General features: G+C 69.0%; 57 protein-coding genes (2 of these 57 only partly in view). 31 read left to right on the forward strand and 26 right to left on the reverse strand.

Annotation, left to right across the window (positions count from 1 at the left end; genetic code table 11):
• Positions 1-1,381: the 5' portion of a FadD3 family acyl-CoA ligase gene (locus ACLJRM_RS00265; protein ID WP_410661869.1), read on the reverse strand. The gene continues 110 nt to the left of window position 1, outside the view; the window shows 1,381 of its 1,491 coding nt (coding positions 1-1,381); the start codon lies at positions 1,379-1,381; its stop codon lies off the left edge, out of view.
• Between the two features lie 71 nt (positions 1,382-1,452).
• On the opposite strand from ACLJRM_RS00265, the gene ACLJRM_RS00270 reads away from it, so the two are divergent.
• From ACLJRM_RS00270 to ACLJRM_RS00285, 4 genes are read left to right on the forward strand one after another with little or no spacing between them, the layout of a single operon-like run.
• Positions 1,453-2,571: an acyl-CoA dehydrogenase family protein gene (locus tag ACLJRM_RS00270; RefSeq protein WP_101606531.1), complete on the forward strand. Its 1,119-nt coding sequence runs from the start codon at positions 1,453-1,455 to the stop codon at positions 2,569-2,571.
• On the forward strand, positions 2,568-3,335 hold the full coding sequence (locus ACLJRM_RS00275) for an SDR family oxidoreductase (RefSeq protein WP_410661870.1): 768 nt from the start codon (positions 2,568-2,570) through the stop codon (positions 3,333-3,335). Before ACLJRM_RS00270 ends, ACLJRM_RS00275 begins: the two co-directional genes overlap by 4 nt.
• Entirely contained in the window at positions 3,328-3,948 is a 621-nt protein-coding gene (locus ACLJRM_RS00280) for a TetR/AcrR family transcriptional regulator (protein ID WP_168214270.1), read from the forward strand. The genes ACLJRM_RS00275 and ACLJRM_RS00280 overlap by 8 nt, the downstream gene beginning before the upstream one ends.
• A 4-nt stretch (positions 3,949-3,952) precedes the next feature.
• The gene (locus ACLJRM_RS00285) at positions 3,953-5,131 is read left to right on the forward strand and encodes an acetyl-CoA C-acetyltransferase (protein ID WP_101613054.1); all 1,179 of its coding nucleotides are present in this window, start codon (positions 3,953-3,955) and stop codon (positions 5,129-5,131) included.
• Here ACLJRM_RS00285 and ACLJRM_RS00290 read toward each other — a convergent pair.
• Entirely contained in the window at positions 5,115-6,260 is a 1,146-nt protein-coding gene (locus ACLJRM_RS00290) for an MFS transporter (RefSeq protein WP_410661871.1), read from the reverse strand. The genes ACLJRM_RS00285 and ACLJRM_RS00290 overlap by 17 nt on opposite strands.
• 67 nt (positions 6,261-6,327) lie before the next feature.
• On the opposite strand from ACLJRM_RS00290, the gene ACLJRM_RS00295 reads away from it, so the two are divergent.
• Positions 6,328-6,777, forward strand: coding sequence for a winged helix-turn-helix transcriptional regulator (locus ACLJRM_RS00295; RefSeq protein WP_410661872.1), 450 nt, complete (start codon positions 6,328-6,330; stop codon positions 6,775-6,777).
• Between the two features lie 214 nt (positions 6,778-6,991).
• On the opposite strand, the gene ACLJRM_RS00300 is transcribed toward ACLJRM_RS00295, so the two are convergent.
• The 5 genes from ACLJRM_RS00300 to ACLJRM_RS00320 are packed head-to-tail and all read right to left on the reverse strand — an operon-like array spanning position 6,992 to position 10,523.
• Positions 6,992-8,350: an NAD(P)/FAD-dependent oxidoreductase gene (locus ACLJRM_RS00300; RefSeq protein WP_410602119.1), complete on the reverse strand. Its 1,359-nt coding sequence runs from the start codon at positions 8,348-8,350 to the stop codon at positions 6,992-6,994.
• Positions 8,343-8,579: a ferredoxin gene (locus ACLJRM_RS00305; protein WP_005164337.1), complete on the reverse strand. Its 237-nt coding sequence runs from the start codon at positions 8,577-8,579 to the stop codon at positions 8,343-8,345. Before ACLJRM_RS00305 ends, ACLJRM_RS00300 begins: the two co-directional genes overlap by 8 nt.
• Positions 8,580-8,610: 31 nt before the next feature.
• Positions 8,611-9,216, reverse strand: a complete 606-nt coding sequence (locus ACLJRM_RS00310; protein WP_101606537.1) for a ferric reductase-like transmembrane domain-containing protein — start codon at positions 9,214-9,216, stop codon at positions 8,611-8,613.
• A complete protein-coding gene (locus tag ACLJRM_RS00315; RefSeq protein WP_236781096.1) occupies positions 9,209-9,919 on the reverse strand; it encodes a DUF4142 domain-containing protein in 711 nt (236 codons plus the stop codon). The genes ACLJRM_RS00310 and ACLJRM_RS00315 overlap by 8 nt, the downstream gene beginning before the upstream one ends.
• 43 nt (positions 9,920-9,962) lie before the next feature.
• Positions 9,963-10,523, reverse strand: a complete 561-nt coding sequence (locus ACLJRM_RS00320) for a hypothetical protein (protein WP_101606539.1) — start codon at positions 10,521-10,523, stop codon at positions 9,963-9,965.
• A gap of 289 nt (positions 10,524-10,812) precedes the next feature.
• On the opposite strand from ACLJRM_RS00320, the gene ACLJRM_RS00325 reads away from it, so the two are divergent.
• From ACLJRM_RS00325 to ACLJRM_RS00340, 4 genes are all read left to right on the forward strand, one after another.
• Entirely contained in the window at positions 10,813-11,334 is a 522-nt protein-coding gene (locus ACLJRM_RS00325) for a sigma-70 family RNA polymerase sigma factor (RefSeq protein WP_233224236.1), read from the forward strand.
• The gene (locus tag ACLJRM_RS00330) at positions 11,331-12,077 is read left to right on the forward strand and encodes an anti-sigma factor family protein (RefSeq protein WP_101606541.1); all 747 of its coding nucleotides are present in this window, start codon (positions 11,331-11,333) and stop codon (positions 12,075-12,077) included. The genes ACLJRM_RS00325 and ACLJRM_RS00330 overlap by 4 nt, the downstream gene beginning before the upstream one ends.
• A gap of 206 nt (positions 12,078-12,283) precedes the next feature.
• The gene (locus ACLJRM_RS00335; protein ID WP_410661873.1) at positions 12,284-13,591 is read left to right on the forward strand and encodes a DUF1996 domain-containing protein; all 1,308 of its coding nucleotides are present in this window, start codon (positions 12,284-12,286) and stop codon (positions 13,589-13,591) included.
• A gap of 330 nt (positions 13,592-13,921) precedes the next feature.
• A complete protein-coding gene (locus ACLJRM_RS00340) occupies positions 13,922-14,479 on the forward strand; it encodes a sugar O-acetyltransferase (protein WP_101606543.1) in 558 nt (185 codons plus the stop codon).
• 3 nt (positions 14,480-14,482) lie between these two features.
• On the opposite strand, the gene ACLJRM_RS00345 is transcribed toward ACLJRM_RS00340, so the two are convergent.
• On the reverse strand, positions 14,483-14,950 hold the full coding sequence (locus ACLJRM_RS00345) for an Lrp/AsnC family transcriptional regulator (RefSeq protein ID WP_101606544.1): 468 nt from the start codon (positions 14,948-14,950) through the stop codon (positions 14,483-14,485).
• A 103-nt stretch (positions 14,951-15,053) separates the two neighbouring features.
• On the opposite strand from ACLJRM_RS00345, the gene ACLJRM_RS00350 reads away from it, so the two are divergent.
• Complete coding sequence (locus ACLJRM_RS00350; protein WP_410661874.1) at positions 15,054-15,530, forward strand: DUF2000 domain-containing protein; 477 nt, start codon at positions 15,054-15,056, stop codon at positions 15,528-15,530.
• A gap of 3 nt (positions 15,531-15,533) precedes the next feature.
• Here ACLJRM_RS00350 and ACLJRM_RS00355 read toward each other — a convergent pair whose 3' ends face one another.
• Genes ACLJRM_RS00355 through ACLJRM_RS00375 form a run of 5 tightly spaced genes read right to left on the reverse strand, consistent with a single transcriptional unit; the run spans position 15,534 to position 19,731 of the window.
• Positions 15,534-16,325 carry an alpha/beta fold hydrolase gene (locus ACLJRM_RS00355; RefSeq protein ID WP_101606546.1) on the reverse strand — a complete coding sequence of 264 codons (792 nt, stop codon included), beginning with the start codon at positions 16,323-16,325 and terminating at the stop codon, positions 15,534-15,536.
• Between the two features lie 31 nt (positions 16,326-16,356).
• A complete protein-coding gene (locus ACLJRM_RS00360; RefSeq protein ID WP_410661875.1) occupies positions 16,357-17,403 on the reverse strand; it encodes an NAD(P)H-dependent flavin oxidoreductase in 1,047 nt (348 codons plus the stop codon).
• A complete protein-coding gene (locus ACLJRM_RS00365) occupies positions 17,400-18,125 on the reverse strand; it encodes a CoA-transferase subunit beta (RefSeq protein WP_410661876.1) in 726 nt (241 codons plus the stop codon). Before ACLJRM_RS00365 ends, ACLJRM_RS00360 begins: the two co-directional genes overlap by 4 nt.
• A complete protein-coding gene (locus tag ACLJRM_RS00370) occupies positions 18,122-18,982 on the reverse strand; it encodes a CoA transferase subunit A (RefSeq protein WP_410661877.1) in 861 nt (286 codons plus the stop codon). Before ACLJRM_RS00370 ends, ACLJRM_RS00365 begins: the two co-directional genes overlap by 4 nt.
• Positions 18,982-19,731: an enoyl-CoA hydratase family protein gene (locus tag ACLJRM_RS00375; protein ID WP_101606550.1), complete on the reverse strand. Its 750-nt coding sequence runs from the start codon at positions 19,729-19,731 to the stop codon at positions 18,982-18,984. Before ACLJRM_RS00375 ends, ACLJRM_RS00370 begins: the two co-directional genes overlap by 1 nt.
• 90 nt (positions 19,732-19,821) lie before the next feature.
• On the opposite strand from ACLJRM_RS00375, the gene ACLJRM_RS00380 reads away from it, so the two are divergent.
• Both ACLJRM_RS00380 and ACLJRM_RS00385 read left to right on the forward strand, forming a co-directional pair.
• Positions 19,822-20,619, forward strand: coding sequence for an SDR family oxidoreductase (locus ACLJRM_RS00380; RefSeq protein ID WP_101606551.1), 798 nt, complete (start codon positions 19,822-19,824; stop codon positions 20,617-20,619).
• Entirely contained in the window at positions 20,616-21,521 is a 906-nt protein-coding gene (locus ACLJRM_RS00385) for an SDR family oxidoreductase (protein ID WP_410661878.1), read from the forward strand. Before ACLJRM_RS00380 ends, ACLJRM_RS00385 begins: the two co-directional genes overlap by 4 nt.
• A gap of 9 nt (positions 21,522-21,530) precedes the next feature.
• On the opposite strand, the gene ACLJRM_RS00390 is transcribed toward ACLJRM_RS00385, so the two are convergent.
• Positions 21,531-22,397 (reverse strand): GNAT family N-acetyltransferase, encoded by an 867-nt coding sequence (locus tag ACLJRM_RS00390; RefSeq protein WP_410661879.1) that lies wholly within the window; start codon positions 22,395-22,397, stop codon positions 21,531-21,533.
• 65 nt (positions 22,398-22,462) lie between these two features.
• Here ACLJRM_RS00390 and ACLJRM_RS00395 point away from each other — a divergent pair, with 65 nt between their 5' ends.
• The gene (locus ACLJRM_RS00395) at positions 22,463-23,308 is read left to right on the forward strand and encodes an SCO6745 family protein (protein ID WP_410661880.1); all 846 of its coding nucleotides are present in this window, start codon (positions 22,463-22,465) and stop codon (positions 23,306-23,308) included.
• A gap of 40 nt (positions 23,309-23,348) precedes the next feature.
• Positions 23,349-23,834 carry a pyridoxamine 5'-phosphate oxidase family protein gene (locus ACLJRM_RS00400; protein WP_410661881.1) on the forward strand — a complete coding sequence of 162 codons (486 nt, stop codon included), beginning with the start codon at positions 23,349-23,351 and terminating at the stop codon, positions 23,832-23,834.
• A 322-nt stretch (positions 23,835-24,156) separates the two neighbouring features.
• Here the strand turns inward: ACLJRM_RS00400 and ACLJRM_RS00405 are convergent, their stop codons facing one another.
• A complete protein-coding gene (locus ACLJRM_RS00405) occupies positions 24,157-25,320 on the reverse strand; it encodes a steroid 3-ketoacyl-CoA thiolase (RefSeq protein WP_101606555.1) in 1,164 nt (387 codons plus the stop codon).
• 242 nt (positions 25,321-25,562) lie between these two features.
• Between ACLJRM_RS00405 and ACLJRM_RS00410 the strand changes: the two genes are divergently transcribed.
• From ACLJRM_RS00410 to ACLJRM_RS00420, 3 genes are read left to right on the forward strand one after another with little or no spacing between them, the layout of a single operon-like run.
• A complete protein-coding gene (locus tag ACLJRM_RS00410) occupies positions 25,563-26,789 on the forward strand; it encodes a cytochrome P450 (RefSeq protein WP_410661882.1) in 1,227 nt (408 codons plus the stop codon).
• A 49-nt stretch (positions 26,790-26,838) separates the two neighbouring features.
• The gene (locus ACLJRM_RS00415; protein ID WP_101606557.1) at positions 26,839-27,627 is read left to right on the forward strand and encodes a transglutaminase-like domain-containing protein; all 789 of its coding nucleotides are present in this window, start codon (positions 26,839-26,841) and stop codon (positions 27,625-27,627) included.
• Between the two features lie 48 nt (positions 27,628-27,675).
• The gene (locus ACLJRM_RS00420) at positions 27,676-28,698 is read left to right on the forward strand and encodes a YhjD/YihY/BrkB family envelope integrity protein (protein WP_101606558.1); all 1,023 of its coding nucleotides are present in this window, start codon (positions 27,676-27,678) and stop codon (positions 28,696-28,698) included.
• Here ACLJRM_RS00420 and ACLJRM_RS00425 read toward each other — a convergent pair.
• Genes ACLJRM_RS00425 through ACLJRM_RS00435 form a run of 3 tightly spaced genes read right to left on the reverse strand, consistent with a single transcriptional unit; the run spans position 28,695 to position 31,899 of the window.
• The gene (locus tag ACLJRM_RS00425) at positions 28,695-29,855 is read right to left on the reverse strand and encodes a thiolase domain-containing protein (protein ID WP_101606559.1); all 1,161 of its coding nucleotides are present in this window, start codon (positions 29,853-29,855) and stop codon (positions 28,695-28,697) included. The two genes, ACLJRM_RS00420 and ACLJRM_RS00425, sit on opposite strands and share 4 nt — an antisense overlap.
• A complete protein-coding gene (locus ACLJRM_RS00430; RefSeq protein WP_410661883.1) occupies positions 29,852-30,907 on the reverse strand; it encodes a thiolase domain-containing protein in 1,056 nt (351 codons plus the stop codon). Before ACLJRM_RS00430 ends, ACLJRM_RS00425 begins: the two co-directional genes overlap by 4 nt.
• An 8-nt stretch (positions 30,908-30,915) precedes the next feature.
• Positions 30,916-31,899, reverse strand: a complete 984-nt coding sequence (locus ACLJRM_RS00435) for a Zn-ribbon domain-containing OB-fold protein (protein WP_410661884.1) — start codon at positions 31,897-31,899, stop codon at positions 30,916-30,918.
• A 98-nt stretch (positions 31,900-31,997) separates the two neighbouring features.
• Here ACLJRM_RS00435 and ACLJRM_RS00440 point away from each other — a divergent pair, with 98 nt between their 5' ends.
• A complete protein-coding gene (locus tag ACLJRM_RS00440; protein WP_410661885.1) occupies positions 31,998-33,557 on the forward strand; it encodes an acyl-CoA synthetase in 1,560 nt (519 codons plus the stop codon).
• Between the two features lie 8 nt (positions 33,558-33,565).
• Here ACLJRM_RS00440 and ACLJRM_RS00445 read toward each other — a convergent pair whose 3' ends face one another.
• On the reverse strand, positions 33,566-34,354 hold the full coding sequence (locus tag ACLJRM_RS00445) for a crotonase/enoyl-CoA hydratase family protein (RefSeq protein ID WP_101613057.1): 789 nt from the start codon (positions 34,352-34,354) through the stop codon (positions 33,566-33,568).
• A 61-nt stretch (positions 34,355-34,415) separates the two neighbouring features.
• Here ACLJRM_RS00445 and ACLJRM_RS00450 point away from each other — a divergent pair, with 61 nt between their 5' ends.
• Both ACLJRM_RS00450 and ACLJRM_RS00455 read left to right on the forward strand, forming a co-directional pair.
• Positions 34,416-36,032 carry an acyl-CoA synthetase gene (locus ACLJRM_RS00450; protein WP_199193128.1) on the forward strand — a complete coding sequence of 539 codons (1,617 nt, stop codon included), beginning with the start codon at positions 34,416-34,418 and terminating at the stop codon, positions 36,030-36,032.
• Between the two features lie 8 nt (positions 36,033-36,040).
• Complete coding sequence (locus tag ACLJRM_RS00455) at positions 36,041-37,147, forward strand: NAD(P)H-dependent flavin oxidoreductase (RefSeq protein WP_410602097.1); 1,107 nt, start codon at positions 36,041-36,043, stop codon at positions 37,145-37,147.
• A gap of 72 nt (positions 37,148-37,219) precedes the next feature.
• Here the strand turns inward: ACLJRM_RS00455 and ACLJRM_RS00460 are convergent, their stop codons facing one another.
• Entirely contained in the window at positions 37,220-38,026 is an 807-nt protein-coding gene (locus tag ACLJRM_RS00460) for a S1 family peptidase (RefSeq protein ID WP_101606564.1), read from the reverse strand.
• Positions 38,027-38,405: 379 nt separating this feature from the next.
• Here ACLJRM_RS00460 and ACLJRM_RS00465 point away from each other — a divergent pair, with 379 nt between their 5' ends.
• The 9 genes from ACLJRM_RS00465 to ACLJRM_RS00505 all read left to right on the forward strand — a co-directional run bounded on the left by ACLJRM_RS00465 (position 38,406) and on the right by ACLJRM_RS00505 (position 45,928).
• Positions 38,406-39,182 carry a GntR family transcriptional regulator gene (locus tag ACLJRM_RS00465; RefSeq protein WP_101606565.1) on the forward strand — a complete coding sequence of 259 codons (777 nt, stop codon included), beginning with the start codon at positions 38,406-38,408 and terminating at the stop codon, positions 39,180-39,182.
• Positions 39,183-39,364: 182 nt separating this feature from the next.
• On the forward strand, positions 39,365-40,477 hold the full coding sequence (locus ACLJRM_RS00470) for a TIGR03364 family FAD-dependent oxidoreductase (RefSeq protein WP_410661886.1): 1,113 nt from the start codon (positions 39,365-39,367) through the stop codon (positions 40,475-40,477).
• Positions 40,471-41,145, forward strand: a complete 675-nt coding sequence (locus ACLJRM_RS00475; protein ID WP_410661887.1) for a phosphonatase-like hydrolase — start codon at positions 40,471-40,473, stop codon at positions 41,143-41,145. Before ACLJRM_RS00470 ends, ACLJRM_RS00475 begins: the two co-directional genes overlap by 7 nt.
• A gap of 16 nt (positions 41,146-41,161) precedes the next feature.
• Complete coding sequence (locus ACLJRM_RS00480; protein WP_101606568.1) at positions 41,162-42,181, forward strand: 2-aminoethylphosphonate ABC transporter substrate-binding protein; 1,020 nt, start codon at positions 41,162-41,164, stop codon at positions 42,179-42,181.
• A complete protein-coding gene (locus tag ACLJRM_RS00485) occupies positions 42,178-43,239 on the forward strand; it encodes an ABC transporter ATP-binding protein (RefSeq protein ID WP_410661888.1) in 1,062 nt (353 codons plus the stop codon). Before ACLJRM_RS00480 ends, ACLJRM_RS00485 begins: the two co-directional genes overlap by 4 nt.
• The gene (locus tag ACLJRM_RS00490; protein ID WP_101606570.1) at positions 43,236-44,036 is read left to right on the forward strand and encodes a 2-aminoethylphosphonate ABC transporter permease subunit; all 801 of its coding nucleotides are present in this window, start codon (positions 43,236-43,238) and stop codon (positions 44,034-44,036) included. The genes ACLJRM_RS00485 and ACLJRM_RS00490 overlap by 4 nt, the downstream gene beginning before the upstream one ends.
• The gene (locus ACLJRM_RS00495; protein ID WP_101606571.1) at positions 44,014-44,811 is read left to right on the forward strand and encodes an ABC transporter permease; all 798 of its coding nucleotides are present in this window, start codon (positions 44,014-44,016) and stop codon (positions 44,809-44,811) included. Before ACLJRM_RS00490 ends, ACLJRM_RS00495 begins: the two co-directional genes overlap by 23 nt.
• A 78-nt stretch (positions 44,812-44,889) precedes the next feature.
• Positions 44,890-45,366, forward strand: coding sequence for a hypothetical protein (locus ACLJRM_RS00500; protein WP_410661889.1), 477 nt, complete (start codon positions 44,890-44,892; stop codon positions 45,364-45,366).
• 163 nt (positions 45,367-45,529) lie between these two features.
• On the forward strand, positions 45,530-45,928 hold the full coding sequence (locus tag ACLJRM_RS00505) for a hypothetical protein (RefSeq protein ID WP_410661890.1): 399 nt from the start codon (positions 45,530-45,532) through the stop codon (positions 45,926-45,928).
• Positions 45,929-46,004: 76 nt separating this feature from the next.
• On the opposite strand, the gene ACLJRM_RS00510 is transcribed toward ACLJRM_RS00505, so the two are convergent.
• The 4 genes from ACLJRM_RS00510 to ACLJRM_RS00525 form a co-directional block, all read right to left on the reverse strand.
• On the reverse strand, positions 46,005-47,663 hold the full coding sequence (locus tag ACLJRM_RS00510; RefSeq protein ID WP_410602087.1) for a fumarate hydratase: 1,659 nt from the start codon (positions 47,661-47,663) through the stop codon (positions 46,005-46,007).
• 308 nt (positions 47,664-47,971) lie between these two features.
• The gene (locus tag ACLJRM_RS00515) at positions 47,972-49,009 is read right to left on the reverse strand and encodes a sigma-70 family RNA polymerase sigma factor (RefSeq protein WP_101606575.1); all 1,038 of its coding nucleotides are present in this window, start codon (positions 49,007-49,009) and stop codon (positions 47,972-47,974) included.
• Between the two features lie 245 nt (positions 49,010-49,254).
• Positions 49,255-49,680, reverse strand: a complete 426-nt coding sequence (gene dtd, locus ACLJRM_RS00520; protein WP_410602085.1) for a D-aminoacyl-tRNA deacylase — start codon at positions 49,678-49,680, stop codon at positions 49,255-49,257.
• Positions 49,680-51,176, reverse strand: coding sequence for a methyltransferase (locus ACLJRM_RS00525; protein ID WP_410661891.1), 1,497 nt, complete (start codon positions 51,174-51,176; stop codon positions 49,680-49,682). The genes dtd and ACLJRM_RS00525 overlap by 1 nt, the downstream gene beginning before the upstream one ends.
• 27 nt (positions 51,177-51,203) lie before the next feature.
• Here ACLJRM_RS00525 and ACLJRM_RS00530 point away from each other — a divergent pair, with 27 nt between their 5' ends.
• Both ACLJRM_RS00530 and ACLJRM_RS00535 read left to right on the forward strand, forming a co-directional pair.
• On the forward strand, positions 51,204-52,469 hold the full coding sequence (locus ACLJRM_RS00530; protein ID WP_410602083.1) for an amidohydrolase: 1,266 nt from the start codon (positions 51,204-51,206) through the stop codon (positions 52,467-52,469).
• A 17-nt stretch (positions 52,470-52,486) separates the two neighbouring features.
• Positions 52,487-52,840, forward strand: coding sequence for a DUF3099 domain-containing protein (locus tag ACLJRM_RS00535; RefSeq protein WP_101606577.1), 354 nt, complete (start codon positions 52,487-52,489; stop codon positions 52,838-52,840).
• Here the strand turns inward: ACLJRM_RS00535 and ACLJRM_RS00540 are convergent, their stop codons facing one another.
• Both ACLJRM_RS00540 and ACLJRM_RS00545 read right to left on the reverse strand, forming a co-directional pair.
• Positions 52,841-53,713 carry a carbohydrate kinase family protein gene (locus ACLJRM_RS00540; protein ID WP_168214271.1) on the reverse strand — a complete coding sequence of 291 codons (873 nt, stop codon included), beginning with the start codon at positions 53,711-53,713 and terminating at the stop codon, positions 52,841-52,843.
• Positions 53,710-54,491 carry the 3' portion of a pseudouridine-5'-phosphate glycosidase gene (locus tag ACLJRM_RS00545; protein WP_101606578.1) on the reverse strand. The gene runs 136 nt beyond the window's last position, so 782 of the gene's 918 nt are visible here — the last part of the coding sequence; its start codon lies beyond the right edge, outside the window; its stop codon occupies positions 53,710-53,712. The genes ACLJRM_RS00540 and ACLJRM_RS00545 overlap by 4 nt, the downstream gene beginning before the upstream one ends.

Raw genomic sequence — 54,491 nt, forward strand, 5'->3', positions numbered from 1 at the left:
CCTCGCAATGCGCCAGGACGTCCTCTGTGGACACTGCTGCGCCGGGGCGAAGGACGACGAACGCCTTGCCGACCTCGCCGAGCCGATGGTCCGGCACGCCGACGACGGCGGACTCCGCGACACCGTCCAGCCTGCTGAGCACCTGTTCGATCTCGGCCGGATAGACGTTGAACCCGCCGCAGACGTACATGTCCTTGATCCGGTCGACGATCTTGAGATAGCCGCGTTCGTTCAGCACGCCGACGTCGCCGGTGTGCAACCAGCCGTCCGCGTCGACGGCCTTCGCGGTCGCTTCCGGGTCGTCGAGATAGCCGAGCATCACGTTCGGCCCGCGCAGCAGGACCTCGTCGTGCTCGCCGAGCTTCACTTCGAATCCCGCCGTCGCGCGGCCGGTGTAGTTCGCCACCAGCTTCGCGTCGTCGCCGGGACGGGACATCGTCGCGACCACGGCTTCGGTGAGCCCGTACGCGGTGAGCACGGTGTCGAAGCTCAGTTCCGTCTGCATCCGCTCGACGAGCGCGACCGGCACCGTGGCGGCACCGGTGACCGCGAGCCGGAGACTGGACAGGTCGTGGCTCGCGCGTTCCGGCGCGTCCAGCAGTACTTGATGGATCGTCGGCGCGCCCGGCAGCACGGTGACGCGTTCGGTTTCGATGAGCCGCAGGGTTTCCCGGACGTCGAAGGTGCGCTGCGGCAGCATCGCCGCCCCTCGTAGCACGGCGGCGACGATGCCCGCCTTGTACCCGAAGCTGTGGAAGAACGGGTTGATCACGAGGTACCGGTCCTGCTCGGTCAGGCCACCGCAGTCCGCCCAGGCTTCGGCGACGCTCAACGTCTGCCGGTGGCTGCTCATCGCGCCCTTGCTGCGGCCAGTGGTCCCGGAGGTGAACAGGATGTCGCTGACGTCGTCGGGTTCGGCAGGGCTCACGAAGTCGCTGTCGAGGCTCGTGAGCGCGCCCCATTCCGTGACGCCGTCGACCGGTTCTTCCGTGCCTTCGACGGGGATCCGCAGGATGGTCGCGGGGCGGTCGGCGCCGAGGGCGGCCAGGCGGTCGGTGCCGAGGAACATGCCGGTGATCACGAGCGCGGAAACCCGTGCGCGGCCGAGGATGTCGAGGGTCTCGCGGGCGGTGAAGCGGGTGTTGACCGGGACGAGCGTCGCGCCGGCGTACAGCGCGCCGAGCCCGGCGACGACCCAGTGCCAGGTGTTGGGGGAGCAGATCGCGACCCGTTGGTGGCCCTCGAAGAACCGTGCCGCCTGCCGCACCCGCCGCGCGAGTTCGGCATAGGTGAGCCGGATTTCGCCGTCGACGAGTGCTTCTCGTCCGGCGAAGCGTTCCGCGGCCCTGTCGAGCGCCGCCGGGATGGTCCCTGGGGACATCGAGCCTCCCTAGCAAGTGCTTGGTAGGGTAGCCTACGCAGCAGGCTCTGGTTTGGCTAGAGGAGGCATGCGTGGCTCAGGACGGCTTTCGTGACCGTGTGCGCACCTGGCTGGCGGACAACCTGCCGCCGGACTTGCGTGGTTTGGGCGGTCCGGGGCGCGAACACGAGGCCTTCGACGAACGCGTGGAGTGGGAACGGCGGCTCGCCGCGGCGGGCTGGACCTGCGTCGGCTGGCCGGTCGAGCACGGCGGACAGGGCGCGACGCTCGAACAGCAGGTCGTCTTCCACGAGGAGTACGCGCGAGCGGACGCCCCGGCGAGGGTGAGTCACCTCGCCCAGGAACTCCTGGGCCCCACCTTGATCGCGTTCGGTACGCCGGAACAGCGGAAGCGGTTCCTGCCGCCGATCGTCGCCGTCGAGGAACTGTGGTGCCAGGGCTATTCCGAGCCCGGCGCCGGTTCCGACCTCGCCGCCGTGTCGACCACGGCGACCCTCGAAGGCGACGAGTGGGTACTGCACGGCCAGAAGGTGTGGACGTCGCTCGCGCACGTGGCCGACTGGTGTTTCGTGCTCGCCCGCACCGAGTCCGGCTCGAAACGCCACAAAGGACTGTCCTATTTGCTCGTTCCCCTGCGGCAACCCGGCGTCGAGGTGCGCCCGATCCAGCAGCTCACCGGGACCTCCGAGTTCAACGAGGTCTTCTTCGACGGCGCACGCACGGCGAAGGACCTGGTCGTCGGGGAACCCGGCGACGGCTGGCGGGTGGCCATGGGCACGCTCGCCTTCGAACGCGGGGTCGCGACACTCGGCCAGCAGGTCGGCTTCCGCCGGGAACTCGAAGAACTCACCAGGATCGCGCCGGACGATCCGATGATCGCGGAGCGGATCGATCGGGCCTGGGTCGGCCTGGAGGTCATGCGGGCACACGCGATCCGCACGCTGGGCGACTCGTCACCGGGTGTCGCGGAAGTGTCCAAACTGGTCTGGGCGAACTGGCATCGTGACCTCGGAGAGCTGGCGATGCTCGTCCGTGGCGCGCGGGGCATGGTCGCCGAGGACGGGCTCGACGCCTGGCAGCGGCTCTTCCTCTTCACCCGCGCCGACACGATCTACGGCGGCTCCAACGAAATCCAGCGCAACGTCATCGCCGAGCGCGTGCTCGGCCTGCCAAGGGAGGTGCGACCGTGATTCCGGTTCCGAAGTATCCCGAGGGGGCGAACCTTTTGCGGGACAAGGTGGTCGTGGTGACGGCCGCGGCCGGAACCGGGATCGGTTCCGCCGTGGCGAAACGAGCGCTGGAGGAAGGCGCCCGCGTCGTGATCAGCGACTGGCACGAGCGGCGGCTGGGGGAGAAGGCCGCCGAACTCGGCGACGTCCACGCGATTCCCTGTGACGTCACCCAAGAAGAACAGGTCCAGGCGCTCATCGACGGTGCTGCCGCGCACTACGGCCGTGTCGACGTGCTCGTCAACAACGCCGGGCTCGGCGGTACCAAGTCCATAGTGGACATGGCCGACGAAGAATGGGCGCGGGTCATCGACGTGACCCTCAACGGCACCTTCCGCGCGACGAGGGCTGCGGTGAAGCGGTTCATCGCGCAGGGCGACGGCGGGGTGATCGTGAACAACGCCTCGGTGATCGGCTGGCGCGCGCAGGCCGGTCAGGCGCACTACGCGGCGGCGAAGGCGGGAGTCATGGCGCTCACCCGCTGCGCGGCCGTCGACGTCGCGGAGCACAGCATCCGGGTCAACGCCGTCGCGCCGAGCCTGGCGATGCATCCGTTCCTGGCCAAGGTGACCAGCGAGGAACTGCTCACCGAGCTCACCGCGCGCGAGGTCTCGGGGAGGGCGGCGGAACCCTGGGAAGTGGCGAATGTGATGGTGTTCCTCGCCAGTGAGTACTCGTCGTACCTCACCGGCGAGGTCGTGTCCGTGAGTTCCCAGCATGCGTGAGGTATCAGTGAAAGCCACCCCAGGGTCCCGCCGCGCCGAACTGCTCGCCCTGGCGGCGAAGCTGTTCGCCGAGCGCGGTTACGTCTCCACCACCGTGCGGGACATCGCGGACGCGGCGGGAATCCTTTCGGGCAGCCTGTACCACCATTTCGACTCGAAGGAGTCGATGGCCGACGAGATCCTCACCGGATTCCTCGACGAACTCTTCGGCGCCTACGCCGAAATCGTCGCGGAGGGCCGAGGCCCGCGGGAAACACTCGAAGCCGTCGTCGTGGCGTCGTTCGAATCCATTCACCGGCGGCCCGCCGAGGTGGCTATCTACCAGTCCGAAGCGAAACACCTGATGCAGTTGCCGCGCTTCGACTACCTCACCGACCGCAACACCGAGTTCCGCAAGCTGTGGAACGCGATCCTCACCGACGGGATCGCGGCCGGAGTCTTCCGCGCCGACCTCGACGTCGAGCTCACCTACCGGTTCATCCGCGACACCGTCTGGGTGGCGGTGCGCTGGTACAACCCCGACGGGACGCTGAGCGCGGACGACGTCGCGCAGCAGTACCTCGGGATCCTCCTGGACGGCATCGCGACGAAGACAAGGAAACGCCGTGGCTGATTCGATGAGCCCTCGGAGGGAAAACGTACCTCGGGCTGAAGCATATGTTCTCGACGCGGTCCGGACACCGGTCGGCAAACGCGGGGGAGGGCTCAGCGGCGTCCACTCCGCCGACCTCGGCGCCCACGTCATCCAGGCCGTCGTCGAACGAGCGGGTGTCGACGCCGACCTGGTCGACGACGTCATCCTCGGCTGCACCGACACACTCGGGTCGCAGTCCGGGAACATCGCGCGGACGGCGTGGCTCGCGGCGGGATTCGGGCACCACGTGCCGGGTGTGACGATCGACCGGCAGTGCGGTTCGAGTCAGCAGGCCGTGCATTTCGCCGCGCAGGCGGTGCTGTCCGGGACGATGGACCTCGTCCTCGCGGGCGGCGTGCAGAACATGAGCGCCATCCCGATCAGCGCGGCGATGCTGGCCGGGCGCGAGTACGGCTTCGAGGACCCGTTCTCCGGCTCGAAGGGCTGGCAGGAGCGGTATGGCAGCGTCGAGGTTTCGCAGTTCCGCAGTGCCGACATGATCGCCGAGCACTGGGATCTGACCCGCGAGGCGATGGAGGAGTACGCCTTCCGCAGTCATCAGCGCGCGGTCGCGGCCATCGACGAAGGCCGGTTCGCCGCCGAAACAGTGCCGTTCGCCGGTGTCGGCCTGGACGAGGGGCCCAGGCGTGACACCAGCTTGGAGCGGATGGCCGGGCTGAAGCCGCTGAGCGAGGGTTCGCGGATCACCGCGGCCGTGGCCAGCCAGATTTCCGACGGTGCCAGCGCGACGCTCATCGCGTCGGAGAAGTTCGTCGAGGAACACGGCCTGACTCCGCGCGCCAGGATCCATCACCTTTCCGTGCGGGCGGCCGATCCGGTGTGGATGCTGACCGGGCCGATCCCGGCGACCGCGCACGCGCTGCGGAAGACCGGGCTGGGCATCGGCGACATCGACCTGTTCGAAGTCAACGAGGCTTTCGCGAGCGTGGTCCTGGCGTGGATCGAGGAGACGGGAGCCGATCCGGACCGCGTCAACGTCAACGGCGGCGGCATCGCGCTCGGGCACCCCATCGGCGCGACCGGGACGAAACTGTTCGCGACCCTGTTGCACGAACTCGAACGGCGCGGCGGGCGCTACGGGCTGCAGACGATGTGCGAAGGCGGCGGGACGGCGAACGTCACCATCATCGAGCGGCTTTGACGCTCCACACGGTGAGTGCCAAGGCGCTGAAAGCCGCGCCCAGCAGGCAGACCCCGGTCCAGCCCGCGAAGGCGTAGACAGCGGTGGAGGCGATGGCGCCCAGGCCGCTGCCGACCGAGTAGAAGATCATGTAGCCGCCGATCAGCCTGCTGCCGGCGTCCGGCCGGAGCGGGTAGATCAAGGTCTGGCTCGTGACGTGCACGGCCTGGACGGCGAGGTCGAGCAGGACGGCGCCCGCCACCAGGGCCCACAGTGACACGCGGGTGAAACCCAGCGGCACCCACGAAAGCAAAAGCAGTCCCAGTGCCAGCCCGGTCGTCCACTGTGCCCGTCCGCGGTCCGCGAGCCGTCCGGCGGGCGCCGCCGCCAGCGCGCCCGCCGCCCCGGCCAGCCCGAACGCGCCGATGGCGGTGTGCGACAGGCCGTCCTCGCTGAGCGGCAGGGCGACGGAACTCCACAGGGTGCCGAACGCGGCGAAGATCAGCAGTGCCAGCGTTCCGCGCGTCCGGAAGACGGGTTCGCCGGCGAAAAGCGACACCGTGGAACGCAGTAGCCGCCCGTAGCCCATCCCCGTTCCGGCGGGTGCCGACGCGGGCAGCACGCGGTACAGCACGATCGCGATCAGCACGGTCACGGCGGCGGACGCGAAGTACGCCGCCCGCCAGCCCGCGAGGTCGGCCAGCGTGCCGGAAACCGTGCGCGCCAGCAGGATCCCGAGGACGACGCCGGTCGTCACGAGGCCGACCACGCGCCCGCGTCCGGCGGGGTCGGCCAGCGACGCGGCGAACGCGACGAGGAGCTGCGTGACCACCGCGAGAACACCGATCGCCGCCATCCCGGCGAGCAGGACCACGCCGTTCGCGGCGGTCGCGGCGACCAGTTCGGCGATCGCCAGCAGCGTCAGCAGGCCGACGACGAGCCGCCGCCGGTCGAGCAGGTCACCGAGCGGGACCAGCAGGAACAGGCCCAGGCCGTAGCCGAGCTGCGTGAGCGTGACGATGCCGCCCACGGTCGACGTGGCGATCCCGAGATCGGCGCCCATGGTGACGAGCAACGGCTGGGCGAAGTAGATCGTGGCGACGGCCGTCCCGGCGGACACGGCGAACAACAGGACGACTCCGCGGTGCACGAACCCTCCAATGGTTTCAACTTGCTACCACTCGGACGGTAGAGCACTGCGGTTGTAAGATGCAACCATGGTGAAACGGACGACGTTCGACGAAGCCCCGTGCCCGGTGGCGCGTTCGGTCGACACGATCGGCGACTGGTGGTCACTCCTGATCGTGCGCGACGCCTTCGACGGCGTCCGACGCTTCGGTGAGTTTCAGCGCAGCCTGGGTGTCGCGAAGAACATCTTGTCCGCCCGGCTGCGGGCGCTGGTCGGGCACGGGGTGCTCGACGTGGTCCCGGCTTCGGACGGGAGCACCTACAGCGAGTACGTCCTCACGGCGAAAGGCCTTGATCTGTTCCCGGTGATCGTCGCGCTGCGGCAATGGGGCGAGGCGCACTTCTTCGCCGCTGATGAGCCGCGGTCGGAACTGGTGGACCGTGACGGCGGGCGTCCGCTGCGGGGGCTGGAGGTCCGTGCCGCGGACGGACGCGTCGTCGGCCCGGACGACACCGTGGTGGTGAAGGCGCACGCGTAGATCGGGGCCCTTCCAGGTGAGTCAAGCCCGGAAGGGCCCCGACCGGATGCGGGGAGCCCGGAGGGCGGTGACCGACGGAGCCCGAATCACCGTCGGTCGCCGGATCCTCCCGGCGTCCCCAGGGGGTGGCGGTGGGAGCGGAGGCCCAGCAACCCACCGCCACCCGAGGGACCGCGGCCGCCGCGCGCGGCCCCGGTCCGGTCGCGAACCCGGGTCACCCGGCGGGAACGCGAGCCCAGGGCATCTCCTCCTGTGCGGGTACGGCCGCGGTCGGGGTGTCGGACAGGAAGTCCCGCTCGAACGGGGCGAGGATGTCCTCTCCGATCGGCGCCGGCTCGCCCGAAGCACCTGAAGCGGCGGAAGCCGCGAACGACGGTTCCGCGGGAGCGGACGTAGGGAACACCGGCTCGGGCACCGGCAGCCGCCGGTCGAGTTCGGCGGTCCAGTGGATCATCGCCTTCGGCCGGTCCCAGCCCGCCGCGCCGATGAGCCTGCCGTCGCGGACGAAACCGGTGACCCCGTCGGACAGTTCGATCGTGTCCTTGCCCAGCGACGGCATCCCGACCGTCTGCAGCCGCGCGTCGTACAGCGACGACCAGGCACGGGGGAGCGGCGTGTACGGCCGCGCGTTGCCCCGGCCCAGCATCAGGCTTTCCGCCGCCGCGCGCCCGGATTCGACACCGTTCATCCAGTGCTCGACCCGTCGCGGGGTCTCGTCGATCCGAAGGTTCGGCCATTTCGCGACGTCGCCGGCGACCACGACGTCCTCCGCCCCGACGGCGAACAGGGTCGATTCGCACAGGACGCCGTCGTCGATGGTCAGCTCCGAACCGCGCAGCCAGTCCACGGCGGGCACGCTGCCGATCGAGAGCACCACGCAGCTGGCCACCAGGAACTGGTTGTTCGTCAGGTGCAGCCCGACGGTCTCCTTGGTGCTGATCCAGTTCCGCACCTCGGTGTTCATCGCCAGCTTCGCGCGGTGGTGCTGGTGTTCCTTCGTGAGCGCCGACGCGATCCGCTCCCCGAAGCGGTGCAAAGGCGCCTTCGCGTGGCCGATGAGCGTGACGTCACGGCCCATGTACCGCATCGACGCGGCGAACTCGTTCCCGATCAGGCCGCTGCCGATCACCACGACGGACTTGTTGCTGTTCCCCAAGGCCCGCCGGACGGCGAGTGAGTCCTCCACGGTGCGCAGCACACGGACCCGGGGGTCGTGGCGCGGCGAGCCGGGGAGATGCCGGGGGTAGACGCCGGTCGCGACGATCAGGCCGTCGTACCAAAGGGACTCCCCGCCGGGCAGGTGCACCGTGCGTTCCTTGGTGTCGAGCCAGGTCGCGCGGGTGCCGAGCCGCCAGTGGACGTCCAGGTCGAGGTACGGCTCCAGGCTCGCGGCCACCGGTTTCACGCCGCCGGTGATGAGTTCCTTCGACACCATCGGCCGGTGGTACGGCTTCCGCGGCTCGTCGCCGACCAGCACGATCTCGCCGTCGAAACCGAGTTCCCGCAGGCGTTCCGCGGAGCGGAGCCCGGCGACGCCCGCACCGACGATGACGATCCGATCTCCGTCACTCATCGTCGTACGCTCCTTCTCCCTTGACTCTGATGGCTTGTTTCGGGCAGAGCCGGGCGGCGGAAATGGCCTGGTCCAGCCCGTCCCGGTCGACCATCCGGCGGATGCGGAGCTTGCCGTCCGGTCCGATCTTGAACGTGGCGGGCGCCTCCATCTCGCAGAAGCCGAAGATCTCGCACCGCTCGTTGTCGACGCTGACGCGAGTGCCGCGCCGCACGCTTCCGAAGATCATTTTTCGTCTCTCCAAGTCGTTTCCGCTCTCGTCAGACCAGTTCCTCGACCAGGCCCAGCCGTTCCAGGTACCGGGTCGGCATGAACCGCAGGACGGTCAGCAACACGACGGGGATGAGCAGGGTGATCCCGCCGAACCACAGGAGGCCGAGGTGGCCGTTGGCCATGGCACCGAAGAACGCGTGCAGCGCCGTGATCGCGACCGCCGGATAGGCGAGCCGGTGGATCCACACGAAACGCCGGTAGGAACTGAACCGGCTGATGCCGCCGGTCAGCGCGACGGCGATCATCACCTCGAGCCCGACGACGCCGAGTTCGTGCCGCGCCAGCGTGCCCGGCAGGAGCGGGATCGAGATCTGCGCGAGGGTGAAGCCGTCGGGCAGGAACAGGAACGACATCGCGTGCACGACGCCGAACGACAGCGTCAGGATGCCGAGCACCATATGCGAGTTGCGCAGTGCCTTCCGCCCGGTCAGCGACTTGATCCAGCCGGTCGCGGTGAACACGCCCCAGCACAGGGTGAGGCACATGAAGCCGTACGAGATCCGGGCGGAGGTCTGCGCCATGCCCTTGATACCGGGGTCGGTGTCCGATTTCTGGGTCAGGACGATCACCACCTCGGACCACTGGTCATACATTGATCTCTCCTGGGGCACTGGGAACCAGCTCTGGTTCGGCGGCGGCCGCGCGTTTGCGGGTCCGGGTGTTCTTGCTGCGCAGGGTCCGGATGGCGAAGAACAGCCCGCCGCCGAGCACCACCGCGAGCAGCAGGCCGAGAGCCAAGTCGCCGAAACCGACGTCCATCGCGGCGTTGGCCGAGTTCGACTGCGGCACCGGCGCTTCCGGCATCAGTGACTGGTCGACCACGCCGGTGCTCTCCAGCAGGGTCATGTGCCGCAGCACCGCCTGGTTGGCCGTGGTGGCGTAGTCGCGGACGACGTCGTTGCGGGTACCGGCCCTGACCTGGGCGATGATGGGGAACAGCACCCCGTGGGCGTACCGGAGCCGGTTGGCGAAGATCCGGTCGAACTCGGTGTCGTCGCGGGCGGCCTTCATCTCGCCGAGCCACGCGGACTGCTGGTCCGACGGCTCGGACGGCAGGGGGATGCCGAACCGGTCGGCGATGGAATGCGTCGCGGTGTCGAGCCTGCCGTGGTCGATCATCAGGGTCCGGCCGACTTCGCGGGTCCGCTTGCTCTTCCCGCGTTCCTGCGCCCACATCCCGGCGGGCATTTCCCACAATCCGGCTAGTTTGACGTTGACGATCAGGTTCTTGTCCGCCGCGGAGAGTTCTTGGGCGTGCGCGTCGTCGGCGGGGCCGAGCAGTGTCACCGCGGCCATCGTCAGCAAAACGATCAGCAGGCGGGAAAACGCAGGGGGGGTGTCAGATGCCGAGGTCATCGGCCTGCCAGGTCTCTGCGGTGAGCAGCACCTTCGTCCCGTCCGGCTTGACCGGGAACCACGCGTCGTCGACGCCCTGCCCGCCGGTGTTGCCGGGCATCGCGTCCTTCGCGTTGCGGTAGAGCGGCCAGCCCGCGAGCGTGACCTGCTCGGTGCCGTCGTCCCTGGTCACGGTGCCGACCAGCGCGCGATCGATACCGGTCACCACGAGGTCGCCGCCTGCTTTCGCGGGAATCCAGGTCCGCGAGCAGGTTTCGGCGCAATTCGACTTGGGCGGATCGACCGTGTCCTTGTCGTAGCGGTAAAGCGTGAAGCCTCCTGTGTCGGTGACGATCGGTCCGAGGTCGAACAGGATCGCCGCGGTGACACCGGGGGCGACGTCGGCCGCGGGGTCGGGCATTCCGGGGATTTCCGCCGCGCCGGCGGCGGGGGCCGCGCCCGGAGAGCCGTTCGGTCCCGCGGTACCGGTGGTGCAGGCCGCGGTCAGCGCGACCACGGCCAAGGTGAGAGTCAGAGGTATGACCGAGCGTGACACGGGGTTCACGGAAATCCTCCTGTCGGGGCCAGAGGAGTGCGCAGTCGCCGCGGGGCGACGGTGCGCAGGCAGGTTTAAGTACACTGTGGACGGTCAAGATCCACAGTGGATTCGGCGGTGCGGGGGACAGCGCCGGGTCGGGGGGTCTTCGGTAGGGGATACGGTCACGAGTCGGGAACGGTTCAAAAAACTTTCACCTGGGACAGAACCGGGCGGGAACGGTTTTGGTACTGGACTTATCGCCCCTGATCCCACAAAGATGTGCCGCGTGGGACGCCACTCTCGGATACTGCAGCCAATGGTCGATCATGAACCCGCTTCGAACGGGCATGACGACCTCATCAGGGCGTTGTACCAGGAGTTCGGATCGAGCCTGATGGCGTTCGTGCTGAAGTTGACCGGCCACGATCGCCAGTGGGCCGAGGACGTGGTCCAGGAGACGCTCATCAAGGCGTGGCGCAACGCCGGCAAACTCGACCGGCAGCCGGAAATGCTGCGCGCCTGGCTCTTCACCGTGGCCAGGCGCATCGTCATCGACGGCTGGCGGAGCCGGAGCGCCCGCCCTCAAGAGGTGGAGGAACTCGAGTCGGATTCGATCGGAGTGCCGGACGAATCGGAGAAGACGCTCGCGGCCATGATCGTTTACGAGGCCCTGCGCAATCTTTCCCCGGAACAACGTGAAGCCGTCCAGCAGACCTACCTGCGTGACCGCACCGTGAACGAGGTCGCGGCGACGCTCGGGGTTCCGCCGGGTACGGTGAAATCGCGGATCCACCACGCTGTGCGCGCGCTGCGCAGGGCGTTGCAGGAGCGGGGGTGAGCGAGGTGTCCGGAGCGCCGCACACGGATATCGCCGCCTACGTCCTGGGCGTTCTCGGCGAGGAGGATCACGCCAGGTTCGAGGCGCACCTGCTGGAGTGCCCCGAGTGTCAGGTCGAGCTGGTGGAGATGTACCACCTGCCCGACATCCTGGACATGGTCAAGAAGAGCTGGCCGGATCCGCCCGTGAAGGGCCCCGGGCCGCGGGTGCTGCGGATGCTGCTCGCGGACGCCGCCAAGGCGGGCCGCCGTCGCAAGGTCATCCGGCTCGCGACGGCCGCCGCCGTACTCGTGCTCATCGTCGGCGGCCCGCTCACCGTTCTTTCGCTCACCGACCGTGAGCCGGTCATCACGCAGGCCGCGCCCACCGTCGTCACGTCGGTGGTGCCGTTGTCGCCGACCAGGGAGCCCGGCCCGGACGGCGGCGCCGCCCCGTTCGGCTGGTCCGAGGCGGGCAACGCGGTCGCCGCCGAGGTCACGGTCCAGGAGAAGGAGTGGGGCAGCGCGGTCGAGCTCGAACTGCGCGGCCTCACCGGCCCGATGACCTGTCAGCTCTTCGCCTACTCCCACGGTGGAGAGGCCTACGTCGTCAACAACTGGAGCGTGCCGTCCAAGGGCTACGGCGTCCCCGGTTCCCCGGACCCCCTCGTCATCACCGGTTCGACGGCGCTGCAGAAGGCCGACATCGAACGCTTCGAGGTCCACAAGCAGGACGGCACCGTACTGGCCATCGTGCGCCGGTAAAGTTTATAACGGAAAGATAACGGCGGGGTCGCGTTTTGAACCGGCTCTCGGCTGGAACCGTATCTCTCAGTAGCCGGATCTCCCTCGGCGGGCGAACAGAAGGTTCGCCGCGAATTCGGTAATCGGCGTATTCGACAAATGCGTGACTCATGACTGGGTGCGAGTGATTTTCCGCGTGCCCGGAAACGAATGAGGTGAGCAAGTCAATGGCACGAAATCAAGGGCGCCATCGTATCGCCCGCAGGACCAAGATCGCGACCGCGTTGCTGGGCCTGTCGATCGCGGTCGGTGGACTGGTGGTGTCCACCACGACCGGCGACTCCGACAAGGCCTCCGCGGACGAGGTGGACAAGTCGCAGTTCGTGGACATCACCAAGGTGCAGCCGAACGTCGACAAACCGCAACAGGGCCGGAACGCGTCCACGGGCTCGTTCACCGTCGACTGTGGCAAGAACGAGAACGGGCATTTCAATCCCGACAACTTCATCGCGCAGCCGGGTATCCGCAATGGCGCGCAGCACCTGCACGACTACGTCGGAAACCTTTCCACCAACGCGGATTCGAACAACGACAGCCTGCTGGGCGCCGGTACCACCTGCCGCAACGGTGACGAATCGGCGTACTTCTGGCCGGTGGTGCGGATCGACACCGAAGAGGAAGGCGAGCGGCAGCAGAACGGCCAGAACCAGAACAACCAGCAGGGTGACAAGCAGAACCAGGGCGGCCGGGACCAGCAGCGTCAGGGCGACCGCAACTCCGGTGGTGGCGGCCAGCCGCAAGGCGACCGCGATCAGAACGGTGACCGGAACCGTCAGCAGAACCAGGGCGACGACCGGCAAGGCCGCGACCAGAACAACCAGAATCAGAACAACCAGAATCAGAACCAGAACAACGACAACCAGGGCAACCAGGGCAACCAGAACAACAATCAGGACCAGGCCGAACTGGACGCGCCGAACGCGGACAACGAGCTCGCGGGCAACGACGGTGAGATCCAGCGTCCCGCGGTCGTCGACATCACCTTCAAGGGCAACGCCCAGGAGAAGGTGAAGGAGATGCCGAAGTTCCTCCGTATCCTTTACGGTGACGCGAAGGTCACCACGAACGGGCCCGCCAACGCGCGGGAAAGCTGGACCTGCACCGGCTTCGAGGATCGCGTCATCAAGCAGTACCCGATCTGCCCCGAGGGCAGTGACGTCAAGCGGGTGCACACGTTCCCGAGCTGTCTCGACGGCAACAACATCGACAGCGAGAACCACCGGGACCACATCAAGTATCCCGACGAGAACGGCGAGTGTGCGAACGGCCTGACCGCCGTCCCGGAGCTCACCATCTCGCTGACCTACAAGATCCCCCGGGAGATCCAGGTCAACGGACAGTACAAAGTGGACTCTTTCCCGGAGGAGGACCACAACCCCTTCTCCGACCATGACGATTTCGCGAACGTGATGTCGAACCAGATCATGGATCGCCTCGTCGACTGCGTCAACGAGGGCCGCAAGTGCCGCGAATGACTCGATGAGTCCACAATGTACTCAATAATTGTAGGACTTTGTTGTGCCCCAACGGTTTCCACTTAAATAGTGATCCAGGTCACCATGGCAATCGTCGCCGTTCGGGGTTATCGTTCACCTCACAACTCCATCAGAGATTTCCGAGAATCGGCGAACAGGAGGAAAAAACTCCGGCCCGGCGGGTCCCCCCTACACCTCACCCACCCGCCGGGCCGGCCCTACTCGGAAACCGATCGACACAACTGAAGAACGCTCCGCAAGCATTCACCCGCCCTGCCGGCGGCTTCCCGAGGGAAGCTCGCCGGCGGGGTTTTTCGGTAGGTTGGCGGTATGGGTGAGCAAAAGGACCGCATGCTGCGCGGCGAGCTGTACCGGGACAACGACCCCGAACTGGTCGTGGACCGCAGGCGTGCGCAGGCGCTCGTCGACCGTTTCAACGGGACAGGCGCCGAGGAGACCGGTGAGCGGGACACGATTCTGCGGGAACTGCTGGGAAAACTCGGTGAGAGCTCCTGGATCATGCCGCGGTTCCAGTGCGACTACGGCTATCTGATCGAGATCGGCGCCAACAGTTTCCTCAACTACGACGCCATCCTGCTCGACTGCGCCCCGATCAAGATCGGCTCGGACTGCTCGATCGGGCCGCGCTGCCAGCTGCTGACGGCGCTGCATCCGATGGAGGACCACGAGCTGCGGCGGCAGCGCTGGGAGTCGGCCGCGCCGATCACCATCGGGAACAACGTCTGGTTCGGCGGTGGCGTCATCGTCTGTGCCGGGGTCACCGTCGGGGACGACACCGTGGTGGGCGCGGGCAGCGTCGTCACGCGGGACCTGCCGTCGAAGGTGTTCGCGGCGGGGAACCCGGCGCGGGTCATCCGGGAGCTCTGAGGCTCACTTGCCGGAAGGCGTGATCCGGGTGCGCCGGATGTGCTCGAAGACCATGGAAGTGCGCACGTCGGCCACCTCGGGGCGTTCGGTCAGCTTGTCGATCACGAAGGCGTAGAGGCTGTCGTTGTCGGGGACGGCCACGTGCAGGATGAAGTCCTCGGTCCCGGTGGTCACGTAGAGGCCGACGATGTCGGGCAGCGCGTTGACGAAGTTCCGGAAGTTCTCGATGTTCCGTCGCGAGGGCGGGCGCACCCGCACCGCGATGAGCGCCTGCACCCCGCGGCCGATCGACGGCAGATCCACGTCCAGCAGCGCCCCGCGGATCACGCCGCGTTCACGCAGGCCGCGGGTGCGGTCCAGTGCGGTGGTCGGCGAAACGCCCACCGCGGCGGCCACTTCGCGGTTGGTCTTCCGTGCGTCCGACTGCAGTTGCGCCAGGATCGCCTGATCAAGTTCGTCCAGTCGTGCCATTTCGGCCCTCTCGCCGTATTAAGTACGGACACGATGGACTGTACTCGTATGTCCTCCTAGGTTGGCGTTGTTCATCCGTTGATGTGAGCAGGAGACCAGCTGAATGTCCGAGTACGGTACGGCCATCGGGTTCGCCCCCGGCGAGATCGATCCCACCGCGTCCACCCGCTCCGCCAGGTTGAAGTGGGTCATCGTGGTCAACAGCGAGCTGCCGCCCGGGCGCGCGGTCAACGCGGCGGTCTGCACCGCCGTCGCCACCACGAAGGCCGTGACCGGCCTCCTGGGCGAAGAAGCGGTCGACGCCGGCGGCGAGCACTACACCGGCCTGCCGTGGGTCGGCTGCTCGGTGCTGTCGGCCGACGCCGAGAAGCTGCGGGCCATCCGCGCCAAGGCCGCGGCCTCACCGGGGTGCCACGTCGCGGACATGCCTGCGGTCGCCCAGCAGATCCGGGTCTACGCCGACTTCCTCGCGACGATGAAGGAGATCCCGACCGAAGAGATGGACTTCTGCGCGATCGGCATCGTCGGGCCGCGCAACCGGATCGACAAACTGGTCGGCAAGCTGCCCCTGATGGCGTGACCTTCAGCCCTCGAGGAGGTCCCGCAGCGCTTCGGTGAACTGGGCCGGATTCCGTTGCGGCGCCAGGTGTGCCCCGGGCACCTCCGTGAACGGCAGCCCCAGTTCCAGCGCGAGGATCTTCGCGGGGTGGTAGTGGTAGTGCCCCCGGCTGCCGACCCCCGCGACCGGGAAGATCTCGGTCCTGGCCCGCCGCAGCGCCCGCAGGTCGGGAAGGTAGTCGAGGATTTCGGACAGTTCGCGGCCGAACAGCCGCTTCCAGTCCTCCTCGTTCGGCAGCCGGATCGCGCGCAGTTCGGGCAGCGCGGCGCCGGCGATCCCGTCGGTGAACCGTTTGAACGCGCCCATCAGATCGCCTGCCTGCGCGAGCCGGACCTGCGCGTTGGCCTCGTCGAGCCAGCCGAGCGCGTCCGGGAGCAGCTGGATGGCGGGAGGTTCGTGGGCGACCAGCGTGGTCGCCGCCTCCGGGTGACGGGCGACGAGGTCGAGGCCGATCAGGGCGCCCGCGCTGGTCCCGAACACGCTCGCGGGCCCGCCGCCGACGTGCTGAAGGACGGCGTAGGCGTCTTCGGCCTGCTTCGGCACGCTGACCGGGCCGGTGCTGGTGTCGGTACTGCGGAAGTGACCGCGCCGGTCGTAGGTGACGACGGTGTAGTCGTCGGCGAGCAGCTTCGTCATCGCCCGGAAGGTGTCCGCCGAACCCAGCCCACCGGCGATCAGGAGCAGAAGCGGCCCTTCGCCGGTGCTGCGGACGTACAGCTCACCGTCCTCGACCGGACAACGACTCTCCGAGATCATGGCCGAAGTCAAGCACAGCGCGCTCGCCCGCTCATCCGGAGGCCAGCCGCCGCAGGACGCCGTCGGCCTCGGCCACGATCGTCTCGATCAGCTCGCCGACCGCGGGCAGGTCGGCCAGCAGGCCGACGACCTGCCCGGACGCCAGCACCCCGGCGCTCCGGTCGCCCTCGACCAGCCCGGCGCGCAGCAACATCGGCGTGTTGGCGGCCATCAGGACCTGCGACCACGTCCGGTCGCCGCCGCGTTTCATCCGCAGCCCTTCGGTGGCCAGCGAGCGCCACGACAGCCCGCTCAGCTTCCGGAACTTCGCGGCGTTGCGGGCGGCGCGCGCGAGCCCGCTCACCGGGCCGGCGGACTCGAGCGCGTCGACCAGTTCCGTCCGGAGGACGCGGTGCGGCATCCCGTCCACCTTGCGGGTGACGACGGTGCCGTTGAGGTCACGGGCGAGGTACGCCTGCTTGATCTCGTCGGGGACGGTGCTCTCCCGGGTGAGGAGGAACCGGGTGCCCATGGCGACGCCCGCCGCCCCGTACGCGAGCGCGGCGGCCAGCCCCCGGCCGTCGAAGAAGCCGCCCGCCGCGACCACCGGGATGTCGACGGCGTCCAGTACCGAGGGAAGCAGCAGGGTCGTCGCGACGCCGCCGGTGTGCCCGCCGCCCTCGCCGCCCTGCACGATGACGGCGTCGGCACCCCAGCCCGCGACCTTCTCCGCGTGCCTGGCCGCGCCGACCGACGGGACGACGAGGACGCCGTTGTCCTTGAGCCGCGCGATCATGTCCTTCTTCGGCGCGAGCGCGAAGGAGGCCACCCGGACCTTCTCGGCGATGAGCAGCTCGACCCGGCGCTGGGCGTCTTCGGCGTCCGCGCGGAGGTTGACGCCGAACGGCCGCGACGTGCGGCTCTTGACCTCCTTGATCGCCGCCGCCAGTTCGTCGTAGGTCATCGTCGCGGACGCGAGGATGCCGAGGCCGCCCGCTTCCGCCGTCGCGGACACCAGCCGCGGTCCGGCGACCCAGCCCATCCCGGTCTGCACGACCGGATGCCGGATCCCGGCCAGTTCGGTCAGCGCGGTCTTCACGACGGGACTTCCTTGTCCCGCTGGGACTTCGGGTCGAGACTGGTCCGGATCAGGAGCAGCTCGGACTCGGTCGGCAGCCGGGATTCCGTGACGTCGCCGGTGATCAGCGGGAACGACGTCGCCTCGACGACCTCGTCCACGGAAACCCCCGGATGGACGGAAAGCAGCCTCGGGGCGTGGTCTTCGCCGCCGAAGTCCAGGACGCCGAGGTTGGTGACGACGCGATGGACGTCGTGATAGCGCAGACGCGCCTCGCGTGCCCTGTCGTAACCGACGCCGGACACGATGTCGACCTGATCGACGAAGACCCGCTTGCTGTGCCTCGGAACCCAGTAGCTCGTGCGATGGTTCGCCGTGTTGCCCGGCCCGCCGCGCACGCCGAGAAGTTGCTTCTTCGGCTGGGAATGGTCGCCGATCGCCGAGATGTTCTGGTTGCCCTCGCCGTCGATCTGGTTGGCGCCCATCACCACATGGCGTTTTCCGCGCGGCACCACGGTATCGAGGACCTTGCGGAACGGTTGCCAGCCTTCGACGACGGCTTCGGGGGTCATCAGGTACGCCTCGCCGTCGGAGAGCAGGATGTCCGGTTCGAAGGTCAGTCTGGCGAGCCTCGCGCCCAGCGAAGGGATGAAACCCATGGGGCTCACCACGATCTCGCCGTCGCCGCGGAACAATTCGGCGCAGGCCACGACGGCGATCTCGGCGCGCGTTGCGTCACTCATGCGGACTCCCCGAATTCGGCGACGGCCTTCTGGTAGTGGGCTTCGTCCCCCGACAGGAACCGGTCCACGAAACCGGGCCACGCGTCGAGATCCTTGGCTGCCTCGGCGTAATGACGCTGGAAGCGTTCGTCGCGTCCGTAGTCCGGGGCGGCGGTGGTGAAGTGCGCGCCGTTCGGCGTTTCGGCGACCCCGGTGACGAGCATCCGGCTCAGCAGCAGGCTTTGCACCGGTCCCGCTTCGGCGAGTTCGGCCGTCTCCACGATCTTTTCCGTGGACACGTAACACTTGTCGGCGGCGAGCGCGAACAGTTCGTCGAAGTACGGATCCGGCCCGAGGTACTGCGCGTTGCCCCTGGCGTCGGCGCGGTTGAGGTGGACGAGGGCCGCGTCGAGCTCGATCGCGGGCACGGCCAGCAGTTCTTCGGCGTCGTCGTACGGGGACTGGACGGTGCGCAGCGACGGGTTCAGGTCCATCACGCCGGAACCGAGGCCCGCGCGCGTCGGCAGGAACGGAAGTCGTTGCGCGGCCGCGGAAAGGCCGGTCCCGAAGACACCTTCGTCGTACTCGGTGACGGTGATCGTCCCGGATTCCCGTGCCCGGGAGAACCACGGGTCGTAGGGGATCGTGTCCAGGGTGACGAAGCCGAAGACGAGGTGCTTGAGCTTGCCCGCCGAGGCCAGCAACCCGACGTCCGGGCCGCCGTAGGAGACCACGGTGAGATCTTTGAGCGGTGAGCGCAGGATCGCGCGCACCAGCGCCATGGGCTTGCGCCGGGAGCCCCAGCCGCCGATCCCGATGGTCATGCCGTCTTCGAGTTCGCCGACGATCTCGTCCGGCGTCATCCGCTTGTCGGCCATCACTTCCCCTTACCGTCCAAGAACTCCTGGCGCGCGCCGTCGGACACGCCCGCCAGGTTGAGTTCGAAGGTGAATCCCTGCTCGAAGCGATAGCTGCGATGCACGGGCTGGACGTCGATGCCGTTGATGGCCTGTTTCGCCGCGCGGATCACGCGGGTGTCCTTCGCCGCGATCTGCCTCGCCAGGCCGAGCGCGGTCTCGTCGAGTTCGTCCCGCGAAACCACGGCATAGACCGAACCGTGGTGGTGCAACTGGTCCGCGGTGATCGTCGAAGCCGTGTAGTACAACGCCCGCATCAGATGCTGGGGGACCAGCCGCGCGAGATGCGTCGCCGCGCCGAGTGCGCCGCGATCGACCTCGGGGAGCCCGAAGGTCGCGTCGTCGCTGGCGACCACGACGTCCGCGTTGCCGACCAGGCCGACCCCGCCGCCGAGGCAGAAGCCCTGCACCGCGGCGATCACCGGGACCGCGCAGTCGTACACGGCGGAGAACGCCGCCGCGCAGCCCTCGTTCGCGCCGATCAGCGCGCTGTATCCCGGATCGCGCTGGATCTCCTTGATGTCGACACCCGCGTTGAATCCGCGGCCTTCCGCGCGCAGCACCACGACATGCGTCGAGGGATCTCGCCCGGCCTCGGTGACGGCGGAGGCGAGGGCGAACCACCCCTTCACGCTCAGCGCGTTCACCGGGGGCGCGTCGACCGTGACCACGGCGATGCCGGGCTCCGGTGAGTGGGTGGAAACGCTCATCGTGCACCCTTCCGCTACCAAACCTAGCACTTGCTTGGTACGTTAGCAGGACACCCGGCCCGGGTACAGCGACCGTGAAGGAGGCCCGGTATGGCACTCGAACTCCGGCTCGACGGCGCCGTGGTGCTGGTGACCGGCGGCGTACGCGGCGTCGGCGCCGGTGTCACCAGGACTTTCCTGCGCGCGGGCGCCGAAGTCGTCACCTGCGCCCGCACCGAACCCGAACAACCGGTCCGCGCCGGAGACCGGGCGTCGACGTTCATTTCGTGCGACGTCCGCGACGCGGGAGAGGTCGACGCGCTCTTCGAGGAGATCTTCCGGCGTCACGGCAGGCTCGACGTCGTGGTCAACAACGCGGGCGGCGCGCCGTTCGCCGAGGTGGCGAACGCGTCACCGCGGTTCCACGAGAAGATCGTCGCGCTGAACCTGCTGGCGCCGTTGACCGTCGCCCGCGCGGCGAACGCGATCATGCAGCGCCAGGAAGGCGGCGGCGTCATCGTGAACATCAGCAGTGTCAGCGCGACGAGACCTTCGCCGGGGACGGCGTCCTACGGCGCGGCGAAAGCGGGCCTCGACAACCTGACAGCGACGCTCGCCGTCGAGTGGGCGCCGAAGGTGCGGGTCAACGCGCTCGACGTCGGCATGGTGCGGACGGAGCACTCGCATCTGCACTACGGCGACGAAGCCGGGATCGAGGCCGTGGGCGCGACAGTCCCGTTGGGACGGTTGGCCGAACCCGACGAGATCGGTTCCTGCGCGGTGTTCCTGGCGTCCCCGCTGGCCTCCTATGTCAGCGGTGCCTGCCTGACCGTGCACGGCGGGGGAGAGGTTCCAGCCTTCCTCGCCGCCTCCAATTCGATGGTCGAAGAACGAAAGGAGCCGGTGTGAGCGGGATCGCCGACGGCCGGATCGTGGTGGTGACCGGTGCCGGTCGCGGCATCGGACGGGCGCACGCGCTCGCGTTCGCCGCCGAGGGCGCGCGAGTGGTGGTGAACGACCTCGGCGCCGGGATCGACGGCAGCGGCGGGTCGGCGGGGCCGGCGCAGGACGTCGTCGACGAGATCGAGGCGCTCGGTGGCAAGGCGGTCGCGAACACCGACGACATCGCTTCCTGGGACGGCGCCGCCGCGTTGGTGCGGACCGCCGTCGAAACCTTCGGCGGGCTGGACGTCCTGGTCAACAACGCCGGTTTCCTGCGCGACCGGATGCTGGTCAACCTCGGCGAAGACGAATGGGACGCGGTCATCCGGGTCCACCTGAAGGGGCATTTCGCGCCGACGCGGCACGCCGCCGAATACTGGCGGGCGGAGTCGAAAGCGGGCCGGACGCGGACCGCGCGGGTGATCAACACCAGTTCCGGCGCGGGTCTGCTCGGCAGCGTCGGACAAGGGAACTACGCGGCCGCGAAGTCCGGGATCCTGGGCCTCACCCTGGTCGCGGCCACCGAATTCGGGCGCTACGGCGTCACCGTGAACGCGATCGCCCCGGCCGCCCGCACCCGGATGACCGAAGAGGCGTTCGCCGACGACATGGCCGCGCCGGAGGCCGGTTTCGACGCCATGGCCCCGGAAAACGTGTCACCGCTGGTGGTGTGGCTCGGCAGCGAGGAGTCGTCCGGGGTGACCGGACGGGTGTTCGAGGTCGACGGCGGACGCGTCTCGATCGCGCAGGGCTGGCGGCACGGGACGGTGCGGGACAAGGGATCCCGGTGGGCGCCCGCCGAACTCGGCCCGGTCGTGACCGAGTTGCTGGCGGAGACGCCCGTTCCCGAACCTGTTTACGGGGCTTAGAGCGTCCGCTCAAGCGTCCCTGGTGAGGTCCCGGACCTCGGGCCGCGCGTGGAACCCGGCCGACTTGTAGGTCGCGACGGCGGCGACGTTCGAACTCGGCGTGCCCAGGGCCGCACTCGACGAGCCGAGCTCCTGGAGCGCGACCGCCGCGGCGACGGTGATCGCCCTGCCGTACCCGTGGCCGCGATGGTCCCGGTGCACCCCCATCGGCTCGAGTATCCCGGGCTTCCCTGCGCCCGCGGACCACACGGCGACCGCCGCGACGGCGTCGCCCCGCTCGTCGTACCCGGCCAAGTACCGGGAGTCGGCGTACGGCGCACCGGTCGCCATCGCGCGCCACTTCTCGGGAGTGAACGTCGAGCCGTCGAACGCTCCGCGCATCACGTCGGCCCATACGTGGCAGTTGTCCGGTCCGATCGTCTCGATCCGCAGGTCCGGGGCCTTCACCGGTTCGGCGAGATCGAGCCTCAGCGGCGTCCACGGTTCGCCGGTGCGCCAGCCGTGCCCGGGCAGCAGATCCTGGAGCAGAGCGTCCATCGGCGCCTCGACGGCCACCTCCCCCGGCGGCAGCACACCGCGTTCCGGCGCGATCACGTCTTCGGCCATCCGCCGCGCCAGTTCCTCGTCCCGGCGGACATCGGGCGCGGTCGTCAGGCGCAGGAGGTCGGCTCCGTCCAGGAGCCCGACGGCGAGAATCCGCCCGTCCCGGCGCCAGATCCGGATCGCCGCGGCCGTGGCCTCCGCCCCGGAGCGCCAGAACCAGCCGAGGTCACCGGGATGCAGTTGCCATGCCACCCCTTCGGACTGCCAGTCCCGCAGCGCGGCCACGGCCTCGCCCAGTCCGTCGATGTCCGGCTTTTCCACGGTGATCGCCATACCCGTGATCACACACCACGCCGCGAAGAGTCGCATCCGGTTTTCGGCGAGGCCAAGATGGGGACGTGACGTCACTTCAGCGCCGTCTCTGGGAAGCGGTCGAGCCACTGCACGCCGTCGTCTACTTCGCCCCGGAGACGGCGGCCGCGGCCAAGGCGGTGGGCCTGCCGGGTTGGTGGATGGGCTATTTCGCCGGGCGTGTGGCGCCGCTCGGGCCACTGCCGGAACCACCCGTGACGGCGATGCTCTTCGGCTTCGCGCCGCGTATGGTCGCGCGATCCCTGCCCGACGCCTGGAAGTACGCCGAACCGGCGGTGGTGCTCCAGAGCCGGATGGACGCCGTCGAGGTCGCGCTGGGCCGGATCCTGCCCGCCGACGCGCCTTTCGGGGAACTCGCCGATCTGCTCGAACAAGCCGTCACCGGATGCGATTACGCGGCAAGGCCACTCGCCGCCGCCTGGTCGGCGGTCGCCCGGCCCGCCACGCCTGCCGGGAGGGTCTGGCTCGCGGCGACGGTGTTGCGCGAGCATCGCGGGGACGGTCACGTGCTTTCCGCCGTCGCAGCCGGACTGCGCGGGCTCGACACCACACTGACCCACATCGGAAGCGGGGCGGTGACGCGCGAAGTCATCCAGATCAACCGCGGCTGGTCCGACGAAGACTGGGACGAGAGTGTCGCGCGGCTTCGCGAGCGGGGTGTCCTCGACGGCGATCTGCGGCTCACCGACTCGGGAATCGCGCTGCGCCAACGGATCGAGGACGAGACCGACCGCCTCGCCACCGGTCCTCTCGACGCGTTGGGTGAAGACGGTGCCGCCGAGGTCCTGCGGATCGCCGTGCCGCTCAGCCGCCGCGTCTTCGACGCCGGTGCGATCCCGCTGCCGAATCCGATGGGGGCACCCCGGCCCTGACCGCTCGAAACTGTCGGACCCCGGTGCGACGCTGTTCCCCATGGCGACGTGGCAGCGATTCAGTGAAGAGGCACCCGCGCTGGCGGAGAAGATCAAAGAGCAGTTCACCGCGACGAAATCGCATGTGCTGGCGACGGTCCGGAAGGACGGCTCGCCCCGGGTCAGCGGCAGTGAGGTCGATTTCCGCGAACGGGATCTGCTGATCGGTTCGATGATCGACGCGATGAAGGCGAAGGATCTGCGGCGTGACGGCAGGTTCGCGATCCACGCCGCCTCGGCGATCGACGAGGGCGGCGCGGACGCGAAGGTGTCGGGCAAGGCCGTCGAGATCACCGATCCGGCGGAGGTCGCCCGCCTGCAGGGTGACGACGGGGAGGCCCACGTCTTCCGGCTCGACCTCACCGAGGTGGTGCTGACCTGGGTCGAGGGCAACACCATCTATTTCGACTTCTGGAAGGAGGGCCAGGGGAGCAAACGGCTCGCGAGGCCGGACAACGGTCCGGTGGTCGAGGTCGCGCTGGACTAGGGCTGAGCGGCGAGGTGGTTCCCTTGGTGGGTAAGGCATAGTGGCGCGTTCGCGGTCGGTTCAGTGGCCCTGTGCGACGCCGGGCCGAGGACGTCGACTGTGTGGATTTTGGGGCGTTAGATGACCAGAAATCCACACAGTCGGTCGTGACCGGTCCTGTCACGTGCGGAGAAGCGGTAGGGGTGTGTGGAAATAGGGACGCTCACTGTCCCTATTTCCACACACCCCTCACCCTGAGTGATGCCTCGCGCGGGGTGCTCACTGCCTCAACCCTGGCGCTCGCTTTGCCACTCACGACCCCCTGTACCGAAGCCCCACGGCGCTAGATCCGCTCGATGACGGTGCCGGTGGAAAGCGCGCCGCCTGCGCACATCGTCACCAGGGCGGTGCTCGCGTCGCGGCGTTCCAGTTCGTGCAGCGCCGTGGTCAGCAGGCGGGCACCGGTGCTGCCGACGGGATGCCCGAGCGCGATCGCGCCACCGTTCACGTTGACCTTGTCCTCGTCGGGCCGGTGCACCCGTTGCCACGACAACACGACCGAAGCGAAGGCCTCGTTGACTTCGAAGAGGTCGAGGTCGCCGATCGTCATCCCCGCTTTGGCCAGGACGCGTTCGGTCGCCTGCACGGGACCGTCGAGGTGGTAGTACGGCTCCGCGCCGACCAAAGCCTGCGAGACGATCCGAGCTCGCGGCTTGAGGCCCAGTGCCCGGGCCCGGTCCGAGTCCATCAGGAGGAGCGCGGCCGCGCCGTCGGAGATCTGCGAAGACGTCCCTGCCGTGTGCACGCCGCCTTCGAGGACGGGCTTGAGCTTGGCGAGGCCCTCGACGGTCGTGTCGCGCAGGCCTTGATCGCGGGTCACCAGCCGGGTCTCGCCGGTGGGGGAGCCGTCCTCGCCGAGCACGGGTGCCTTCACCGCGACGACCTCGCGGTCGAAGTGCCCGGCGGCCCACGCGGCGGCGGCCTTGGCCTGCGACGCCGTCCCGAACCGGTCGACGTCGTGGCGGGTGATGCCGCGGCGTTCCGCGATCCGCTCGGCGGCGCCGTACTGGTTCGGCATGTCGATCGACCAGGACTCCGGCCGCGGGGTGCCGATGCCCTCGCCGCGGTTCGCGCCCAGCGGTACCCGGCTCATCGCCTCGACGCCGCAGGAAACACCGGCGTCGATCGCCCCGGCCGCGATGAGCCCGGCGATCAGATGGGTCGCCTGCTGCGCCGAGCCGCATTGGGCGTCGATGGTGGTCGCGCCGGTGGTCTCGGGGAGGCCGGCGTGCAGCCACGCCGTCCGCGTGACGTTGCCCGCCTGCTCGCCCGCCTGGGTCACCGCGCCGCCGATCGCCTGCTCGACCAGTGCGGGGTCCAGCCCCGCGCGTTCGAGCAGGGCGCGCTGCGCCGCGCCGAGGATCTCGGCGGCATGCAGCCCCGCCAGGTGACCCCTGCGCTTGCCGACAGGGGTGCGGACCGCCTCGACGATCACCGGACTACCCACGTTCGCCTCCTGGGGAAACACTGTTCACTACCGAAAAAGTAGAACACGTTCTCGATTTGAGCAAGTCGCCCCAGGGTCGACTGGTTTTTGATCACTGGTCGCAGTTCCCGCTTCCCGTCGCGCTTCCCCACGTCGGCTCGGTCGAGTTAACAGGTTTCACTAAAGGTCTTCACTTGGTAAACGCCGTATGCTTCAATCGGGCTAGAACGTGTTTCATTGGCGAACCGCGTAGGAGGTAGCCCGTGGCCGCTCCGCTGATCCCCGCCGGTTTCGATTTCACCGATCCGGATCTGTACGCCACCAGACTGCCTCTGGAGGAGTTCGCCGAACTCCGCCGGACGGCGCCGGTCTGGTGGAACCCGCAGCCGCACAACACCGCGGGCTTCCGCGATGACGGCTACTGGGTCGTCAGCCGGCTCGAGGACGTCAAAGCGGTGTCGAGGGACAGCGAGCTGTTCTCCTCGCGGGAGAAGACCGCGATCATCCGCTTCGACGAGAACATGACCGACGACAGCCTCGAAGCGAACCGTCTGGTCCTGCTCAACATGGACGCCCCGCAGCACACCAAGCTGCGGCGCATCGTGTCGAAGGGCTTCACGCCGAGGTCGATCGCGAAACTCGAGGACACTTTGCGCGACCGCGCGGAGAAGATCGTCAGCGAGGCCAAGAAGAAGGGCTCCGGGGACTTCGTCGTCGACGTCGCCTGCGAACTTCCCTTGCAGGCCATCGCCGAACTGATCGGCATCCCGCAGGAAGACCGGATGAAGGTCTTCGACTGGTCCAACCAGATGGTCTCCTACGACGACCCCGAGTACGAGGTCGAGCCGCTCGCCGCGTCGGCGGAGATCGTCGGCTACGCCTGGAACATGGCCGAAGAACGCCGCAAGTGCCCGATGGACGACATCGTCACGAAGCTGATCCAGGCCGACGTCGACGGTGAATCGCTGGCCTCGGACGAATTCGGCTTCTTCGTCATCCTGCTGGCCGTCGCGGGCAACGAGACGACGCGCAACGCGATCACCCACGGCATGAAGGCGTTCCTGGACCACCCCGATCAGTGGGAGCTGTACAAGAAGGAGCGGCCGAAGACCGCGCCGGACGAGATCGTCCGCTGGGCCACCCCGGTGGTCGCCTTCCAGCGCACCGCGACCCGGGACACCGAACTCGGCGGGCAGCACATCCGCAAGGGCGACCGGGTCGGGATGTTCTACAGCTCCGCGAACTTCGACCCGGACCACTTCGACGAGCCGGAGAAGTTCGACATCCTCCGCGAGGACAACCCGCACGTCGGCTTCGGCGGCACGGGTTCGCACTACTGCATCGGTGCCAACCTCGCGCGCCTGGAAATCGACCTGATCTTCAACGCCATCGCCGACGTCATGCCGAATATCAGCGAAGTGGCCCAGCCCGACAGGCTCCGGTCGAGCTGGCTCAACGGGATCAAGCACTACCAGGTGCGCTATGCCTGATCAAACGGTCTGATCGGCCCGGACCGGCGCCGTGCGGCACCATGGGGCCATGGGTCCCCACGTGCAGGTCGACGTCGAAATGTCCTTCCGGGTCACGAAACCCGGCCCCGCCGCGTTCGTGGTCGCGCTCGCCGGCGGGGCCGAGCAGGAGGAGTTCGCCTATCCCGCGCCGCCGCGCCAGGTCGCGTTCGAACACGGGACCCGGGCGCAGATCCTCGACCTGCCGCTCGGCGAACACGTCGTGCGATACCGGGCCGAACGTGCGCTGCGCCCCGCCGAGGCCGAGCCCGTCACCATGGACGACCTCGTCCGCTACACCCGGCCGAGCCGGTACTGCCCCTCGGACCGGATGGGCGGGCTCGCGCTGTCGAGGTTCGGCCACCTGCCCGACGCGCGCACCCAGGTCGAGGCGATCGTCCGGCACGTGGGCGAGCACCTGTCCTATGTGGTCGGTTCCGGTTCGCCGACCGACGACGCCGTCGACACCTACCTCGCCGGGGAAGGCGTGTGCCGCGACTTCGCGCACGTCTGCATCTCGCTGTGCCGGGTGATCGACATCCCCGCCCGGTTCACCGCGGTCTACGCGCCAGGACTGTCCCCAATGGACTTCCACGCCGTGTTCGAGGCCGCGATCGACGGCCGCTGGTACGTGTTCGACGCCACCGGTCTCGCGCCGAGGCAGAGCCTGAGCCGGATCGCGACCGGCCGGGACGCCACCGACACCGCGTTCCTCTCCACCCTCGGCTGTGAGCTGGACTTTCTCGGCAACGCCGTGCTGGCCACCGCGGGCCCTTCGCTGCCCGAGGACGACGGCTCGGAGCTGATCGCGCTCGCTTGATCGCGTGTTGTCCACGAGCCGTGACCTCGCTGAGGTAGACATTGGCGTGTGAGGGAGAAGCAAGCACCGACGAAATGGAAGCGGCTGCGTGCCCGCTACCGCTGGCTGGACCACGTGGCGCGGGCGGTGAACCGCTATGTCGAGTACGGCGGTTACCACTACGTCGCGTCGATCACCTATTTCAGCCTGTTCTCGCTGGTGCCCATCCTCATGGTCGCGGTGTCGGTGGCGGGCTTCGTGCTGGCGAGCCAGCCGCAGCTGATCGAGTCGATGCTGAACGCGATCACCGGCACGCTGCCGGGCGGCCTCGGTGAACAGGCGGGGGATCTACTCACCCGTTTCGTGGACCAGCGCACCAGCGTCGGGCTCATCGGTCTGATCATCGGGTTGTACTCCGGCTGGAACTGGATGAACTCGCTGCGGGACGCGCTCACCGCGCTGTGGGGCCAGAACCGGTCGGATCTCCCGCTGCTGCGCACGATCGCCGCGGACCTGCTCGCGCTGCTCGGTCTCGCGAGCGCGCTGCTGGTCTCCTTCGCCATCACCATTTCCGGGTCCGCGCTCGGCCGCTACCTGCTGGGCCTCGCGGGGGTGGACGACACCGCCTGGGGGCACAACGTGCTGTCGGCGATCTCGATTCCCTTGGCACTGCTGGCCAACTGGCTCGTGTTCCTGTGGGTGCTCACCCGGCTGCCGCGGAAACCGGTCGGGGTCCGCAGCGCGATGCGCGGCGCGGTCGCGCTGGCACTGGGCTTCGAACTGCTGAAGCAGGCCGGTGGGATCTACCTGCGGTTGATCGGGAACTCACCGACCGGGGTCGCGTTCGGCTCCATCATCGGTCTCATCTTCTTCATCTCGCTCGTGGCCAGGATGCTGGTGTTCGTCACGGCCTGGACGGCGACCGCGCGGGACGCGCCCGCCGACCCGGTCCGCCCGCCGCCGCCCGTGGTGGTCCGGCCGGTGGTGGCGCCCGCCGACCGGCACGGCCTCAAACCGGTGCTGGTGGGCGCGGTGACCGGGGTGGTCGCGACGCTCGCCGCGCAACGCCTCCGCCCGCGCCGCCGCGGCTAGCTCGGCTTGGCCGACCCCACCACCCACATCGAGAAGAACTGGGAACCGCCGCCGTACGCGTGCCCGAGCGCGACGCGCGCGCCGTCGACCTGGTAGTCCCCGGCGCGGCCCATCACCTGCTTGGCCGCTTCGGAGAACCGGAGCATCCCGGACGCGCCGATCGGGTTCGACGACAGCACGCCGCCCGAAGGGTTGATCGGCAGCCGCCCGCCGAGCGCGGTTTCGCCCGCCTCGGTGAGCTTCCAGCCCTGACCCTCGTCGGTGAACCCCAGGTTCTCCAGCCACATCGGCTCGAACCACGAGAACGGCACGTAGATCTCGGCGGTGTCCACTTCGGACAGCGGATCGGTGATCCCCGCGTCGCGCCACAACGCGGCGGCGGCGTCGCGACCCGCCTGCGGGTTGACCTGGTCGCGGCCGGCGAACGTGGTCGGTTCGGTGCGCATCGCGGTCGCGTGGATCCACGCCGCGCCACCGGGAACGGCGTCACCCGCGGCCTCGTCACCGATCACCATCGCGCAGGCGCCGTCCGAAGACGGGCAGGTTTCGTCGTAGCGGATCGGGTCCCACAACATCTGCGAGGCCTGGACCGATTCCACGGTGATGTCCGGCTGCCGCAAATGCGCGTACGGATTCAGGGCGCCGTTGCGCCGGTCCTTGGCCGCCACGATCGCGCCGATGTGATCGGGCGCGCCGGACCGCCGGATGTAGGAGCGCACGTGCGGCGCGAAGTAGCCGCCCGCGCCGGCGCCCACCGGCATCTGGAACGGCGGCAGGATCGACAGGCCCCACATCGCGTTCGACTCGGATTGCTTCTCGAAGGCCACCGTGAGGACTCGCTTGTGCACTCCCGCCTGCACCAGCGACGCCGCCACGAGCGCGGTCGAGCCACCGACCGAACCCGCGGTGTGCACGCGCAGCAACGGTTTCCCGTTCGCGCCGAGCGAGTCGGCGAGGAACAGTTCGGGCATCATCACGCCCTCGAACAGGTCCGGCGCCTTGCCGAGGACGACGGCGTCGATGTCGTCCCAGCCGGTCTGCGCGTCGAGCATCGCCCGGTCGATGGCCTCCCGGAGCAGCCCCGGCATGGACACGTCGGTGCGCTTGGCCTTGTGGTGGGTCTGGCCGGTGCCCAGCACGGCCGCGAGGTGCTTCACGAGAGGACCTCCAAGGTCGCGACCAGGTTCTGCTGGAGGACGGGGCCGCTGGTCGCGTGGGCGAGGGTTTTGCGCGCGCTGCCGTCGAGGATGCGGCTCGCCGCCTCGCCGATCCGCGCCAGTCCCGCCGAGAACATCGGGTTGCCGGTCAGCACGCCGCCGGAAGGGTTGATCCGTACCTGCTCGCCGAGGGCGAGCGCATCGCGCAGGATCAATTCCTGATGGGTGAACGGCGCGTGCAGTTCGGCGAGTTCGACGCCGTCGAGGTCGAGTGCCCGGCCGGCGGCCGCCGTGGACGGTGACCGGGTGAGGTCCCGCACGCCGAGTGAAGGGGAGTCGACCCGGTGCTCGATCCCGGTGATCATCGCGGGGCTGTCGACGAGGTCCGCCGCCCGCTCCGCCGAAGCGAGCACGAGAACGGCGGCCCCGTCGGTGACCGGGGCGATGTCGTGGGCGCGCAAGGGATCCGCGAAGTACGGGGCGTCCAAGAGGTCCGCGACTTCGGCCGTTCCGGAGAACTGGGCGGCAGGGTTCGAGGCGGCGTCGGCACGGCTGCGCGCTGCGACCTCGGCGAGGTCCTTTTCGGACCACAGTCCCGCTTCGAGCCCTAACCTGGCCTGGATCCCGGCGACGCTCACCGAGTCCGGCCACAGCGGCGCGACGACGTACGGGTCCATCTGCAACGCCAGCACACGCCGCAACTGCCCGGCCGACGATTTGCCGAACCCGTAGACGAGCGCCGTTTCGACCTCGCCCATCCGGATCTTGAGCCACGCCTCGTACAACGCCCAGGCGGCGTCCATCTCGACGTGCGATTCGTGGATCGGCGGGAAGGCGCCGATGGCGTCGACGGCCGCGATGAACGAGAACGCGCGGCCCGCGAGGTAGTCCGAGGAGCCCGAGCACCAGAACCCGATGTCCTCTTTGGACAGACCGGTTCGCTCGAAGACCTCGGCGAAGATCGGCACCAGCATTTCCACGCCATTGGTGGTGCCCGGGGTGCTGCGGACGTTGGGGGCCTGCGCGAAGCCCACGACAGCTACATCTGGCACGGTGGTCCTCACAGATGGTGGGCGAAGGATTCGTACGGCGCGTCGGGTTCGCCGGTCGGTGCGAAATGGCCGATGTTCTCCAGCGACGTCCACCATTCGTCCCGGGGTTTCCAGGCGGCGCGCACGCGCATGCCCATCCGGACGTCGGCGGCGTCGCAGCCGAGGACGAGGTGCAGGAACGCGATGTCCGCGCCGTCGAGCAGGATGTACGCCGCCACGTACGGCGGTTTGATCTTCTGGCCGAGGAACGGCACGTTCACGATGCAGAACGTGGTGACGATGCCGGTGTCGGGCAGCTCGACCTCGTCGGTGGTCGGGACACCGTCGGTCGGGCAGGCGCCGCGTGGCGGGATGTAGACCTTCTCGCACGACGGGCAGCGCTGGCCGATCAGCTTTCCTTCGCCGAGCCCGCGCAGGTACCGGCTTTCCTCCGGCGACGCGGAATGCTCGTACTTCAGGTGGATCGGCGTGATCACCACGCTGACGGGCGCGCCTTCTTCGCGTTTCGCGACCGGCGGTGGCGCCTCGGTGGGCTCGGTGTCGGAGCCGTCGGCGGGGACGAAGTAAGCGATGTCCCTGATGTGGCCGACAGTCTCCTCCGCCCACCGGATGCGCACGCGCTGTCCGGTGTGGACGCTTTCAGGGCTGCCCGCGTCGACGGCGTGCAGGATCGCGGTGTCGGCGCCGTCGAGTTTGACCAGCGCCCACGCGAACGGCCGCGACAACGGCTGGCCGTCGAGCGGTTCGGCGATCCAGGACCAGGACACGATCTCGCCCTCGGAGGCGACCGGTACGAATTCGGACAGCGCTTCGGCGGTCACGGGGTCGTATTCCAGCGGCGGCACGTGGACGCGGCCGTCGCTGCCCCGGACGCCTTCGACACGGCGCTCGCGCAGGGCGTTGACGAACCGGCCGAGCACCGGGCCGACCGAACGCGTGTAGTCGAAGCCCACGTTGAGCGGGGCCGACAGCGGGAGTTCAGGTGCGCTCACAGTCTGAGTGAAACACGTTCTCGAAATTCCGGCAAGATCGGCCTTCTGGGCCTTGCTGGCGGTTGCTCTTGAGTGGAACGCGTTCTAGATTTGCCCGTATGTCGACTGCTACGGGGACACTTGGGATCTGGAACATCGCCGCGCAGGAGCCGGAGCGGGTCGCGCTCGTCGACCCCGACGGCCGCTCGATCGGCTACGGAGACCTGGCCGCGAAAGCGAACGCGTACGCCCGGGGCCTGCAGGCCCTCGGGCTCGAAGCCGGCGACGTGGTCGTCGTCCTGCAGCCCAACGGCGACGAACTCGTGGCGGCCTACTTCGCCGCCATCCAGTCCGGTCTGTACATCGTGGTGGTCAACTGGCACCTGGTCGGACCCGAGGTCGCCTACATCCTTTCCGACAGCGGCGCCAAGGCGTTCCTCGCGCACGAACGGTTCGCCGACGTCGCGATCGCCGCCGCCGACGAGGCGGGGATCGCCGAACGCGGCCGGTTCGCCGTCGGTGACGTCCCGGGATTCCGGCGGATCGAGGAACTGGGCTCAGGCGAAGGCGACGGACGTCCGGAGCGGCGTACGGCGGGCTCGCCGATGCTCTACACGTCCGGGACCACGGGACGGCCCAAGGGCGTCCGGCGGCCGCTGTCCGGTGCGGACCCCGACTCCGTTCCCGGCGCGTCGACGTGGTTCTTCGGGATCTTCGGGCTGGCGCCGCACGACGACCACGTGCATCTGTGCGGGTCGCCGCTCTATCACACCGCGGTGCTCAACTTCGTCGCGATTTCCCTGCAGCTGGGCCATACGGCGGTGCTGATGGACCGCTGGGACGCCGAGGACATGCTGCGGCTGATCGAGCGGCACCGCGTCACGCACAGCCACATGGTCCCGACCCAGTTCCGCCGCCTGCTCGGGCTGCCGGACGACGTCCGCGCGGCCCACGACCTGAGTTCGCTGCGCGTGATGATCCACGGCGCCGCGCCGTGTCCGCTGGAGGTCAAACGCCGGATGCTGGACTGGTGGGGGCCGGTCGTCACCGAGTACTACGCGGCCACCGAAGGCGGCGGAACGGCGATCTCGGGCGAGGAATGGCTGAAGAAACCGGGTTCGGTGGGGCTGCCGTGGCCGGGGTCGACGATCAAGATCCTCGACGACGAGGGCACGGAACTGCCCACCGGCGAGACCGGCACGGTGTACATGAAGATGGGCGACTCGAAGTTCGAGTACCACAAGGACCGGGCGAAGACGGACAAGGCGCGGGTCGGGGACCTGTTCACCCTCGGCGACGTCGGGCATCTCGACGAAGACGGCTATCTCTTCCTGCACGACCGCAAGGCGGATCTGATCATCTCGGGCGGGGTCAACGTCTACCCGGCGGAGATCGAGGGTGAACTGGTGATGCACCCGAAGGTCGCCGACGTCGCGGTGTTCGGCGTCCCGCACGAGGACTGGGGCGAGGCGATCAAGGCCGTCGTGCAGCCCGCGGACGGTGTCGAACCCTCCGAGGAGCTGACCGCGGAGATCCTCGAGTACGCGGCCGCCCGGCTGGCGAAGTTCAAGCTCCCGCGTTCGGTCGACTACTTGCCCGAACTCCCGCGAGACCCGAACGGGAAGCTCTACAAGCGCAAGCTCCGTGACCCCTACTGGGAAGGCCACCGCGCCCCCTGACCCCGGGGTCAGCGGCCCCGGAAGACGGGCTTGCGCTTCTCGGCGAAGGCGCGGGGGCCTTCCTTCGCGTCTTCGCTCGCGAAGACCTCGATGCCGTACTGGGCGTCGAGCTTGAAGGCCTCTTCCTCGTGCATGCCCTCGGTGTCGCGCAGGGTCTTGAGGATCGCGCGGACCGCGAGCGGCCCGTTCGCGGCGATCAGGCCCGCCAGCTCCATGGCCTTGTCCAGCGCCTTCCCGTCCGGGACGACGTGCCCGATCAGGCCGATCTCCAGCGCCTCACTCGCCTTGATGTGGCGTCCGGTCAGCAGCAGGTCGGCGGCGACGGTGTACGGGATCTGGCGGGGGAGCCGGACGGCCGAACCGCCCATCGGGAACAGGCTCCACCGCGCCTCGGACACGCCGAACTTCGCGCTCTCGCCCGCGACGCGCAGGTCCGTACCCTGCAGGATCTCCGTCCCGCCCGCGATCGCCGGGCCTTCGACGGCCGCGATCAACGGTTTCGTCAGCCGTCGCCCCTTGAGCAGGCCCTCGATCCGGCTGGGGTCGAACGTGCCCTTTTCGAACGAGTCGCTCGGCGAGTTCTTCGACATCGACTTGAGGTCCGCGCCCGCGCAGAACGCGCCGCCCGCGCCGGTGAGCACACAGCAGCGGACGTCGTCGTCCTCGTCGACCCGGTTCCACGCCTCGACCATGATCCCGAGCATCTCGCCGCTGAGCGCGTTGCGGGCCTCCGGCCGGTTCATGGTGACCACGAGGGTGTGGTCGATCTTTTCCACCAGTGCGTGCGGTTCGCCCACCGGGACCTCCGTCAAAAGAGCGGCCATTGCCCAGAACGATAACATGTTCTACTTTGAGCGAGTGGCACTCAACATCGCGGATCTACTCGAGCACGCCGTCGACGCCGTGCCGGAGCGCATCGCGGTCGTCTGCGGCGATCGGCGGGTCACCTTCGCCGAACTGGAAGAGCGCGCCAACCGGCTGGCGCATCACCTCGCGGCACACGGCGTGGGACCTGGATCCCACATCGGTGTCTATTCCCGGAACTCGATCGAAGCCCTGGAATCGATGATCGCCGCGTACAAGCTGCGCGCGATCGCGGTCAACGTCAACTACCGCTACGTCCACGGCGAACTGCGGTACCTGTTCGACAACGCCGACCTCGTGGCGCTGGTCCACGAGCGGCAGTACTCGGACAAGGTCGCCGCCGTCCTGCCGGAAACCCCCAAACTGAAACACGTTGTCGTTGTCGACGACGGAAGTGACGGCGACTGCTCGTCCTACGGTGGTGTGGACTACGAAGCCGCGCTCGCCGAAGGCTCACCCGAGCGCGACTTCGCCGAGCGCAGCGCCGACGACATCTACATCCTCTACACCGGCGGGACCACCGGGTACCCGAAGGGCGTCCTGTGGCGCCACGAGGACATCTGGCGCGCACTCGGCGGCGGCATCAACTTCGTCACCGGCGAGTACGTCCCCGACGAATGGACGCTCGCGGAACAGGGCAAGTCGGGCAGCCTGGTCCGGCTCCCGGCGGCGCCGCTGATCCACGGCGCCGCGCAGTGGGCCGCGTTCGGCGCGCTGTTCACCGGCAGCCCGGTCGTGTTCGTCCCGCGGTTCGACGCGCACGAAGTCTGGAAAGCCGTGCAGGACAACAAGGTCCAGGTGCTCACGATCGTCGGCGACGCGATGGCGCGGCCGCTGATCGACGCCTACCGCGAGGGCGACTACGACGCGTCGTCGATCGTCGCGGTGTCGAGTCACGCCGCCCTGTTCTCCCAGTCGGTGAAGCAGGAATTCCTGGCCATGCTCCCGCACGTGGTGATCACCGACGCGATCGGCTCCTCCGAAAGCGGGTTCACCGGCATCGGCATGGTCAGCAAGGACAGCGACCATTCCGCCGGCCCCCGCGTCAACTTCGGCAAGGACGCCATCCTGGTGGACGACGACGGCGCGCTCGTCGATCCGGAACCGGGGGCGATCGGGCTGATCGCCCGGCGCGGGCACGTTCCCCTCGGGTACTACAAGGATCCCGCGAAGACCGAGAAGATCTTCGTCGAGATCGACGGCAAGCGGTACGTCGTCCCGGGTGACTACGCGCGCTACGAGGAAGACCTCACGGTGACCCTGCTCGGCAGGGGCTCACAGTGCGTGAACACCGGCGGCGAGAAGGTGTATCCGGAAGAAGTCGAGGGTGCGCTCAAATCGCATCCGGACGTCTTCGACGCGCTCGTCATCGGCATCCCCGACGACCGGCTCGGCCAGCGGGTGGCCGCGGTGATCCAGCCGCGGACCGGCAAGGAGCTGGACTTCGCCGCGCTCGAAGCACACGTGCGGGGCGAGATCGCCGGGTACAAGGTGCCGCGCAGCCTGTGGCTCGCGGAGGAGATCGGGCGGTCGCCCAGCGGGAAACCGGACTATCCCTGGGCTCAGCGCTACGCGACCGAACACGAGCCCGTCACCATCCAACCGGCGTAAGGAGTTTCATGCGCACCTCTCTGTGCGACCGGCTCGGGATCGACCTGCCGATCGTCGGGTTCACCCCGTCCGAACACGTCGCCGCGGCGATCAGCCGGGCGGGCGGGCTGGGCGTGCTGGGCTGCGTGCGGTTCAACGACGCCGCCGAACTCGACGCCGTCCTGTCCTGGATGGACGAGAACACCGGCGGCAAACCGTACGGCGTCGACATCGTGATGCCCGCCAAGATCCCGGCCGAAGGGACGTCGATCGATCTCGCGAAGCACATCCCGCAGGGGCATCGCGACTTCGTGGAGCGGACGCTGCGCGATCTCGCGGTGCCGCCGCTGCCGGACGACACCGACGAACGCGCGGGAGTGCTGGGCTGGCTGCATTCGGTCGCCCGGTCGCATGTCGAGGTCGCGCTGAAACACCCCATCCGGTTGATCGCCAACGCCTTGGGCTCGCCGCCGGTGGACGTCATCGAGCAGTGTCACGCGAAGGGTGTGCCGGTCGCGGCGTTGGCGGGCAAGGCCGAGCACGCCGTCCGGCACGTCGAGAACGGCGTCGACATCGTTGTGGCGCAAGGTTATGAGGCGGGCGGGCACACTGGCGAGATCGCGTCGATGGTGCTGCTGCCCGAAGTGGCCGACGCCGTCGGTGACCGCGTGCCGGTGCTCGCCGCCGGCGGGATCGGCTCGGGCAGGCAGGTCGCGGCGGCGCTCGCGCTGGGCGCGTCCGGGGTGTGGATGGGCTCCTTCTGGCTCGCCACCGAGGAGTACCTCCAGACGATGGGGGAGTCCGAGGCGATGCAGCGCGCGCTGGTCGCGGCGGGCTCGTCCGACACCGTCCGGACGCGGATCTACACCGGCAAACCGGCTCGGCTGCTCAAAACGCGGTGGACCGAGGCGTGGGCCTCGCCCGACGCGCCCGAACCGCTGCCGATGCCCTTGCAGAACCTGCTGGTCTCCCACGCGCACAACCGGATCCACCACGCGGCGGATCCGAGTGTGGTCTCGATGCCGGTCGGCCAGATCGTCGGGCGGATGGACCGGGTGCGCCCGGTCGCCGACGTGATCTCGGAACTGGTCTCGGGATACGAGGAAGCACTGTCGCGTTTGGACAAGACCCGCTGAAGCGAAAGAGAAGGTCCCCTCCACCACGTCGTTGTGGTGAAGGGGACCTTCAGTGCATGCCGTGCGTCGAAGCTACAACCCGGCGGCCGCGTTCTTGATCGCGGTCGCGAAGGTGCTCACCTCGGCGTAGACGCCGGGAGCGCGCGGCCGCGCGCAGCCCTCGCCCCAGCTGACGATGCCGACCTGGATCCAGGCGTTGGCGCTGTCACGACGGAACATCGGGCCGCCCGAGTCACCCTGGCAGGTGTCGACGCCGCCGGAGTTGACGTTGCCCGCGCAGATCTCGGCGCTGTCGATCAGGTCGGCGTAGCTGCCGCCCTGCGCCTTGCAGGTCGCGTCCGAGACGAACGGGACGGTGGCCTTGAGCAGGTAACGCTGCTGCGCCCCGCCCTCGGACGCGGCACCCCAGCCCGCGACGGTGAACGTACCGCTGTTGTAGGCCGTCGTGGTGGCGATCGGCAGCGTCGCGATCCCGGTGACCGGGCTCGCGAGCTTGATCAGGGCCCAGTCACCACCGGTGGAGGTGGGGTAGGTCGGTGACCGGTGCACGTAGGTCGACTTGACCTTCTTGGCCGAGCCGCTCTGCAGGTCCACCACGCCGAGGGTGGCGGTGATGCTCGTGTTGGCCCCGGTCCGCGACACACAGTGCGCGGCGGTCAGCACGATCTGCGAGGTGTAGAGCGCACCGCCGCAGCCCATGGAAAGCCGTACCATCCAGGGGAATTCGCCCTGAGCGGCTCGGGTGCCACCGACCACGTCGGTGGACGGCGGCTGAGCGGCCGCGGCTTGCGGAGCCGTGGCGAGACCCGCCAGGGTTCCGGCCGCCGCGACGGCGATCAGGGTCTTTTTGAGCAGGCTGAACCGACGCTTGATGTCCAAGGGTTCATTCCTTCCGGCTGTCCACAGTGGAGGCAGGGAGACTGACTGCGGCCAACTGACTACAGCAGGTCGCCCGATGCCGGGACAACCGACTTTCTTCGGATCTTTGGGCCGATGATGGTGATTAACGGACGTTCGTCGCGTACTGCCGACGAATGGCCTAGGCCGGAGTGCCTAGTGCCCCTACTCCGGAGCCGGCGAGCGCCGGAACCGCCGGAAGGCTGAACGTGGGCACGGACGGTCACCTCGATCCGGGTCCGGTCCGCGTGGCGGGCGCTCCGCCGAACGAGGTGCCCGTTTCGTCCACGAGTGTGAGCGTGGCATGAACACTTCGTTCGGGTCAGTACAGGTCAGGTGAATTCGGCCTAGGATCTGGACAGTGAGAACACGTTCACCGAAAGCCCATCCATCTGCCGACGGCCCGGTGCGGGACGGTATTCCCGAACACGGCCGCATTCCCCGCTATTACGCGGTCAAAGTCGATCTGCTCGACGTGATCTCCGAATTGGGGCAAGGAGCGGCACTTCCCACCGAAAGGGAACTATCCGAACGTTTCGAGGTTTCCCGCGCGACGGTCCGCCAGGCCGTCGGTGAGCTCGTGCTCGAAGGCCGTCTCAGCAGGCGGCAGGGGAGCGGCACCTATGTCGCGGGCCCCAAGCTCGTCCAGCCGCTCGCTTTGGTGAGTTACACCGAAGGACTCAGGAGGCAGGGCATTCAGCCGGGCCGGAACCTGATCTCACTGGAACGCCGGGAGGCCGGTCCGTCGCTCGCTTCGGAACTGGAAATCGATCCCGACGACGACGTCATCCACATCGAACGGGTGCTGCTCGCCGACGACGAGCGGGTCGGGCTGGAATCGACCTATCTCACCGCCGCGCGATTCCCGACCCTGATGGATGTGTTCGATCCCACACAGTCGCTCTACGCGTGTTTGCGGGAAAGGCTCGGCGTGGTGTTCGACGGCGCCGAGGAGCGGGTCGAGACCGTGCTCGCCACCCCTCGGGAGGCGCTGCTGATCGGGACGAATCCGGCACTGCCGATGCTGCTGATGCACCGGACCTCCTGGGGGACCGACGGCGTCCCCTTCGAGCGCGTCCGGTCGCTTTTCCGGGGTGACCGCCTTTCGTTCGAGACCCGCTTGGGCCGCGTGGAGTGACCCCTTCGCGCATTTAGTCCTCCGGATGCGGTGCTTGCACTTTCAACGACCGCAAGCAGAGGACTACAGACGGTAAAATGTAACGCGAAGATAACAGGTCTAGTCCACATTTCGAGGGTACTTCACCTGGGGTTAGGACTGCGGTCACGGAGCGTTGGTGCGGGCAAGCGAGCGTCTGCGGGGTGCGAATCCTCATCATCGGCGGCGGAGTGCTCGGCACTCAGCACGCCTGGCAGGCCGTCGAACGCGGTCACGACGTCGTCCAGATCGAACGCGAGCCCGAGGCCCGGGGCGCGTCCGTCCGCAACTTCGGGCTGGTCTGGGTCGGCGGCCGCGCCACCGGCCCCGAACTGGAGACCGCCGCCCGGGCGCGAGTGCTGTGGGAGCGCATCGGTGACCGCGTCCCGGGGATCGGCTTCCGGCCGAACGGCTCCCTCACCGTCGTCCGCACGGAGGCGGAACTCGCCGTCGCCCAGGCCGCGGCGGCGAGCACGGAGGACCGCGGCTTCAAGCTGCTCGACGCCGCGCAAACCCGCGAACTGAACCCGGCCCTGCGCGGCGACCTCCTCGGCGCGCTCTGGTGCGATCGCGACGCCGCCGTCGAACCGCGCGTCGCCCAGCCTGCCTTGCGCGCCGAACTGGCGAAATCCGGCCGCTACACCTGGGTGCCCGGCCGCGAGATCCGCGACCTGACCACCCGTGGTGTCGTCGACGACACGGGCGAGACCCACGAAGGCGACGTCGTCGTGCTGTGCACCGGCGCCTGGACCGGTGGCCTGGTCAAGGAGCTCGCCGGGCAGACCCCGGTCCGCCGGGTGCGGCTGCAGATGGCCCAGACCGAGCCACTCGGTGAAACCCTCACCACCACGGTCGCCGACGCGGACAGCTTCCGGTACTACCCGGCGTACCGCGGCGCCGCGCTCGACAGCCTCAACGGCGGGCAGCCGCAGGGTGAGATCGCCGCTGCCAACGCCATGCAGTTGCTCATGGTCCAGCGCCTCGACGGCTCGCTGACCATCGGCGACACGCACGAGTACGACGAGCCGTTCTCCTTCGACACCACCGAAGACCCGTACGACCACCTGGCCGAGGTCGCCGGGGCGCTGCTCGGACGGCCGCTCCCGCGGATCGCCCGGCGCTGGGCCGGGGTCTACGCCCAGACCACCGACACCTCCCGGATCGTCCACCGCGCCCGCGTCGCGGACAACGCGTGGCTCGTCACCGGACCCGGCGGCCGGGGCATGACCTGCTCGCCCGCCATCGCCGAAGACACCGCCGAGGAGCTGTCGTGGTGAACACCGAACTCGTCGTCCTGGACATGGCCGGGACCACCGTCGCCGACGACGGCCTGGTGATCCGCGCCTTCACCGAGGCGATCGCCGCCGCGGGAGTGTCCGAAAAGGACAGCCGGTACCCCGGGATGCTCGACTACGTCGTCGAAACCATGGGGCAGTCCAAGATCGTCGTCTTCCGTGCCCTGCTCGACGGGGACGAGGAACTCGCCCGGCGCGCGAACACCGCCTTCCAGGACGCCTACGGGAAGCTCGTCGCCGACGGCCACTGCGAGCCGATCCCCGGCGCCGAGGACACGATCCAGGAGCTCCGCGCCCAAGGGGTGAAGGTCGCGCTCACCACCGGTTTCGCCGCGAGCACGCAGAACGCGATCCTGGACGCGCTGGGCTGGCACGGCCTCGCCGACGCCGTGCTGGCGCCGGGTGAAGGCGTCCGTGGACGCCCGTTCCCCGACCTCGTCCTCGCGGCCGCGCTGCGGCTCGAAATCACCGACGTCCGCCGGGTCGCCGTCGCCGGCGACACCCCGTCGGACGTCCAGACCGGGCTCCGGTCCGGCGCCTTGCTCGTCGCCGGCGTGCTCACCGGATCGGCGAAGAAGCCGGAGCTGGAAGCCGCCGGTGCCACCCACGTCCTCGCATCCGTCCGCGACCTCCCCACCCTGCTGTCCTAAAAGGAGCTTTGACGACATGAAGAAACTCGCGGCCGCCGCCCTCGCCGGGCTGCTCACGATCACCCTGGCCGCCTGTGGTGGCACCGCCGGAGGCGCGTCCGGCGACCAGACCGTCACGCTGTACACAGTGGACGGTCTCGAAGACTGGTACGCGCAGCGCATCGAGGAGTTCAAGGCCAAGACCGGCATCACCGTCCAGGCGGTGACCGCCGGATCGGGCGAGGTCGCCTCCCGGGTGGAGAAGGAGAAGGCCAACACCCAGGCCGACATCCTGGTCACCCTCCCGCCGTTCATCCAGCGGGCCGCGTCGCAGGGCCTGCTCGCCACCACGGCGCCGTCCGGGATCGACCAGGTCCCCGCCGGGCAGAAGGACGGCCAGGGCCGCTACTTCGCCATCATGAACAACTACCTCAGCTTCATCCGCAACCCGCAGGCCTCGCCCAAGACCTGGGACGACCTGCTCGCGCCCGCGCTCAAGGGCAAGCTCCAGTACTCGACCCCCGGCGAGGCGGGTGACGGCACCGCCGTACTGCTGCAGCTGCAGCACGTCCTCGGCGAGCAGGGCGCGCTCGAGTACCTCGCGAAACTCGAAGCCAACAACGTCGGCCCGTCGTCCTCCACCGGCAAGCTGCAGCCGAAGGTGGCCAAGGCCGAGATCCTGGTGGCCAACGGCGACGTGCAGATGAACCTCGCTTCGATCGAGAAGAGCGGCGGTTTCGAGATCTTCTTCCCCGCCGACGCGCAGGGCAAGCGGTCCACGTTCGCGCTCCCGTACTACGCCGGTCTCGTGAACAACGCCCCGCACGCGGAGAACGCCAAGAAGTTCCTGGACTTCCTGCTCTCGCCGGAGGTGCAGGGCAAGGCCGTGGACGCCTTCGGTGCCCCGTCGCGGACCGACGTCACGCCGTCCGGGCCGCGGGCGGACAAGGTGAAGGCCGCGCTCGACGGCGTCGAGATCTGGCAGCCGGACTGGAACACCGTCCTCGCGAAGCTCGACACCGACCTCGCCGCGTACAAGAAGGCCGTCGGCCGATGACCCCGGCGGTCGAGTTCCGCGGGGTGTCCGTCCGCTTCGGACAGACGACCGCGCTCTCGCCACTGGATCTCACCGTGGCGAGAGGGGAGACGCTGGCGATGCTCGGGCCGTCCGGCTCCGGCAAGTCGACGGCCCTGAAGGCGCTCGCGGGCTTCGTCGTGCCGAGCACCGGCCGGGTCCTGCTCGACGGCGAGGACGTCACCGAGCTGCCGCCGCACCGGCGCGGCCTCGGGGTGGTCGTCCAGAGTTACGCGCTGTTCCCGCACATGCGGGTCGAGGCCAACGTCGCTTTCGGGCTCAAGGCGAGGAAAACACCTCGCGCCGAGACGGCGAGCAGGGTCACTGAGGCACTGGAACTGGTCGGGATGGGCAAGTACGCCCGGCGCTATCCGCGTGAGCTCTCGGGCGGGCAGCAGCAGCGGGTCGCCCTCGCGCGGGCACTGGCCATCCGGCCGCGGGTGCTGCTGCTCGACGAGCCGCTGTCCGCGTTGGACGCCGCCCTGCGCGAGGACATGGTCGCGGAACTCCTGCGGCTGCGGGCCGAGCTGCCCGACACCACGATCGTCTACGTCACCCACGACCAGGGTGAGGCGCTGGCGCTGGCCGACCGCATCGCCGTCATGCGCGATTCGAAACTGGTCGAACTCGGGCCGAGCCGCGAGCTCTACCAGCGTCCTTCGACCGAATTCACCGCGAGCTTCCTCGGCGCGTCCAACCTCATCCCGGTCGAGCTGATCCAGACCGACGGCACCCGCGTCCGGCTCGGTGATCGCGAACTGGCGGCCGACCCGTCCGGCCCGATCCGGGCGGGGCAGCCCGTCGCGCTGGGCGTGCGGCCCCACCGGATCGGGATCACCGCGGTGGACGCCCCCGGCGCGCTGCCCGCGGTGCTGCGCGGTGTCCAGTGGCGTGGCACGGGCTTCCGGCTCGACCTCGAACTCGCGCACAACGGGGACGAGGTCCGGGCCGAGGTGCCCGACGTCGAGGGGCTGCCGGGCGTGGGGGAGAAGGTCGGAGTGTCCATTCCGGACGGTTGCCCGCTGGTGGGTATCGGATGACCCGTCGCGGTTGGCTCCTGCTGCCACCGGTGCTCGTCCTGCTCGGCTTCTTCGGCTACCCGCTGGTGCTGGTCGTCCTCCAGTCCCTGGAATCGAAGACCGGCGAGTTCGGGTTGTCGGTGTGGCTGGACGTCCTCGGCTCGGCGGAATTCCGGGACGCCGCCTGGAAGACCGTCGCGCTCGCGCTCGGCGCCACCGCGGGTTGCGTCGTGCTCGGGACGTTCCTCGCGCTGGTGATCGCGTTCGTGCCGTTCCCCGGCGCGCGCACGCTTTCGCGGCTGGTGGACACCGTGCTGGCGTTCCCGTCGTTCCTCATCGCGCTCGCGTTCACCTTCATCTACGGCAGCGCGGGGATCCTGGGCGCGGGCGGGTTCCTGTACTCGCCGTTCGGGATCCTGCTGGCGGAGATCACCTTCTACACGCCGTTCGTGATGCGGCCGGCGCTCGCCGCGTTCGGCCAGGTCTCCTCGGCGCAGATGGAGGTCGCGGCGAGTCTCGGCGCGAAACCCGGCCGCGTGCTGGGCAGGGTGATCCTCCCGGAGGCCTTGCCGTCCCTGGCTTCCGGCGCCTGCCTGACCATGCTGCTGGCGATGAACGAGTTCGGCATCGTGCTGTTCCTCGGCGCCAAGGACGTCACGACGCTGCCGATGCTGGTCTACGGCAAGGGGATCGTGACGTTCGACTTCCCGCAGGCTTGTGTCATCGCGGTGGTCAACGTCGTGTTCTCCCTCGCCCTGTACGGAACCTACCGGCGACTGACGAAGGGAGGCCCTCGTGCTGCTGTGGACCAGGCGTAGCCGAGTCCTGCTGTGGGTGGTGTTCGCGGTGCTGTTCACCGCGATCGTGCTGGCGCCGCTGCTGATGATCGTGCTGGCGTCGGTCGCCGGGAACTGGACGGGACTGCTGCCGGGCGCGCTCACCGGCTCGCATTTCGCGCAGGCGCTGTCCGGGGAGACCTTCGCGAGTCTCTCGGTGAGCATCCAGACCGGCGTCATCGCTTCGGTGGTCTCGGTCGCGCTGGGGACGTGGGCCGCGCTCGCGGCACAGTCCGCGCCGACGAAGGTGCGGAAGGCCGTCGACACCCTGTTCCACCTGCCGATCGCGGTGCCGTCGGTGGTGCTGGGGCTGGCGTTGCTGGTCGCGTTCAGCCGTCCGCCGCTGGCCTTCAACGGCACACGCTGGATCGTGCTGCTGGGGCACCTGATGATCCTGCTGCCGTTCTCCTACAGCACGGTCTCCGCCGCGATCGCGCGGATGGACCCGTTGCTGGCGCAGGCGGCGGCGAGCCTCGGCGCGGGGCCGGTCCGTGTGCTGCTGCGGGTGCGGCTCCCGGTGCTGCTGCCGTCGATCTCGGCTTCGGCGAGCCTCGCGCTGGCGATGTCGATGGGCGAACTGGGCGCGACGATGATGCTGTACCCGCCGGACTGGCGCACCCTGCCCGCCGGCATCTTCGCGCTCACGGACCGGGGGCAGGTGTTCCTCGCGTCGGCGAGCACGGTGCTGCTGCTGGCCGTCACGCTCGCCGGGGTGGTGATCCTCGGACTGGCCCGCGGCCGCGCGGCACAGCGGTGAACGAACAGCGGTGAACGAACAGCGGTGAACGAACAGCGGTGATGCAACCGTTCACCCGGTTCGTTCCGTCCAGCGGCCATGAAGAACGCAGCGAAGACGCTGGGCGCGGGGCTCGTGCTCGCCGCGACGGCCGCCTGCGGCGCGGGCGGCCCGGGAGCACCGGCGACCACGAGCACCCCACCGGCCGTCACCACCCCCTCGGATCTGCCCACCTCGCTCCCGGCCAGCCCGCCGGTCGCGAAACCACCGGTCTCACGACCGACCGTCGGCCCGCCGCCCTCGGACAAGATGCTGCCGCCGACGCAGGTCGAGGCCAAGGTGCCCGCGCAGGTCAGCGCCGAGAACGGCGGCCTGAACGTGCACATCGAGCTGAGCGGCTGCGACGAGGCGACGGCGAACCTCGCCGAGCAGAACGCGCAGCGGGTCGTGATCAAGGTGAAGATCGATCACGGCAAGCCGGGGCAGATGTGCCCGCAGGTCATCCGCTACGCCGTCCTGCCGGTGAAACTCGCCGAGCCGATCGGGCCGCGGGCCATCGTCCTGGAAGCAGGTTGAGATCATGTGCAACCCCACGGCGGCCTCGTTCCGTCCTAGCCGCATGAGGTACTTAACGAATGTCATCGGCCTTGGCCTGATCGTCGTTGCGGTATCCGCTTGCGGGGCGCAGAACCAGGCAGCGGAACCCGCGGCCGGACCCGGTAGCGGCACCCTGAGTACCGTGCCGCCGTCGCCGACCGCCCCGCCGTCCTCCTCGCCGACACCCGCCCCGGGCAGCCAGCCCGGTATCCCGGGCGCGCCGCGCCAGGAGGTCCCGGAGGGCAGCGCCAAGCTGCCGGACAAGCAGCTCGACGCGGCGGCGCTTCCCGCGGACTACCCGCGTGAGGTGTACACGAGCAACGGCGGGACGATCCTGAACATCCGCGGCCAGGAAGGCGGCTGCGGGCACGCGACGGCGGAGGCCGCGCAGCAGGACGGGAACCGGGTCACCGTCAACCTGACCGAACTGAAGGGCCAGACCGGCCAGATGTGCACGATGGACATCCGGCATCCGGTGATCTCGGTGTCGCTGGCGGCGCCGCTGGGAGAGCGGACCGTCGTGTTGAAGCAGATGCGGTAAGGCACGAGCGTGTAATGAAGGGGACTTTCATTGCAAAATTTGCAATGAAAGTCCCCTTCATTACAGCGCCGGGGGGTCAGCGGAAGCTGATCTGCAGCGTCGGTTCCGAGGTGGCCTCGAAGAAGTCGTTGCCCTTGTCGTCGATGACGATGAACGCGGGGAAGTCCTCGACCTCGATCTTCCAGACCGCCTCCATCCCCAGCTCGGCGTACTCGAGGACGTCGACCTTCTTGATGCAGTCCTGCGCCAGCCGCGCGGCCGGGCCGCCGATCGAGCCCAGGTAGAAACCGCCGTGCTCCTCGCACGCCGCGGTCACCTTCTTGGACCGGTTGCCCTTCGCCAGCATCACCAGCGAGCCGCCCGCGGCTTGGAACTGCTCGACGTAGGAGTCCATGCGGCCCGCGGTGGTCGGCCCGAAGGAACCCGACGCGTATCCCTCGGGCGTCTTCGCCGGGCCCGCGTAGTACACGGGGTGGTCGCGAAGGTACTGAGGCATCTCTTCGCCCGCGTCGAGCCGCTCGGCGATCTTCGCGTGCGCGATGTCGCGGGCGACGACGAGCGGGCCGGTCAGCGACAGGCGCGTCTTCACCGGCAGCTGCGAGAGTTGCGCGCGGATCTCGGCCATCGGCCGGTTGAGATCGACGGTCACCACCTCGTCGGACAGGTCGTCCTCGGTGACGTCCGGCAGGAACCGCGCCGGGTCGCGTTCCAGCTGCTCGAGGAAGACGCCGTCGGCGGTGATCTTCGCCTTGGCCTGGCGGTCGGCCGAGCACGAGACGGCGACGCCGACCGGGCAGGACGCGCCGTGGCGCGGCAGGCGGATCACCCGGACGTCGTGGCAGAAGTACTTGCCGCCGAACTGCGCGCCGATGCCGAACTGGCGCGTCATCTCCAGCACCTGCTGTTCGAGGTCGACGTCGCGGAAACCGTGGCCCAGCTCGGAACCCTCGGTGGGCAGGTCGTCGAGGTAGCGGGCCGAGGCCAGCTTCGCGACCTTCAGGTTGAACTCCGCCGACGTGCCGCCGACGACGATCGCGAGGTGGTACGGGGGACAGGCCGCGGTGCCGAGGCTGCGCAGTTTCTCGTCGAGGAACTTCGCGAGACGCTTCGGGTTCAGGACCGCTTTCGTTTCCTGATAGAGGAACGTCTTGTTGGCACTGCCGCCGCCCTTCGCCATGAACAGGAATTCATAGCTCGGGTCGCCTTGGCCATCTTTGTGATAGAGCTCGATCTGCGCGGGCAAGTTGGTGCCCGTATTGCGCTCATCCCAGAAATTCACCGGCGCCATCTGCGAATAGCGCAGATTCAACTCCTGATAGGCGTCGAAAATGCCCCGCGACAACGCGCGTTCGTCGTCGGCGCCGGTGAGCACGCCTTCGCCGCGTTTGCCGATCACGATCGCGGTGCCGGTGTCCTGGCACATCGGGAGGACGCCGCCCGCGGAGATCGCCGCGTTGCGCAGCAGGTCCATCGCGACGAACCGGTCGTTGCCGCTCGCCTCCGGGTCGTCGACGATCGCCCGCAGCTGGGCCAGGTGTGACGAGCGCAACAGGTGCTGGATGTCGGTGATCGCGGTCTTGGCGAGCTTGGTCAGCGCTTCGGGCTCGACCTTGAGGAATTTCCGGCCTGCCGCTTCGACGACCTCGACACCTTCGGCGCTGAGCAGCCGGTACTCGGTGTGGGTGTCCTTGGCGAGCGGGAGGACTTCGGTGTGCTGGAACGTGGTGGGCGCCACTGCGCGGGCTCCTTTGCCGGCATCGGGAACCCGCCCACGGTACAAGGCGGGCCCCGAGTGACCGGCGCCGCATCCGGGAGTGCTAAGCGGACTGCAATTTTCGCACCGCAATTTGTCGCAGCGCCCCACAAATTAGTTCGGGAGGCCGGGCCCACCCCGACGGACCCGACCTCCCGGGGAAAGCGATCCGGGCGCGAACACCCGACCGCGAAGACTTATTTACCTGCTCGACGGTCTCGTGACGCAGGTCATAAGTCAACGCTGCCGAACGGGTGTTGCTTTTTCCGCGCCGATAGGCGCAATGAGGACTACGAAGCGTAGGCGCGCAGGCGGTCGGCCCGCTCGCCCTGACGAAGCTTCGACATGACCTCTCGCTCGATCTGGCGAACGCGCTCACGGGAGAGCCCGAAGTGCTTGCCGATCTGGTCGAGCGTGCGGGGCTGGCCGTCGTCGAGGCCGTAGCGCAGGCGGATCACCTGGGACTCCCGGTCGTCCAGCGTCGCGAGCACGCGGCGCAGGTCGTCCTGGAGCAGACCGGAGATCACGGCGCTCTCGGCGTCGGTCGCCTCGGAGTCCTCGATGAAGTCACCGAGCGGGGCGTCCTCCTCGGTGCCGACCGGCATGTCCAGGCTCACCGGGTCACGCGAGTGGTCGAGCAGATCGGAGATCTTGTGCGCCGGAATGCCCGATTCCGCGGCCAGTTCGTCGTGCGTGGCGTCGCGCCCGAGCTGCTGGTGCAGATCGCGCTTGATGCGGGCCAGCTTGTTCACCTGTTCCACCAGGTGGACCGGCAGCCGGATGGTGCGTCCCTGGTCGGCCATCCCCCTGGTGATGGCCTGGCGGATCCACCAGGTGGCGTAGGTCGAGAACTTGAACCCCTTGGAGTAGTCGAACTTCTCCACCGCGCGGATCAGACCCAGGTTCCCCTCCTGGATCAGGTCGAGCAGCGGCATCCCCCGGCCGGTGTAGCGCTTCGCGAGCGAGACCACGAGGCGGAGGTTGGCCTCCAGCAGGTGGTTCTTCGCGACGTGGCCGTCACGCACGAGGGCGGACATCTCCGAGCGCCGCTTCGGCGTGAGGCTCTCGGCCGTGTCCAGCATGTGCTGGGCGAACACTCCGGCTTCGATGCGCTTGGCCAGCTCGACCTCGTCGGCGGCGGACAGCAGTGCCGTCTTGCCGATTCCGTTGAGGTACACGCGGACGAGGTCCGCGGCCGGGCTCTGGGCGTCGAGATCTGCTGCTGCGTCGGTGAACGCCCCCGCGATCACCGGCTCCTCGGTGGATTGCGCCGGGATACGGCGCTCGCGAATCCCGCGCGCTTCGCGTTCGAGAGTCTGGACTGACATTCTGCCTCCCCGGTCACGGGCTGAACGTGCTGCGGTGTGTCCGCCGGAACCGCCTCGGCGTAGCAAGCCCTGTGGAAAACCCGCTACTCCTCGTCGGCCCAGCTTGGCTGGACACTTTGCTCAACGCCGGGAGGTCCGAAAACGTTCCCGGCCGCTACAGAGAAGACGGGCGGCTGACCTGGGACGTTGCTCGACCAACCCTGAGCTTTTCCTGAGAATGCCCGTGGGGGAGAAACCAATGTGGTCTAGACCTCTATGAGGAGGGTGAACGGACCGTCGTTCACGCTCCGGACCGCCATCATGGCCCCGAACCGGCCGGTCTCGACGCGTGCGCCACGTTCGCGCAGGGCGTCCACGACGGCCGTCACGAGAGGTTCGGCATTTTCCGGCCGGGCGGCCGCCGTCCACGACGGACGGCGGCCTTTGCGGGTATCGCCGTAAAGGGTGAACTGACTTACGACAAGCAGGGGAGCATCGGTGGTGGCACACGACTCTTCGTCGCGAAGTATGCGAGCTTCGTGAAGTTTGCGTGCCATCGTGGCCGCCTTCGTCACCTCGTCGTCGACGTGGATTCCCAGCAGTACCAGCAAACCCGGTTCGCCGATGGCGCCCGTCACCTCGTCGCCGACGGTCACGCTCGCTTCCGTGACCCTCGCCACCACCGCCCGCATCAGACGGCGGGGAGGAGCATGCCGTGCCGGACCAGTTCGCGGACGACGGGCAGCGCGGCGGCTGCCAGTTCCTCCGGTTCGAGGCCCTGAGCGGCCGCCAAGAGCACGATCAGGTCCTCGAGGGGCAGCGCGCCCCGGCAGCCGGCGAGCAGCCGTGCCGCCAGTTCGTCGACCTCGTGCGACCAGCCGGGACCGTCGGTGCGGTGCAGCCGCTGGACGGTCGTGGCCCAGCCCTCCTCGCCCGGCTCGGCGACGCTCTCCAGAAGGACGCTCTCCGGGACCCGGAACCGGGTGTCGAGGAGTGACTCCCCGTTGGCGCGCAGCCATTCCACCCGGTCCAGCCAGTTCGCCGCCTCGGCGCCCAGCGGGTCGTCGTAGGCCTGCCGGAGGTCCTCGCACACGATCGTCGGGGTCGCGCCGTCCGCCCGGCGAAGGGTGACGAAGCCGAAACCGATGCCTTGGACGTCGTTTTCGGCGAACCAGTCGAGCCAGGCGCCGGATTTCGCGCGGCCTTCGGGGGAGCGGGGGTCGATACCCGCGTCGCGCAGCCACGTGCCGACGTACAGGCCCGGATCCGCGATGTCCCGCTGGACGAACCACGCGTCGGTCTCGGCGGGCAGCCAGCGGGTCACCCGATCGCCCCAGTCCTCGCCCTCGACGTGCAGCCAGGACGCGAGGAGGTGGCCGGTGCCGCCTTCGTTGAGGAACCCGGGCAGCTGCCGCACCACGAGCGCGCTGGCGTCGTCGCCCGCCAGCCCGGAGTCGCGGTAGGTGTAGTCCACCCGCGGCGGGCCGACCACGAACGGCGGATTGCAGACGATCTGGTCGAACCGGCGCCGCGCGACCGGGGCGAACCACTCGCCCCGCACGAGTTCGACGTCCAGTTCGTTGAGCCGGAAGGTGGCCGCGGCGAGCGCCAGCGCGCGAGCCGAGAGATCGGTGGCGGTGACCTTCTTCGCGTGGCGGGTGGCGTACAGGGCCTGGATACCGGTACCGGTGCCGACGTCGAGCAGGCTGCCGACCTCGCGACGGCCGGTGGCGCGGACCAGGCTGAGCGAGGCGTGCCCGACGCCGAGCACGTGGTCTTCGGGCACCGCCCGGCCGAGGATGTCGGCGTCGAGATCCGAAACGACCCACCACGAACTCTCGTCGTCACCGTGCGGGCGGATGTCGAGACCGGCCCGGTAGCCGCCGGCCTCGGGGACGAGCAGCGTCGCGGCGACGGCGTCGTCCAGCGAAAGCGGTGAGAAAGCGGCTTCGGTCTCTTTCTCCGACTCGGTCGAGCCCAGGAGGAACAGCCGGATCAGCGTGCCGAGCTCTCCGGCGTCGCGAGTGGCTCGATAGGCGAGTTCGGGCTCGCCGCGGCCGAGGGCGGCGCTCGCGGGACCGAGGGCGTCGACCACGCCGTCGGCGTCGTAACCCGTCCGGCGGAAGGCGTCCCGCAGCCTCGCGCAGACGTCGTCGGACAGGTCGGGGAGGGCCGCTGGTGTGCTCACGGTGGGTAATACTGCCAGGATGGCGTGGTGAGCCTCGAAAGTGTCCTGGCACCGCTGCAGGCGGCGCTGCCCGGATTGGAAGACCTGTACACCGACCTCCACCGGCATCCGGAGCTGTCGTTCGCCGAAACCCGCACCGCCGCCGAACTGGCCCGCCGCCTGGAGGCCGACGGCTACGAGGTGCACACCGGCATCGGGCGCACCGGCGTCCTGGGCGTGCTGCGCAACGGACCCGGCCCGAAGGTCATGCTGCGCGCCGACATCGACGCGCTGCCGGTCGAGGAGAAGACCGGCCTGCCCTACGCGAGCACCGCGCGCGGGATCGACGCCGACGGCCGCGACGTCCCGGTGATGCACGCCTGCGGCCACGACATGCACGCCACCTGGCTCTCCGGCGCCGCCTCGCTGCTGTCCGCCGGGCGCGAGCACTGGTCGGGCACGCTGATGGTCGTCTTCCAGCCGGGGGAGGAGGCCGGGGACGGCGCCGTCGGCATGGTCCGCGACGGGGTCTTCGAACCCGCGGGCAAACCCGACGTCGTGCTCGGCCAGCACGTCGTCCCCGGTCCGGCGGGCTGGGTGCTGACCAGGCCGGGTGTGATCATGGCGGCCACCGACGCGCTGCGCATCACGCTGCACGGCCGGGGCGGGCACGGCTCGCGTCCCGAGACGACGGTGGATCCCGCGGTGCTCGCCGCGTCCGTGGTGCTGAAACTGCAGACCATCGTTTCGCGGGAGATCTCGGCGACCGAGTCGGCGGTGGTGACCGTCGGTTCGCTGCACGTCGGGACCGCGCACAACATCATCGCCGACCACGCCGTGCTCGAGGTCAACATCCGGTCGTTCGACCAGGCCGTGCGGGAGAAGGTCGTCGCGGCGGTCGAGCGGATCGTCCAGGGCGAGGCCGCGACCGCGGGCGCGCCGAAGCCGCCGGAGATCGAGCGCATCGGCACGTTCCCGGTCACCGAGAACGACGACGCGGCCACCGAAGGCCTCACCGCCGCGTTCCGCGACCACTTCGGCGAGGGCAGGGTGATGCCCGCGCCGCTGGTCACCGGCAGTGAGGACTTCAGCGAGTTCGGCCGCGCGGCCGGGGTGCCGTCGGTGTTCTGGTTGGTCGGCGGGCTGGACGAGCAGAAGGTCATCGCCGCGATGACGGCGGGCCGGTTCGAACAGGACATCCCGTCGAACCATTCGCCGCTGTTCGCGCCGCTCCCGCATCCGACGCTTTCGGCGGGCGTGGAAACGCTCGTGGTCGCGGCTTGGCACCGGCTCACCCACCCGGGTGTCGGATGAGCCCGGCGAGTGGGAGCATGGAAGCCGGAGGTGGTGCTGTGAACGCGCCCGCCCACGGTCCCGAACCGAGGGAACCCGCTCCGGTGCTGATCACCGAAGCCGCCCCGTCCTACGAAGACCAGCTCGCCAAGCGGAAGCGGAAGTACATCATCATGATGTCCTTCCGCATCCCGTGCCTCATCCTCGCCGGCATCCTCTACGAGACCTGGTGGCTCGCGCTGGCGCTGATCGCGATCTCGATCCCGCTGCCCTGGATCGCCGTCCTGGTGGCCAACGACCGGCCGCCGCGCAAGAGCGAAACGGTCAACCGGTACCAGGCCGAACCGACCCGCATCGAAGGCGGCAACCACCAGGTCATCGACGGCGGCTGATCAGGGCTGCGGCCCGACCTTCGCGACCGCGCGGGCACCCAGCCGCGTACCCGCCCGAAGCACCTCCACGGTGGACTCGCCGCGCAGCCACGCCGCCAGCACACCGGCGTCGAAGGCGTCCCCGGCGCCGGTGGAGTCGACGCAGTCGGCGGGCACCGACGGCACCGAGGTGATGTTGCCTCCCGCGTCGATCCAGCTGGCGCCGTCGAGACCGGCGGTGACGACGACCTCGCCGACGTAGCCCAGCAGTTCCTTCGCCGCTTCCGGATCGCTCGACCCGGTCAGCGCGACCAGCTCGCTGGTGTTCGGCATCAGCAGGTCGACGCCGCGCACGTCGTCGAGGAAGCCCGCCGGATCGGTCATCAGCGTCGCCGCCTGCGGGTCTACCGACGTCGTCAGCCCGGCCTTCTTCGCCGCCGCCAGTGAGGCGAGCGCCGCGGGCCGGGACGACGGGTACAGCAGGACGTAGCCCGAGAGGTGCAGGTGGCTCGCCCCGCTCAGCGCCTGCTCGGTGATGTCCTCGGGCGCGAACTTCGCGTTCGCGCCGCGGTCGGCGAGCATGCTCCGCTCACCGGCGCCGTCGACGAGCACCACGACGCAGAACGTCGGGTCCTCGGGATCCACCGCGAATTCGCAGCGGACGCCCGCCGCCTCCAGCTCGGTCTTCACCATGCGGCCGCCGGAGTCGTCGCCGATCCGCGCGATCAGCGTGGTTTCCGCTCCCTCGGCGCGCAGCCAGAGCGCGGTGTTCGCGCCCGCGCCGCCGCTGGTGAAGTGGACCTTCGCGCGGATGTCGCCGCCGTGCGGGATGGGACCTTCGTGCCGAGCGACCACGTCCAGGCCGACGTCGCCGACGACCACGATCCCGCTCATGCCGCGTTCCCGGCGAGCGCGACGGCGACCGAGGTGGCCAGTTCCGCGTTGGACAGGACCAGCGCCTCGTTGGCGTCGAGGCTCGCGCCGCCGCTCGCGGTGTGGAAATGCTCCAGCAGCACCGGTGTGACCTCCTTGCCGTGGACCCCTTGCGACTTCAGGAGTTCCAGCCCCTCGGCGAGCAGCCGGTCGTGCAGTTCCCGGTCCATTTCGGACGCTTCCGGGATCGGATTCGCCAGCAGTACCCCGGAATCCGCGTGTGCCCGGTGGGCGGCGATGACCGAGGCCGCCTGCGCGGCGTCGTCGACCCGCCACGGCACCTCGTAGCCGGAGGAGCGGAGGTAGAACGCGGGGAACTCGCCGGTGCGGTATCCCAGCACGGGCACCGAGTTGGTCTCCAGCAGCTCCAGCGTCGCGGCGATGTCGAGGACCGACTTCACCCCGGAGCAGACGACCGTGGTCGGCACCTTCGCGAGCACGCCCAGATCCGCCGAGACGTCCCAGCTCTGTGCCGCGCCCTGGTGCACGCCGCCCAGCCCGCCGGTGGCGAACATGCCGATCCCGGCCGCGGCGGCGAGCGCCGCGGTGCTCGCGACGGTCGTCGCGCCGGAGCGGCCGAGGCCGACGGCCGGGCCGATGTCGCGCAGGGAGAGCTTGTCCAGGTCCGCGCCCGGCGCGCAGACGCGCTCCAGCTGCTCGCCGGCGAGCCCGATCAGGGGGACGCCGTCGAGCACGGCGATCGTCGCGGGGACGGCGCCGCCGTCGCGCACGACCTTCT

This window comes from Amycolatopsis sp. lyj-84, assembly GCF_046549075.1.
In the GTDB taxonomy this organism is placed as follows: Bacteria; Actinomycetota; Actinomycetes; order Mycobacteriales; family Pseudonocardiaceae; genus Amycolatopsis.

What these genes read in the sequence shown, in the direction of transcription:
- ACLJRM_RS00280 (WP_168214270.1), top strand. Translation starts at nt 3,328, where the DNA reads ATGCGTGAGGTATCAGTGAAAGCCACCCCAGGGTCCCGCCGCGCCGAA.
- ACLJRM_RS00285 (WP_101613054.1), top strand. Translation starts at nt 3,953, where the DNA reads ATGAGCCCTCGGAGGGAAAACGTACCTCGGGCTGAAGCATATGTTCTC.
- ACLJRM_RS00295 (WP_410661872.1), top strand. Translation starts at nt 6,328, where the DNA reads ATGGTGAAACGGACGACGTTCGACGAAGCCCCGTGCCCGGTGGCGCGT.
- ACLJRM_RS00300 (WP_410602119.1), bottom strand. Translation starts at nt 8,350, where the DNA reads ATGAGTGACGGAGATCGGATCGTCATCGTCGGTGCGGGCGTCGCCGGG.
- ACLJRM_RS00305 (WP_005164337.1), bottom strand. Translation starts at nt 8,579, where the DNA reads ATGATCTTCGGAAGCGTGCGGCGCGGCACTCGCGTCAGCGTCGACAAC.
- ACLJRM_RS00310 (WP_101606537.1), bottom strand. Translation starts at nt 9,216, where the DNA reads ATGTATGACCAGTGGTCCGAGGTGGTGATCGTCCTGACCCAGAAATCG.
- ACLJRM_RS00315 (WP_236781096.1), bottom strand. Translation starts at nt 9,919, where the DNA reads ATGGCCGCGGTGACACTGCTCGGCCCCGCCGACGACGCGCACGCCCAA.
- ACLJRM_RS00325 (WP_233224236.1), top strand. Translation starts at nt 10,813, where the DNA reads ATGGTCGATCATGAACCCGCTTCGAACGGGCATGACGACCTCATCAGG.
- ACLJRM_RS00335 (WP_410661873.1), top strand. Translation starts at nt 12,284, where the DNA reads ATGGCACGAAATCAAGGGCGCCATCGTATCGCCCGCAGGACCAAGATC.
- ACLJRM_RS00340 (WP_101606543.1), top strand. Translation starts at nt 13,922, where the DNA reads ATGGGTGAGCAAAAGGACCGCATGCTGCGCGGCGAGCTGTACCGGGAC.
- ACLJRM_RS00345 (WP_101606544.1), bottom strand. Translation starts at nt 14,950, where the DNA reads ATGGCACGACTGGACGAACTTGATCAGGCGATCCTGGCGCAACTGCAG.
- ACLJRM_RS00350 (WP_410661874.1), top strand. Translation starts at nt 15,054, where the DNA reads ATGTCCGAGTACGGTACGGCCATCGGGTTCGCCCCCGGCGAGATCGAT.
- ACLJRM_RS00355 (WP_101606546.1), bottom strand. Translation starts at nt 16,325, where the DNA reads ATGATCTCGGAGAGTCGTTGTCCGGTCGAGGACGGTGAGCTGTACGTC.
- ACLJRM_RS00365 (WP_410661876.1), bottom strand. Translation starts at nt 18,125, where the DNA reads ATGAGTGACGCAACGCGCGCCGAGATCGCCGTCGTGGCCTGCGCCGAA.
- ACLJRM_RS00370 (WP_410661877.1), bottom strand. Translation starts at nt 18,982, where the DNA reads ATGGCCGACAAGCGGATGACGCCGGACGAGATCGTCGGCGAACTCGAA.
- ACLJRM_RS00375 (WP_101606550.1), bottom strand. Translation starts at nt 19,731, where the DNA reads ATGAGCGTTTCCACCCACTCACCGGAGCCCGGCATCGCCGTGGTCACG.
- ACLJRM_RS00380 (WP_101606551.1), top strand. Translation starts at nt 19,822, where the DNA reads ATGGCACTCGAACTCCGGCTCGACGGCGCCGTGGTGCTGGTGACCGGC.
- ACLJRM_RS00390 (WP_410661879.1), bottom strand. Translation starts at nt 22,397, where the DNA reads ATGGCGATCACCGTGGAAAAGCCGGACATCGACGGACTGGGCGAGGCC.
- ACLJRM_RS00400 (WP_410661881.1), top strand. Translation starts at nt 23,349, where the DNA reads ATGGCGACGTGGCAGCGATTCAGTGAAGAGGCACCCGCGCTGGCGGAG.
- ACLJRM_RS00415 (WP_101606557.1), top strand. Translation starts at nt 26,839, where the DNA reads ATGGGTCCCCACGTGCAGGTCGACGTCGAAATGTCCTTCCGGGTCACG.
- ACLJRM_RS00440 (WP_410661885.1), top strand. Translation starts at nt 31,998, where the DNA reads ATGTCGACTGCTACGGGGACACTTGGGATCTGGAACATCGCCGCGCAG.
- ACLJRM_RS00455 (WP_410602097.1), top strand. Translation starts at nt 36,041, where the DNA reads ATGCGCACCTCTCTGTGCGACCGGCTCGGGATCGACCTGCCGATCGTC.
- ACLJRM_RS00480 (WP_101606568.1), top strand. Translation starts at nt 41,162, where the DNA reads ATGAAGAAACTCGCGGCCGCCGCCCTCGCCGGGCTGCTCACGATCACC.
- ACLJRM_RS00485 (WP_410661888.1), top strand. Translation starts at nt 42,178, where the DNA reads ATGACCCCGGCGGTCGAGTTCCGCGGGGTGTCCGTCCGCTTCGGACAG.
- ACLJRM_RS00490 (WP_101606570.1), top strand. Translation starts at nt 43,236, where the DNA reads ATGACCCGTCGCGGTTGGCTCCTGCTGCCACCGGTGCTCGTCCTGCTC.
- ACLJRM_RS00500 (WP_410661889.1), top strand. Translation starts at nt 44,890, where the DNA reads ATGAAGAACGCAGCGAAGACGCTGGGCGCGGGGCTCGTGCTCGCCGCG.
- ACLJRM_RS00515 (WP_101606575.1), bottom strand. Translation starts at nt 49,009, where the DNA reads ATGTCAGTCCAGACTCTCGAACGCGAAGCGCGCGGGATTCGCGAGCGC.
- dtd (WP_410602085.1), bottom strand. Translation starts at nt 49,680, where the DNA reads ATGCGGGCGGTGGTGGCGAGGGTCACGGAAGCGAGCGTGACCGTCGGC.
- ACLJRM_RS00535 (WP_101606577.1), top strand. Translation starts at nt 52,487, where the DNA reads ATGGAAGCCGGAGGTGGTGCTGTGAACGCGCCCGCCCACGGTCCCGAA.
- ACLJRM_RS00540 (WP_168214271.1), bottom strand. Translation starts at nt 53,713, where the DNA reads ATGAGCGGGATCGTGGTCGTCGGCGACGTCGGCCTGGACGTGGTCGCT.